Source organism: Croceitalea sp. MTPC6 (assembly GCF_036985525.1).
Lineage (GTDB): Bacteria > Bacteroidota > Bacteroidia > Flavobacteriales > Flavobacteriaceae > Croceitalea.
The window spans coordinates 57,672-112,759 of sequence record NZ_BTGR01000009.1 but is presented as its reverse complement, the minus strand read 5'-3'; the positions used below and the strand labels follow the sequence as shown (position 1 = coordinate 112,759).

The window sequence follows — 55,088 nt, the reverse complement described above, 5'->3', positions numbered from 1 at the left end:
AGAATACTGACAGTAAAATTGTGGGTTGGAGTGTACGTTCCTATTTTGAATCATTTTTAAAGTCGGGCATTAAGATCTATCTCTTTCCAGATGGTTTTTTACACAGCAAGATTATTGTAAGTGATGATGCCATTGCAACTATAGGTACAGCCAATTTGGATGACAGGAGTTTTGAACAGAACTACGAAGTTAATGCCATTGTCTATGACGAATCTTTTGCCAATCTACTAAAAGAAGATTTTTTAAAAGACGTAAACGTAAGTACTATGCTTTCCTATCAAGAATATCTAGATAGGTCTTGGAGTGAAAAGTTGAAAGAGGGCTTCGGTAGAGTTTTTAGTCCCTTGTTATGAGTGCGCTTTTTCAAGGACTAATTCGTTTTTACAAGTTTTTCCTGCCGCCCAACTATCGATATTCACAAATGTAATTTTAGCAATACGCTCTAAAGCCTCTTTGGTCATAAAGGCTTGATGCGGTGTAAGCAACACATTTGAAAAGGATAATAGTTTTTTCAATTGTTCATCCTTAATTCCTTCTTTGGAATTGTCCTTAAAGAAAATACCTTTTTCCCGTTCGTACACATCGGTACAATAGCCCCCGATTTGTCCGTTTTCCAATACCGTTATTAAGGATTTGGTTTCTACAATGGACCCTCTCGCCGTATTGATCAGTACAACACCTTGTTTCATTAATGAAAACTTTTCTTTATTAATTAAATGGTAGTTGTCATGGGTCAAGGGAATATGAAGACTTATAATGTCAGCCTTTTTACAAACCTCTTCCAAAGAAGTGTAGTTGACACCATACCGCTCATTCAACCCATAGTTGGGATTCAAATCATTTGCAAAGATTTTGCAGCCAAAACCATGCATGATCTTGACCATAACGCTTCCAATTCTTCCCGTACCGATAATGCCAATGGTCTTGTTATACAAATTGAACCCCATTAAGTCACCCTGTAGAAAGTTAAGGTTGTTCACCTGTTTATTGGCCAAAATAAGTTTTCGATTTAATCCCAATAGTAGTGCTACAGCATGTTCTGCAATAGCATGAGGGGAATAATCCGGAGCGTTTGCAACTTTAAAACCAAGCATTTTTGCGATTTTAAGGTTGATATTGTTATGACCGGATGAACGTAAGGTAATAAAGCGCACGCCCAATTCCCATAATATTTCGAGGACTATAGACGAGGCATCATCTCCTGAAAATATGCTTATCGCTTTGTATCCCGCTGCATGAATGGCAGTATTACTATCCAGGGCTTCCTTAAGATAAGTGACTTTATGGCCATTCTGGTTCGCCTGTTTTAAAAAAGGTATTTCAAAATCTTTTGCACTATAAACCAGTAATTTCATCATCTGATTCTTTTCTAAAAATTAAATCCTGTTCTTCCATTGCGATTACCACAAGTTTTATATAATCCTTTACTGATTTATCTATATCCTTTGGATCTGTAATGTCGATACTGCCACGCCAAATCATGGCTCTTTCCTTCCCTTCACATATACAATACAGTGTAGTTTGCGCATGGTATACTTTGAACGTATCGTAGTAGTCCTCATCATAATAAATATCTTGATATTCCATATAGTCGTCATTGAAACGCCTTTGATGATTATCCCACTGTGAGATTGTTTTTACAAAACTTTGCCTGTCTTCGGAACCTACGATTTTGGTAAAGAGAATAGCATCGAAACCTTTATCCAGAAGACTTTGTTCGACATCGTCCAGTTCTTCTTCCGTTCTTTTGGAATCTGTGAATTCCACATCAAATACATCTAGACTACGCATAGCATCAACTCCCCTTTTATCAAATTCCTTTTGCAAATTCCTTTCAAAATTGGCACGTGCTTCTTCATTCTGTGTCATCCCCACTATCAATACTTGATTTGCATCAAAAAGTACGATATCTGGGTTCTTCCAATTTTCTACCAAGCTTACCGAAGAGCAGCCCGTTAAGGTTATAAGCAATAACAACAATAATTTTTTCATCGTAGTGGATTTTAGTTGAGTAATCTTTTTTGCTTTTCTTTTTTGATAATGTTGGAAATTATTTTAAAAAGCTTTTCTTTAAGACTTCTATACTTGCCACTGTAATCATCCATAGCCGTCAGAAGTTCTCTATGTGTTTCGATATAAGCTTTTTCCATTTCTAATTGGTCTGTATCATCTATCATAACCTCCAATTGATTTTGGTGCAATTGGATTTTTGCTATTAGGGGTTTTATCTTTTTTTCTGCTGTAAGAATATCGTCTATTACTTCCTTATTTGTTTGGTAAACGTTTGAATCTACCAACTGTGAAGTATAGGATTTTACAAGATTGTTTAGAAAAAGCTGTTCATCAATAATAAATTTTAGCTCTGAAACCAACTCTTTGGAATTTTCGTGCATTTCCGTAGCACTCAACCATTCAGCATAGCGATATTTTTTCGATTTGATTTTCATGGGTACTGCTTGTTTTATACATCAGAATCATACCGAAATTACTTGAAGTACTAAGAATTAGAAATGACAATTGTCAGTTATGTAAAATAACAGTAGTTACTTTTTGCTAGGGTTTTCTTTTTTTAAGAACTCCCCCCGCATAATTGAAAATCTCAGCTTTTAATTGTTGAAAATCTTTGTGGCATTGGTCCACTTCTTTTTGCAATTCATCATGTTTTTGATAATACCCAAAATCACATGATACATTCGTACACTCCAACATGCCCGCTAGATTATTCTCATGCCTTGATATGTGATTTTGCACTTCTTTTTTGATTTCATCCCGCTTCTTAAGTTGTTCTTTAAAGCCCTGAATCCGTTCAAAGAGATTTGGTGTATTAGGTTCAAAAACATAGGAGTCCAAGAGTTTATGAATGAAGATGAGCTCATCGGCAATAAACTTAAAATTGGACTTCCATTGCTGGATTTCCCAATGTAGTGCCTCTACTTTCTTTTCCTGTTTTTTATTGATTTTAGCTTCTTCCATTTTACAATTCTTATGGGTTAAAACTAGAATCAATAAAAAAAGTATCCTATGATTTCCGTCATATCTACAGGATAAATTCTTGAATATCATTCAATTTTGGGATATGTACATACCATCCATATACATCCTGTATTTTTAGCCTGAATACCTCTAAACTTGTATGTTCTCCATGAATTAGAAATACTCTTTCTGGAATGTTTTTAATAGTGTTCATCCAATCCAGAAGTTCTTTTTGGTCGGCATGTGCAGATAGACTCTCCAAATGCCTTACAGTTGCCTTAATGGGATAGTACTTCCCAAAAAGCTTGAGCTCATCGGCACCTTCTAAAAGTAGTCTCCCACGTGTACCTTCCGCTTGGTAACCAACCAACAAAATGGAAGTTGATGGTAAATCTATCAACTGTTTTAAATAGGTTAAGACCCTGCCACCAGTTACCATCCCACTACCAGCAATCACTATTTTAGGTCTGGGATCATCAATGGTTTTCCAAGTATCCCTGTAGGAACTTATAATTTCAAAATGGTTGCACATCGCCTGATATTCCCGCATAGATAGTTTATGCCATTGAGGGAATTGCTCGAAAACGGACAGTACATTATTGCCCATGGGACTATCAATGAAAATGGGAATGTTCGGAATTTTGTTTTTCCGGTACAATTTCCAAAGTGTAAACATTAAAGACTGTAGACGTTCTACTGCAAATGAGGGAATAATAAGATTGCCCCGCTCATTTATGGTTTTATGTGCGAGTTCAACCAAAATCCCCTCTATATCTTCTTTCGGATGCAATTTGTTACCATAAGTACTTTCTACAAAGAGGTAGTCCGCCCATTTAGGTTGTGTTGGTGGTTCTAGTAGGGTATCTTCTACTCTACCTACATCTCCGGAGAAGACAAAGACTTTTCCAAAGATTTCCAATTCAATAAAAGTAGCCCCGATGATATGTCCGTTGTACTTGAATTTAAAACGGATATGTTCAGTAAGTTGAATCCATTCGGCTTTATTTCCGGGTTTAAAAAAATCAATGGCCTTCTTAGCTTCTTCTACGGTATAAAAAGGCAAGGCAGGTTGATGCTTGCTATAGCCTTCCAAATTTGCGTGTGCTGCTTCCTCTTCGTGTATTTTAGCACTATCCATAAGAATAATCCGGGTAATTGCCAGGGTAGGGGGAGTTCCTATAATATCCCCTTTAAATCCTTCTTTTACCAATCTGGGAAGGTAGCCGGTATGATCTAAATGCCCATGGGTCAACAACACCACATCAATCTTTGATGCATCAATGGGCAATGGTTCCCAGTTCTTTTCGCGTAATTCTTTAAGTCCCTGGAACATCCCACAATCTACCATAATATTTAGCTCGGGGGTCTCAAGATAAAATTTTGAGCCTGTAACTGTCCCTGAGGCGCCAAGAAAATGGATTTTAGCAGTATTCATAATTTATTGACGACAAAGTCCTTCAATTTCATTCACGATTTTTTCTTTACGGGCATGGGAGATTCCTAAATGGTCCAAGAAAAACTTATCTTTCAAGAGTTGACGGCAAAGCACTACATCCCTGCTCAACAAAAACTGTTTTTCCCTATTGCTCAAAATCGTTGAAACCGTAATTGGGTAAAGTCCCAATCTGTCTATTCTATCTTTAAGGCCGTCTTCAAATGGATAGTCCCAACTCAAAAGATACAGTCCTGCGCATTTGCCATATTGAATGGCATCATGGGTAAAACGGGTATTTGTAACCACCCAACCCAAATCCAAGGTTTTGGTTTCCTTTTTCTTAAGTGCCCAATATGTTTTTACATCATTATAGCGTGAATGGATATATAAAGGAATCTTTACATTACAGTTTCGGCCTTCTTCGCCGTGAAATTTACATTCAATGACAGTGACACTTCCATTCTTTTCAGCCATCACATCAATTTCATGACTCACACAATGGCCATGCATTATCGAATTTGTACGAACAAGGTATCCAGAATATTGGAGAAGGGCGGAAATAAATTTCTCAAATGGAAATCCTGTTGGCCCAAGCTCGTAAATAGCTTTTTTTAACTTATATTTTGAGGCAAAGACCGACTTTTTCTTTTTTAACAGTGCAAAGGCCCTGTTATAAATTTCATTGGTGGAGATGCCATCATAAAGCTCATACCATACTTTCTTAACTATCCGCTCTACCAAGTCAGGATCCGCCCCACTATGTTTAAGGGAATTACGGAGCTTTTCCAATGAAAATTTTGCTTTCTCACCAGAGGACTTTATAATTTCAATATCATGGTCTTCTATCATACTATTTTTGTAGTTGTACCTGAACTTCTGGTATTTTTAATAATTGCAGTGTTTGGGAAGCCAATGTTACCTTTCCATTAGTCCGTAAGATCACTTGTTGTATTTCTTCGAACAATCGGTGCTTTGTACCACGCCTTAACTTATAATCAGTTATATAACGAAGATTTATGGCTATCCAATTATCGGTTAAGCTAATCGCAAGTGTTGGTTCTAATTTGGCATTTTCCACATAATAGCGTTCTACCATTTCTTTCCACTTTGTCAATGAGTTTTTAGTGTACTGCGATAATTGCTCCGTTGCAGTCTCTAAAACTAATTGCTTGGCAAGCTCCACATCCGAACCATAAGTGACTAGAATATTCAGTTCATCCCACACAAAAGGAAAATCCATGGAATAATTTTTAATGGGGCCCTTAAATACAAAAGCATTACTAATCTTAACAATTCGGCCAGAATAATTGTCACTTTCAACCCATTCGCCCATTTCCATGATTGTAGTATAAATGCTATCAATATCGATAACATCTCCTTTTATACCATTAATTTCTATACGGTCTCCAGGCTTATAGACCCTAACAAAGAAGATATAAAAAGATCCTGCAATGCTTAAAATTAATTCCTGTAACGTAAATGTAATTCCTGCAGTAAACAGCCCTATGATAATGGTATAATCCTTAATACTATCTACCGTAAAAGCCATTAATACTAAAAGTGCGATAAGTATATAACCAATAATCTCTACCCCTTTCTGTGCTTTATACCTAATTGTTGCGTCGTCAATTCTTTTTTTAAGGACTTTACGAACAAAAGCGATGGAAAATATAACTATGGACAACCATAAAGCAAGTTTTACAAGCTTTATAACCAAGGGGTTTTCAATAAAGTCAGAAAATGCGTCCATTAAGGTGTATTGCTATCAGAAAATAAATTTTATTTGATGGAGACGCTCGCCTTATCTTATGGGCTCGCTAATTCTTTGCGCTATAATAATTCCGGACCAAAGCCTTGATCTGGTTTTCCGTCATGCTATCGGCTTTAACAACGGTTTTTAACTTTTTTGCCAAGTCCTTATGGTTTTGAACTAGTTCTTTTCTAAACTTTTCATTAGTATTCGCGGGTCCAAAAAGTGCTATCGCATCGGCATCACTTATAGCATCGGTCAGCTTATTGAAATATATCTTTAATTGATGTTTTTCCCTTTCAAGATACTTACTGTCCTGAACTACATCTTGAGGGCCCCATTTTGCCGTTCGGGTTCGTGAACCACCGCTTGGATTAAAAAATTCCAACTCCGAAAAAATAGTTTTCATTTTCTCTCCTTCTTCAGTTAGTTGAACAATATGGGCTTTCTCTTTGTCCATCCAAATCCCTATTTTTTTCATATCGATAAATTTTTAGTGTAGTGCCAAAATTGGTATCGTTGCATCGTAGCCAATTTCCTTGACCAAAGGTTTAGAGAATACACTCCCAAAAAAGAAATGTTTTCTATTGATAAATGCAATCATATCGCTACCCCTGCTTTCAACAAAAGAGGTAATTCCTTCAGCCACATCATTGTCTTTAAGCGTATGGAAGCTATGGTCCATATTCCCTAAAATTGCATCTAAAAGTTGCTTGTTATCCTGTTGTGCCGACTTGAGTTCTTTATTTTTTGAAACATGCAGCACACGAACGGATGCTCCGTGCATTTTTGCAATTTCAATTAAGTACTTTAGCTCTTTTCGTTTAAAATTGTCTTTAAAATCAGTCGGGAAAACTAGCTCTTGGAGCGGGGAAAACCTAAAACCTTCAGGCACGGCCAGTATAGGACATTCACGTATCCTTTCCATGGCAAGTACCGTATTGCTACCAAAAATGACACCTTTAGCACCTGTTGCCCCTTGGGTACCCATCACTACCATGTCTATATCTTTTTTAGCAATTATTTTTTTAATGGCCTCAGATAGGAAATCGAATTCTGAAATGGTATGATAACTATGTCTACTATTATCGTGGTGCAATTTTAAAATCTCCAACAATCTTTCCAACCCTTTTTCAGATTCCGCTTTCGTTGCTTCATATTCGCTACTTCCTGGTTCTGGTATGAACAAATTTCTTGTCGTGTAGCTCTCTGGATTGAATACATTCAAAAAATAAAACTCGCAGTTTTGTTTTTCATAAAGATCGACTGCATAACGTATGGCATTTAAAGCATTTTTTGAGAAATCGGTAGGTATCAATATTCTTTTGTCCATGACATTCTTTTCTGGTTACTATGTTAAATTTAAAGGGCATTTTTAAGATGGGATATGACAATTATCAGTCGTTGTCGGGCAAAATTAAAAACGGTGTGTCCACACGCATATTTAACTCTTTAATAACTGGTTGTCTAGCCAAACGTCCTAAAAAACTTCGCCTATGGTGGACCATGGCAAACATATCAATGTCCAAATTTTGTAAAAAAGTGTCTATAACCTGTGCTTTATAGGGAAAGTCCGTGGTCCAATGATAACTGTGATCTATATTTTTTAAACACAATTCCAAAAGCTTTTTATGGGACCGTTGTTCTGCGCTCAGCGATTTTTCTTCAACGATGTGCATTATGCGCACAGCTGCTCCTGAAAGTGAGGCCACAAATAATAAAGGGGCTATAATTTCTTTAGTACACCCTTTTTTAAAGTCAGTTACAAACGCTATTTCTTTTATAGCTTTATAATCCGCCTGCTTCGGTACTGCCAAGATGGGACATTTGTTTATGGCTTTCGCCACATTGATCGTATTACTTCCAAGAAAAATTTCTTTGGCACCGGTTTCCCCTTTACTCCCCATGACCAGAAGATCTATTTTGTGTTCAGCTATGACTTCCTTTATTACTTCTACCAATTCGCCTTCTTTCGATAAAATTTGAAAATGGTGTGCTGGCTTATCAAGATCCAAAACAATTTTATGTAATGTACTTGCAAGTTTTTCTTTTGACTCGGTCGCAATCCCCTCTAATCCTTTTTTTCCTAAAAGCGCTTTTGATATTTTACCTTTAAGTGGGGTATGTTCATCAAAAACATTTAGGATATAAATAGTGCAGGTTTGTTCAGATAATAATTTTGTAACATAGAACAGTGCGGCATAAGCATCGTTTGAAAAATCTGTGGCAACTACTATATTTTTCATTTTTTTATATTATAAGTGGGGAATGACCATAAAAGGCAAGGTGATATGAAACCCAATTTTTTTAATTACGGGCTCTATAAAAAGACGCTCAAAAAACGTGTGCTTGTTCTGTACCATTACCAATAGGTTTATATTTTCTTGTGTGTGAAAAGTATTAATGGCATGTATAACATCATCACTTGGTAAATCATGAAAAAGTGCAGTACTCCCCAATAATTTTTTCAGAGATTGCTGATGCTCCTTTTGATTTTTGGTTAGCTCGTACCCCGTAGAAACGTGCATCACATTTATTCGTGACCTGTGCTGCTCAGCAATTTCCAATAAGGGCTCAAACTTTCCTTTTGGATATTCAATTTCATAATCCGTAGGAAACAGGATTTCCTTTGGTGCCTCGTATTCATAATTAGGTGGTACTGCAATAACAGGTCGCATCACCCTTTTGATGACATGTACCGTGTTGGTTCCCAATAGAATCTCTCTAGCCCCTGTGGCACCTTTAGTACCCATGACCACATAATCAATACTTTCATTTTCTACCGTATCCAGTACTTCATTCAAAAAAGAATTAAAAGCAGTGTGAATCAAAAACTTATGTTTTGGATTTTTAAACTGTTCTTCCAATGATCTTTGGAGTTCAATTAATTTGGTTTGTGAATTTTCCAGATATTCATCACCGAGACCAAAATCGGATGGATGCAGCAATAAATATTCTACCTCGTACACTGGTGGATTGTAGGTATGAAAAAGGTAAAAGGTACATTCCATATTCTCAAAAACCCTTAAAGCATATGTTATAGCCTTAAAAGCGTTATCAGAAAAATCCGTAGGAAGCAAAATACGTTTCATTATAATTCCTTTAAAATTTATTGCGTAAAGCTAAAGGAGGCTATCTTTAGAAACCATGATTTTGGTCAGTTGCTAAAAAGAAGGATTTTAGTAATTTTTCACAACACAAATCGATAAACAATGAAAGATAGCTTTACTAACATAATTGGTTCCAAAACGCCAGTTTTAGTAGACTTTTACGCTGATTGGTGCGGTCCTTGCAAAATGTTGGGACCAATTTTGAAACAAGTAAAGGATGAGATGGGCGATGCCATAAAAATTGTAAAAATCAATGTGGACAAAAACCAACCGCTCGCCAATAAATATCAAGTACGTGGCGTACCTACCATGCTACTTTTTAAAAAAGGGAAACAACTATGGAGGCAATCTGGGGTATTGCAAAAGAACGATATCGTCCAAATAATAAAATCTCATTCCTAATCCCTAATGGACTATTTTTCTTTTGACACTTTACTTATAAGTTTATAGGCCCAATCATAGTGACTTGAAGTTGCCGAAATAAGGTATGCGCCTAATGAGGTAGAACCTGTCCATTTGTATTTCTTTTTTTCAAACAGTTCTTGGTCCGAATGTTTTTTAATTAGCTTTTGAATGGAATGATACGAAGCGTCCAACATTTTTCTTACTTCAGAATAATGGGCGTCCTTATACTTTTTTTGAATAGAAATATTTAGTTCGGGTACGGTTTTCCAAGTATAACCTTTGGCAGGCATATCTGGTCTTATCCCCTTCATTCCTAAGGTGTACCAGTCCAATACCATCAGGTGCCAATGGTGCAGATGGGCAAGAACATCGGTACTATTTCGGTTTAGATAGCCTTCAGGGAATTCTTTTTTAAGTTTTGTTGTTGCAAAAGATTCAACAAGCCCCGTGAGCTTCGCATAGTTAGCTTGGTTTAAAGCTAAGAGTTCATTTTTAGTCTTGGGTCTTGGCATGCTAAAGAAAATATATATTTATGTCAAGAATTTACTCGTGCAGTACCAAAAAAGGGATTTTAATGTGGTAGCTAATTTTCTCCACTCTTGGCTTGAAGAGAATGCGTTGTAAAAAATTCAGGTTTTTAGCAACCATAACTATGATGTCTATATCCCTACTCTCCGTAAAACATTGCACGGCTGTCTCCAATCGCTTCCCAGTAACTATATGAAAGCTGTGCTCTATTCCACGAAAATATTCCCCTAAAAATTCCTGGTTCTTTCTTTGTTCGTTTGTAAGTTCCTCTCCTACCTTGGAAAGGTATAAAAACCGAATTGTTGACTTGTTCATCAATACAAAGCCTTTGATACCTTCCAACACTCTGGCATCATAATTTAAATTGTAATCTGTGGGGAAAGCTATCTCTTTTGGCCTCCTATATTCAGCATTTTCAGGAACTGCCAATACGGGACATTTTACTTTTGTCATAACACTACCGGTAGTACTACCTATAGATACAGATTTTAAACCGCTTGCGCCTTTTGTTCCCATGATAATTAAATCGATGTTTTTTTTACTTACCTCGCTTTTTATCCTGTCCGTAACAAAGTCATAATTTGCCTGTGTATGAAAAGTATGCTTTATATTAAGTGGTAGCCTTTCTATTTTTTTTCGCAGTCTTTTAAAATTTTCTTCGCTTCCTTTTAAAAATATCTTCTCTAATTCTTCTGAAGACATATGCATTTCTACATCACCATCGGAGTATTTAGTAATCGGATGGACATGAAGTATGTAGAATATGCACTTATCCTTTTTTAGCACTTGAGTGGCATACTCTATCGCATTCCATGCGTTGTCCGAAAAATCTGTGGGAATCAAAATATTTTCCATCACGGCTAATAGTATTTACGATATCTTAAAAGTAACTCGCCTACTATTAGTTACCAATGACAAATGTCATTTTACTGGCCAATTCAAGATTCCTATTTCGGAAAAGTCCAAAGAAATATGCAAACAATAGAAAAATACGAAACCACAAATGAATGGATTTAAGATCTTGAATTCTACGTGGACGATTTATTTTCATAAAAAGGTAGTTTCAAAATACAAAAATGGAAGCCGATACCATTGCAGATGATACTCTGGAGATTGGGAAAGAAGAAAAAATCAAGGAAGAACGATATTGTTTGATATCGTACTTATATCTGCATCCATGCCAATGCAGCTGGTCCAAGAACAGCGTCTTCACTAGTGGTTTCAGAAAGCAGAACCTTAGTTTTACCTTTATATGTGGTAAAAAGAGAATTTTGCAAACTGGTTTTTATTGGATTAAGAAGAATATCTCCAGCTTTACTTAATCCGCCAGATAAGATAAAAGCCTCCGGGTCAATGTGAGCTACGGTATCAGCCATTTTCTTTCCTAATATCTCTCCAGTTTTCTCAAATGCCTTCAAAGCAATTATGTCACCCTTTAGTGCAGCTTTGGAAATATGCTCCCCCGTTAGCCCCTCAAAACTATAGGCACGCATTATCGAATCTTCACTTCTATCTGCCAATAATTCAAAAACTGTTCTTCTTATTCCAGTCACTGAGGCATAGGTTTCCAGGCAACCTTGTAATCCACAATTGCACATACGACCATTTGGATCAACACTGACATGACCAATTTCTCCAGCAGCACCATGTTCGCCGATTAACAGTTTTCCTTGAATGATTATTCCACTTCCCAATCCTGTTCCCAAAGTAAGGACTACAAAATTTTTCATCCCCTTTGCACGCCCAAACATCATTTCGCCCAAAGCTGCGGCATTGGCGTCATTGGCAATAGTAACCTCTAGGTTAAAACAATCTTTTAAAGTTTTAGCTAAAGGAGTGGTTTTTTTCCATTTTAAGTTAGGTGGGTTTTCAATATTACCTGTAATGGGGTTGGCATTGGGGGCTCCCACACCTATTCGCATAATTTTGATTTTGGAATCCAAATTGGCCATTAAACCATTTACCTCTTTTTTCAAAAGTTCCATGAAAGATGAGAAAGGTAAATGGGCTTGGGTTGGAAAAACTTTTTTGCCAAAAATTTCACCTTCTCTCGAGACCAATCCTATTTTAGTAAGACTACCACCAATATCTATTCCCAATACGAGCTCTATTGCCATATTTTCCCATATTTAACAACTGTACAAAACAATACAACATTCTTCTCATTTTTACTGACGAAAATCATTTTGAGGTTAAGGCGATTAATATAGTTTTGGGAAAACCCAAAAACATGAGAACACTTGCTACCCTTAAAAACGTGGATTCTGAAGATTGTAAAAAAATAATATTACGCAACTTGAGTCGTGTACTGGAAATCCGAATTATTGATATTGATACTGACAATGGGATTCTTCATTTTCTTTGCAATGGGCAAAAAGCTTTTGAAGAAGTAAAAAAAGAATTGATCAGGATTGGTTATCCCATTCAAAAATATACCAACAAATTTCCAATCAATACAGATTTCAACACTACACGGAAAACACTAGCTACTATTATTCAATAGCTTCTAGTGCAGATCCGCTATGAATCAATGAGAGGTAAAATCAAAAAAGGAACCTCGGTATAAAATACTACACGCTTAATTACGTTCTCCTTGGTCAATTTCTCAAAAAAGCTGTGCCAATAATTGATCATGACGATCATTCCGATTTCCTTATTACTTTCTGTGTAGGACATAATTGCCTCTGAAATTTTGGAATGTCCATCCACTTCAATAAAACTTTGTGATAGTTTATGTAGTCTTTTTGCCAATAGGCTTTTGGCCGCCTTTTGGTTATCGTTAAGTTCTTCTCCTTTTTCTACATGAACAATGTCAATTTTGGAGTTCCATAGTTTTGCGAGTTCAATGAGAGGAACAAGTTCCGCCTTGGAATACACATGCTCAAAATTAGTGGCAAAGACTATTTTATCGGGCAAATCATAACTGTAATCTGATGGTACAGCAACAATTGGGCAGTAATCAATATGTTTCAGAATCTGGATGGTACTACTACCCATAAATACCTCTTTAACAGCGGACGACCCTTTGGTGCCCATAAAGACGAATTCTATGTTATTATTCTTAATTGTCCATGCAACTGCATTTACCAAAGAATCAGCAATACTATGGCCTTCAAAAGTATGTAGTGAATTCTTATTTTTCGTTTCCAATTCATTTACTAGCCTCTTTATATTTCTTTCAGCTTCTTCTTTAATGGCCCTAAACAAACGGGTGCCCCTTGCCCTACTCCTCGTGTTTTCGAGACCCGAAGCGCTGACCTGATAAGAATTTAAGATATGGAACTTGCATTCTACGTTCTCAAAAAGATAGATAGCATAGTCTATGGCCTTGCGGGCATTAGGTGAAAAATCTGTTGGTAATAGAATTTGTTTTGTTTTCATTCTTTAAATGCTTTTTATCAATGTTCTGGGAGCATTAATAGGGGTACATGGGAATGGAAGGCAATCTTTTTCACTACAGGTTCACCAATAATTTTTTCCCAAAACGTGTGATGATATCTAATCATTGCTATTAATTCAATTTCTGTTTCCTGGACATACTTCTCAATACTACCAGATACGTTGGCATGGAACTCCGCATCCTCATAAGTATAACTAATCATATTAAGACGCTCCTCTAAAATTTTCATATTGGCTTGTTGAATATCCTTTAGACCAGGCTCATCAGCTACACGTACTATTCTTACTTTGGCCTTCCAAAGTTTGGCCAATTCAATCAATGGCAAGAGTTCGAACTTTTCAAAAGTTCTCGTAAAGTCAGTTGGAAAAGCCAAGGTTTTTAAACGTTGGAAATTATATCCTGCAGGTACCACCAAAATGGGACAATCTTTAATTTTCTTCAATATTTTTACGGTATTGCTGCCCATAAAAACCTCTTTTAAACCACTTGCACCTTGTGTTCCCATAACAATAAGGTCAATATCCTTAGTTGTTGCCATGTGCTGTAAAGTCTCCTCTAAAGTCCCTGATTTTGAAAGTGTCTTAAAACTGTGGTTAGGGTTTCCGTGGTTTTTGCTTAGGTACTCCAAAATCCTATCCAGTTCCCCAGTAGAATATTTTGATAGTGAGTCGTAAATAAGTCCCAATCGCTGTTGACCCTTTCGAGCTAGCATGTTAGGCATATGAGGCTCATAGCTATGCAAGACGTAAAATTCACATTCGGTATCTGCATATAGTTTTAGTCCTGTAAAAATAGCATTCCAAGCATTTTCCGAAAAATCAGTAGGTAAAACGATTTTTTTCATGCCTTACTTTCCTTAGTTGCTTGTTCAGAAATATGGGGTATCACTAAAAAAGGAATGGTGGTATGGTAGCCAATAGCATCTACATTTTGTTTCACAAGCAACCGTTCCAAGAAAGAATGCTTACGGTTCATCATCGCCAGTAGTCCTATATTATGATGGGCTATGTATTCATGGACCGCATCTGGCATCAATTTATCTTTGATCTGTTCAAAACTACAATCCAAGGATTTTAAGTGTTCCGTGAGCAGTTTTTTATTCGTTTTTTGATCCTCTGTAAAGTCCTCTTTATCGTTTACATTCAAGATTTTCACCTTGGCATTGTGGAGTTGAACCACTTCAATTAGAAATTGTAATTCTTTTTTGTTTAAAGATGTTTTATAATCTGAAGGGAATAAAACATCTTTAATTGTTTTAAAAACATATCCGCTGGGTACTACCAATACGGGTATTTTAGATTTTCTAATGGCATGTACCGTATGGGTGCCAAGAAAAATCTCTTTAGCTCCAGTAGCACCTTGAGTGCCCATAACAACCAAATCTATATTTTCCCGATTGGTCACATCCCTTATTTCATCCGTTAAGGTATTAAATGCCGACAGGGTCTTAAATTGATGGTTTGGGTTCTTAAACTTTTGTTCAATATTAATACTTGTATTTTCCAAACCTGCCTGCGCACGTTCTACTCCCGCATCGGGTATAGCACTAAAAGCTGGACCTCCCATGGCATAATCCGCTCTATAAAATGCAGGTGTATAGGTATGCAAAATATAGAACAAGCAAGTCTCATCCTTAAAAAATTCCAAAGCATATGTAATTGCATTCCATGCATTTCCGGAGAAATCGGTAGGTAATAAAATTTTTTTCATTGTTTCTAACTTTCGCTTTTACCTAGGTAAATTTTGCATTACTAAAAATGGCGTTTTTGGGTGTAGCCCTATCTCGTCCACAGTAGATCTATAGAGCATATCTTCCATAAATGAATGTCGTGAATTGACCATCACCAAAAGATTGATCTCTTTTTCAGAAATATTCTCCAATATGGCTTCTGCCTTATTCTTTATTGGGGTACGATCAAAAAATAAATAGGCGCCGTATAGTGTTTCTTTTATAAAAAGCTGATTGTCCAATTGACGATGGCTTAAATTTTCAAAGTCCGAAATGTATAGGCAATGTACCTCTGACTTGAATTCCCTTGCAATATCATTTAAGAGTTTCAATTCCCTTCGTTTATAAGGTATCATATAGTCCGTTGGGAACAGTATTTTTTTTGGTTGCTGATATTCATAGTTCTCAGGTATGGCCAAAACTGGACAATGCACATATTTGAATATCTGTACCGTATGGCTACCAAAAGTGATTTTTTTGTCCGCTGTTTGGCCTTGGGTACCCATAATGACCAAATCCACATTGATTTGATTTACAAAATCATTTACGGCGTCCACCAAAGATTCAAAAGCTGAAACCGATTCATAAGAATGCTTCGGATTACTGGTCTCCACTTTAAGCTTGTCAACCAGTTTCTTAAGCCTTTCATCAGTATTCTTTTTAGCAATCCTTTTTTGTTTCTCAATAGAATCATTGGTCTTATTTTTAAAGAGTCCATATACCTCATCAGCATAAGCATGCAAAAAATAGAAATTGGTTCGTTCGCATTTGTAGAGATTCAATGCATATTGGATAGCGTGCATTGCATTATCCGAAAAATCTGTGGGAATCAATACGATTTTCATTTTTTTTGTTTTGATGTATCCAAAAATATTCTCCCAAGAACTTAGAAACTATGATATATGTCAGTGCCAAATGGAGACTTAGACTTATGGTGACCATTAGCCTTGAAGGGATAAGAGCGGTATCTTTGTATCAAAACTTACTTCTTCCACCGTAGTATCCAAAAACTGTTTCTGTAGAAAATTATAATCCTTGGAAACCATTATAATAAGATCGGCATTAATGCTTTGGGCAAAAAGTCTTATGGCGTCTTCTACTTTTTTATAATTTACCTTATGAAAAGTGATGGGATTTTCTAAAACTGTTGAAAAACGTTTCATTATCGCCTCCTTTACATCATGTTTTTGCTTGGAAAGTGTTTTCACGGGACGGTTTACATAAAGCAAATGAAAATTGGTTTTTGATGACCCCATGATTTCTGTAATACTTCTAAAAACGACATCAGAATATTCAAAATCCAAATCTGTGGAAAAAACTATCTCGCCCAAGCCTTTAAAACTTGTTTTACTTGGCACTACCAATACATTACATTCCACTTTAGTAATAACGTCACCGGCATGGGTGCCCGTAAAGAATTCCTTTACCTCAGTAGCACCCTTTGTGCCCATTACAATGAGCTCTATCCTGTTTTGTGCAACTTGGTCCTTAATCGACTTTAAAAAATGTCCTTTTGCATGCACGAGGGTGAAATGATGATTTTCCTTTTCCTTGGAAACCAGTTTTAGCTCATTTTCTAAATCTGTTAACTTTTCATCAATAGTTTTTGATTCTTTTTCAACCAAAATACCTGTCCCTAATTGATAGGATGGCTTTTCCAAGTAATCCTTACCTTCTACGTTCGCAAATAGTATAAAAAAATTGCAGGCAGTGTTCTGAAAAAAGGCCATAGCATACTGTATGGCATTCTTTGAGTTTTTAGAAAAATCTGTAGGTATGAGTATATTCTTCATCTCCCATTCATTTTTTGATTTTTAAAAATAAAGGAGTTGTAAAGGAAGAACTATGATAATTATCAGCAGGCTAATATCACAAAAGGGATATACTACTCATGTAACACCAAAAGTGGCACTGTAGTATGGAAGCTTAGTTTCTCTATAGTTGTATCAAATAGCAGCTGTTGCAAAAAGTTAAGGTTCTTAGCCACCATAATAATCATGTCCACATTGTTATGAGCTAGAGAATTCTGAATTGCCATACTTACGCTACTAGTATTGGATAGCGTATGGAAAGTAACCTTATTGGGAAAGGTTTCACTTAGGTAATCAAAAAGAAATTTTTTGTTTTCTTCCTGCAGTGTGCTAAGATGGGTATTTGGCCTTGAAACATTCAATACGTTAAGATGACTTTGGGTTATATTTAGAATCTCGGCTAGACTTTCCAATATGGTGTTGTTGTAAAAGATATTATAATCAGTTGAGAACGTAATTTCCTTGATAGAAAAAGTAGTGGTGTTTTCAGGAACCACCAGGACATCACATTGTATTTTTGTAATTACATCACCCGTATTGCTGCCCACAATAGCTTCCTTTATGCCTGAAGCACCTTTGGTTCCCATGACTATTAGGTCTATCTTCTTTTTGTCCACCACCTTTCTTATGGTATTCACAAGGTTACCATATTCTTGCAAAGCAATAAAGTTGTGATGGGTATAGTGCGGTAGCCCTTTTATTTTGTCAAATAGACCATCTAGCTTTTCTTTTATGGGTAAATCCAGTTCACCAGTAGGAAAAGTAAATGAGTTGCCTTTTATCGAAGATTGTCTAATATGCCCTACATGGAGTATATAAAAATTGCATGAAACATCTTTAAAAAATCGAATAGCGTATTGAAGCGCGCTCCAAGAATTTTCAGAAAAATCTGTTGGTATTAGTATGGTCTTCATTAAATGTATGCGTACTAGTAGCAAAAGTACTGTTACATATAACAGCAAAATATGACATTCATCATACTGTGATAGTCAAAGATTTTTAAGGAACCCCTAGTTTATATATTGTAGGGCCTTTAATTCCTTGATTCTTATATTTCGCCCTTCGATGGCAATAAGTCCCTCTTTTTTAAACCCGGATAAGGTACGGATAAGGCTTTCTGTAGCAATACCAGCTACACTTGCCAAATCATTTCTAGAGATTTTTATGGAATCATTTGCTTTGTAGTTCATGATTTCGGCAAATTGCAATAGCGTTTGTGCTGTTTTTTTACGAACAGAACTATAGGCCATTTGTAATAGCTGCGCTTTAACTTCTGAGATATTTTCGGTCAGGAGTTCCATAAGCTCCATGGAAACGTTTTTATTACTTTCTAAAACAAGTTTCAATTTTGACTTTGAGATACCCACAAGTTCTGTATTCTCCATCGCAGTAGCAGATTCTTTATGGGTAACATTATTTAGAAAGGAGGTAAAACCCAAGAAATCATCTGGTCGATATAAAGAGGTAATCAATTCTTTTCCGTTTTCATCTAGCCTATGGCACTTTACCACCCCTTTTGTAATAAGATATATTTTATGGGAGTGCGTACCTTCCCTAAAAACGGACTCTCCTTCGCTATAATTTTCTATTTCCCCATTATCATCAAAAAAATTCTTTAGCTGGTTTAGGGTTCGCATTTCATCCTCAGAAACCTCTTTTTTTGAATTGGTGTCATCAAACATTTGAGCCAATAGTTCCGCTTTTGCCAAACGACTTTCTATGGCACTTAACAAGTCCTCTTCTTCAAATGGTTTGGTCAAATAATCGTCTGCCCCAAGATCCATACCTTTTCTTATTTCTTTATGCTCAGTCTTTGCAGAAAGGAAAATAAAAGGAATGTGCTTTGTATTCTCATTGGAAGAAAGTTGTTCTAAAACTCCATAACCATCCAATTCTGGCATCATAATATCACAAACCACAATATCGGGTAGCAATTCCTTAGCAATGGTAACACCATGTTTTCCATTTGGTGCGGTGGCAACCGAGTAGCCAGAAAGCCCCAATAACTCTTCTGTATTTTCACGTAGCGCTCTGTCGTCTTCGATCAATAAGATTTTTTTCATTTTCTATTGGTTTACGTGTTCTTGTGGTATACAAACCTTAAATATTGAACCTTTGTTCTGTTTACTTGAAAACTCTAAAGTGGCTCCAAGATTTTCCAAATGTTGTTTGGCAATGTTCAACCCTATACCAGTTCCTTGGGTCAACAAGGCATTCTCTGCCCTAAAATAGCGGTCAAAAATATGTTTTTGGTCTTCAGGAGGTATGCCCATTCCCTCATCCTTAACTTCTATTTGCAATCCTCTTTTATTGTCTTTTACAACTACTTCTATTTTGCTATCCTCAGGAGAATACTTTATTGCGTTATGGATTAGATTGGAGAGTACCAGTTCTAAAGTCTTTTCATCAAATTTAATAATCAAATCATCTATATTTTCAGGATATAGAATTTGCTGTCCGGATTTGAGCAACATATTGGCATCATAGACTACTTCATTCACCACTTTGCTTAAGGGGAATGGTTCTACCTTGTAATTTACTTTCCCCAATTCTAAACGTTCCACAGAAAGAAAATCGTTGAGTATCGTATCCAAATACTTCACCTTGTTTCTTATGGTAGCCACGTGTTTATCACGCTTTTCCTGCTGTTCGGTCTGGGTATATTTGCCCAATAGCGTAATGGAAGTCAATATACTACTCAAAGGAGTCTTAAATTCATGTGAGACTAAAGACAGAAAACGTGTTTTTAACTCGTTCAAATCTTTCTCCTTAGCCAGAGCTTCAGTAAGTTGTTTGGTACGTTCTTGTACCATTTTTTCAAGCTTTTCAGTGTAGTTTTTCCGCTCGGTGATATCAAGTATAATAGCTACAAAAACTTGGTTGTCGCCCATACTCGATAGCTGCATATGCACTTCTATAGGGTACAATGAGCCATCCTTCCTTTTATGGGTTGTCTCGAAATCTATTTTTTCTTGTTTTCCAGTTAGCAGCGGTTCGATTAATTTTTTGAATTTTTGGACGTCAAATTCAGGTTTGACTTCCAAGGGTGTCATTGTTTTGAGTTCAGATAATGAATACCCCAAATTGCGTTGAGCTGCATCGTTCACATTTAAAAACATAAAGGAACTGGAATCAAAAATATAGATTTCATTAAGCGATTCGTTAAATATCCTGGCCCAATGCCCTAGCTCTTGCTCCTTCCTTTTACGGTCTGTAATATCGATAATCAATGCCATCACATAGGTAGCACCGTAAAGTTCAAAAGGGTTTAGCCCTACTTCCACGGGAAACTCTTCCCCATCTCCTCGGATACCATATAATTCACTTCCGTGACCCATTTGGCGCTTCTCACTCTTAGTAATAAAATCACTAACATGCTTATGGTGATTTTTGTGATAACGTCTTGGTATTAGGGTGTCCAAGCATTTACCAATCAGTTCATCCTTTTTATGTCCAAACATTTCCTCTGCTGAGGAATTTGTTGCAACAATAACCTGTTTGGTATTAACAACCAATATCCCTTCGGAAACACCTTCGGAAAGTAAGTTGAAAATATTACTGTTTTTTTGGAAAACACGCATAATCTAAAGGTAAAGTTTTTAAACTGATTTTTGTCATAGAAAAAAAAAGCCCTTAACCCTAATTTCATTGCAAGAAACATTAAAATGAAAAAAATGTTAAACTCACAAAAAGTTGGTATCGAGCTGTACGAAAATCTAGGAAAAATGTTCTATGCGGTAGCTATGACGGATGGAAGTGTCCATATTAAGGAATTGGATAAATTAAAGGAAATCGTTAGGGAAAGTTGGCTTAAGGTTGACGATATTGAAGACCGTTATCATGTTGATGCAGCATACCAAATAGAGACCGTGTTTGATTGGCTTTTGGAATACGACAAGGAAAGCGAAGAATGTTTCGATGATTTTGTAGAATTCTACGCAGACCATAAACAACTATTCCCTGAGCATATTAAGAATCTGATCAAGGAAACTGCCGGTGCCATTGCCAATTCATATTCAGGCAAAAACAAATCTGAGTTGATTATCATTGCAAAAATAGAGCTTCTCTTTAAAGATTAGTCAACCGATTTTAAATGTCAACACAGGTAAATTAGCGTGATTGGCTATATTTTCTGCAGTACTACCCTTAAAAAAATGGGCAAGCCCTTTGGTGCCATGGGTGCCTATAGCAATTATATCTGCATTTATCTTTTTTCTGTAGTTCATGATACCTTCTTCTAAACTACTAGCATAATAAATTTTTACATCAAATAGTGTGTTGGCATTATTCATAAAAAGGGCAACTTGATTCTCAATTTCTTTTTCGGTCTTTAAGTCAAAGCCTGATAGATTAATATAGGCAGGGAGAAACTTGGCCGAAAATTGCGTAGCAAATTCAATTGCTTTTTTGAACACAGGTATGGATTCAAGTTCAAAGTCAGAAACAAAAGCCATGGTATCAATTGAAAAATTTGAATCTTGTTCTTTGACCACTAAGACCGGTACTTCTGATGTTCTGACTACTTTTTCAGTATTAGAGCCTACAAAAAATTCATGCAAACCACTCGTACCATGAGAACCCATTACAATCAAATCTATTTGCTGTTCTTTTGCTACTGCATTTATTTCGTAAAAATCCTTTTGGTTCTGAATAATAGTCTGCACTTTTAGCTCTTTAAGGTATGGCCAGTTTAAAAAAGAGTCAAATCGTTCTTTTGCAAGTCTTATATAATATTGAGCTTCCTGTTCTTCTTGAGATTCATCTTTGGTTAGCACTGCATCTGAAACACCCATCATGTGAAGAACAATCAGTTTGGCATTAAATCTTTTTGCTATTTGTGCAGCTATCTCTAGAGCGTAAGCTGAAGTTTCGGAAAAGTCTACGGGTACCAATATATTCTTCATGTTAAATAGCCTTTCTACGTTTATCAAATTTTCCTTTACGTTTCCTCAACTGTATTTCTAAGTCGCTTATGGTTTCTGCTGCTGCTTTTTCAAAATCATCAGAATTCGACCTCGCGAATATTCTAGGACCAGGTGCACTTAGTTCCATATCGCAAACCTTTCCATTTCCCGTAGGGTCATTTTCCATTTTAAAGGTAATATCTGCCCTAATCAAAAATTGGTATTTGTGTTCCAGCTTTTTGAGCTTGTTGGCAACAATCTTGCTTAGTGTTTCGCTTGTGGGCATTTGTTGGTATTGGATGTTAATTGTCATCTTATTATACATTTTAAATTCTAGATTAAAACTAACGCCATCTTTTTGTAGTTAAAATGACATAAGTCATTTCGTGTGGAAATATCATTGTTCAACTTTAAGTCCAAAATTTTAAAAAGCTAAAGTTTATGGCACTCAATTTTAATCAATACGCAACTGAGGGGTATACTTTCCTAAAGGATTATACAAAAGAGATGAACCTTGGCACAAACACGGATAAAGCCGGTAGAATATTTACCGTAATAATGCATGCCTTACGCGATATTATTCCACCTGAAGAATCCTTGCAATTTATTGCACAACTACCTATGTTTCTTAAGGGGGTTTATGTAAATGGATGGAGCATAAAAAGGAAAAAGCCCAAAGTAAAGAACATGGCAGAATTCTTGGATTTGGTACGGCATCATGATTGGCCTGCTGCAGTGAATGATTTTGAGTACAGTGATGAGGTAGCCGAACGCTATGTGAACACTACCTTTATCTACCTTAGAAAGTATGTATCCCTTGGCGAGATGGAAGACATTCGCGACGGACTTCCCAAAGATTTGAAAAGTATGATTTATTCGAATTTGATGTTCTAAAGGACAAAATGCTATTCTTCATTCCCATGTTTTAGTGTTTATTTGCTAGAATTATTCATGGTGTTAATATCCAACAATGTTACACTAACTTAAACTGCAAAATATGTTTTAATTTTACATAGGTTTTTAAGTTAACCATGGAGCGTTTCAATCACGCTCTTGAGTTTATCCCGAACTGTTTCGGCAACTACTATCAATTGGTCATTTTTTACAGCTTGCATAGATACTGCTGGGTCAACCGCTGCTATTTCTATGGTTCCAGGTTCTTTTTTCTGAACTATGACATTACAGGGAAGCATAGTCCCAATCTTATCTTCAGCTTGAAGTGCCTTATATGCCAAAGGTGGGCTACAAGCACCCAATATTTTATAGTCATGAAAATCTACATCTAATTTTTTCTTCATAGTAGCTTTCATATCAATTTCCGTTAGCACCCCAAAACCTTCTTTTTTTAACGCTTCAATAGTTTTAATCACCGCTTCCCCAAAAGTCTCACCTTTTATAGTGGTAGAAAAATAATAGTCCATTCGCATTGTATTGTTTGTTACTATTCTGAAACAAATTACAAAGGACAGTTGAGCAATGAACTGATATTCGTCATCAACTAAGAAGAATTACCAATAATTTTTTTGGGTTTGATTAAGGGTAGCTATGAGGGATTATTGATGCCATATTTCCCCTTTGAATCTTTATTGATTTTAGTCACACGTAGTGTTCCCATACCTACTATCCATCTATTCGCATTCTATCTAGGGATGTTGAATTTGTCACAATCCAATTATATAACTCATCAACATCCTCCTTTCTACAAAGTTGGGTACCTTCCGTCATAGTTGCTGCTGTGCCACATGCAACTCCATACTTGGCCATTTCAGAGTCTGATCTGCCTTGTGCAAGCGCAAATGCCATTCCCGCAACCATACTATCCCCAGCACCAATGGCACTTCTTTTATATACTACAGGTGCTGCTATATATTCTAAAGTATCTTTAGTAACCAATATGGCACCTTGGGCACCAATTGACACGACCATAATCTCACAGGGATTGTTCTCTAAAAAATTCTTGGATATTGACTCTAGCTCAGAGAAGGAAATTGTTTTTAAATTACATAGTGAGGCAAGTTCTCCCAAGTTGGGTTTTAAAAGGTAAGCGCCTGCCTGTGCTCCATGGAGAAGTGCCTCGCCTGAAGTATCAAGAATCAACTTGACATTTTTTTTCATGGTAATTGCGGAAACCCGTGCATAAAAATCTATGGGCATACCTGGACAAAGACTGCCACTTGCCACCAGTAAATCACCATCGGATAAAATTGTATCTAACCTATCCAGTACATTTTTCCATTCGTCCTCACTTATAGATGGACCGGGCATCCCAAATCGATATTGCTGATTATTGGTAGTGTCTGTAACCGCAAGATTCTCTCGCACCCAACCTGCAACGGGAATAATTTGCTGTAAGATGCCTAAATCGACAAGTATATCCTTAAGATGCCTTCCTGTAGGGCCTCCTGCCAAATATATACAAAGGGATTTCCCTCCCAGTTCGCCAAGGACCTTGGACACATTTATACCTCCCCCACCAGCTTCAAAAATGGGAGTACTACAACGTAGCTTACTATCTGGTTTTATACCAGCTACGCTTGCGCTTTTATCTACGGCAGGGTTAACCGTCAATGTTATTATATTCTTCATGGGCATACAGTGTTAAATCCAAAATTAATCGGAAGTGCTTCCCCTACATATGACAAATATCATTGTCAAAAAAAACATCAGAAAATACCTTAGTCCAAAATTGGACTTAATGAAAGGTGTTTTAAAACTAGGTAGTGTTTCAGGGATTAAAATCGAAGTGCATTGGACATTTACCTTACTTCTAATCTGGGTAGTTATTTCTGAAATTCTACGGGGCGGGACCTTATTATCAACCCTGTTCAGTATCGGTCTAATCCTGATTCTTTTTGTATGCGTTGTACTACACGAATTAGGGCATGCATTAACGGCGAAAAAATTTCATATAAAAACTCAAAATATTACCCTTTTGCCCATTGGTGGAATGGCCACTATGGAAAAGATACCCGAAAAACCTTGGCAAGAATTAGCTGTAGCTTTGGCAGGACCAGCTGTTAACGTTGTTATTGCACTACTTTTATACCTATTTATTCCCGTTAAAGATTACCTTGGTATGGAGCCAGGACAAATATTGGAATCTCTTAATACCTTAAATTCACAAACTTTTTTTTTCTATCTATTTGCTGCAAATGTTATGTTGGTCGTTTTCAACATGATTCCAGCATTTCCAATGGATGGTGGACGGGTATTTAGAGCATTATTATCTTTTGCAATGGACCGTGTCAAAGCAACATCCATTGCTTCGGGATTAGGACAGCTAATGGCTGTTCTATTTTTCTTTCTAGGTGTATTTTCCAACCCTTTTTTGATATTGATTGCGATATTCATTTTTATTAGTGCCTATGGGGAAAACCAAATGGTACAGCAACATTCTTTGTTAAAAGGCCACACTGCAAAGGAAGCTACACTAAAATATATAACTCGGCTCCATCCTGAAGATACTGCACAAAAAGCAATTGATACTTTATTGGCAGGTTCGGAAAAGGATTTTGTTGTAACAGATGACAATCGTATTGTTGGGGTACTTTACCAGAAGGATATCATAAAAAATACTACTACACCATCTGTATTGATTGGGGATATTATGCAGACCACCTTTAAAACAGTAGATATGTCTACAGAGATGGTAAAAGTTCTCGAGCTAATAAAAAAGGATGAACAGAATTTTTTTCCTGTTACTAAAGACCAACAATTGGTTGGGGCCATAGACAGCAGTAATATTAGTGAATTTATTTTGTTGAAAAATGAAATTGCGAACAAACCCTACTAAATGAATATTCATTCTTTTGACAAAGAAAACTCATCACATGATGAAGCACTTATACATTCAGAAAACAAAGGACTTTTCAGGAAATTTGAAAAATACCTTGGCGAATTTGTATACGGTGGTATTGATGGATGCGTTACCACTTTTGCGGTAGTTTCTGGCTCGGTGGGCGCTGGGCTTGACAGCTCTGTGATTATTATACTAGGATTCGCAAACCTTCTAGCCGATGGTTTTGCCATGTCAGTCGGCGCTTATCTTTCCACAAAATCTGAAAAGGACAATTATCAGAAACACAGAAACATCGAATATTGGGAAATTGAAAATATGCCTGAAATAGAGGTTCAAGAAATTCGGAATATTTACGAAGAAAAAGGCTTTGAAGGTGATTTGTTGGAAAATGTAGTTGATGTAATCACATCAGACAAAAAGCGGTGGGTCAATGTAATGATGAAAGAGGAGCTAGGCATGTCCGAAATCACTAAGTCTCCATTTATAATAGGTGGTGTAACTTACGTTTCCTTTTTAGCAATTGGTCTAATACCACTGATAGTTTACGTTATAGACTATATTGACCCATTGGGTGTCAACCTATTTTTAATGGCATCCATACTTACAGCCACAGGATTTATTCTAGTTGGTTGGATGAAAACTTATGTCAATCAAACCAATCCGTTCAAGGGTATTTTTGAAACTCTACTATTGGGCTGTATTGCAGCAGTAGTATCATACTTTGTTGGTGACTTACTGGAGAAGATTGTTTTATCCTAAATCTTAATGTCTTTTAAAAAGAAATTATCCCCTGACTGATCTAAATCATTTTGTTGGGCTTCCGTAGGCAGTATTTTCGAAGTATTACAATGTTTAACCTTTAAAAAATAAAGCACTATGTCACTCGTAAAATTTAGAAGAAGACCCTTTGGAAATTTAATCACCCAAGATTTTTTTGATATGGACGATTTTTTTGACAATCGTGCATGGAGCAGGGATTTACTGCCCGATCGCTTCTGGAACGGCAAAAGAGCTGAGCCCGCATTAAATATCAAAGAAACCGAGGATGATTTTGAAATTGAGCTTGCCGCTCCTGGTTTTGCCAAGAAAGATTTTGAAGTTACCATAGATGATGGTTGCCTAAATATTTCTGCCGAAAAAGAACATTCTGAAGAAGAAAAAGAAGATAACTATACCCGTAGGGAGTTTAGTTACAACTCTTTTGAACGTTCGTTACAATTACCAGAAAGCATAAAACAAGAAGAAATCAGGGCCAAGTATAAGGATGGGATTCTTAGTTTTAAACTAGCTAAGAAAGAGGAGGCCAAAAAACTACCCCCTAAAAAGATAGCAATTTCGTAATACACTCAATTTCAGTTAGTTTTCCAAAATGCCTTCTTATCAAGCCTAATTGCGCATAAGTAAAACAGGTTGTTTCGAAGGCATTTCTTATTATAAGGAATTTTGGTGATAGCTTAAGTGGACATTTTTAAACATAATGGAAGATGTATTATTTTAATATATGCGAAATATTGATAGGGAGTTTTATTGTGATGACTACATTGGGCCACAGCTTAGAAACTTTATCCACACCCATATGCAGTTCATAACATTCTCGGTTCAGCGTATTGATAGCTTCCTCCCCTTTCCAATTCGCTAGGTTTATTGCTGTCTTCAAAAAAAGAGTATCTCCCTTTTGGGAATAGGTATAATCCACTTCCCTTGAGATGGTATTTAATTCAATATTCATCACTCCTTTTCCATTTTTGGCATCTAAAATTTCTCCTCTAATAATATCCGATTTAAACACCTCAAAAAAGTAAGTCTTAAGCTTGGCATCTCGGATTTCAGCTCCTGAATTCACAGACATTGTGTGGATTGTAATCTTATCCTTAACCAGTAAATCCTCAATAGTCTTCTTGTTTTTTTGAAAATCCACTGAAAAATCATTAAAAGTTCCATGCACGGCCATCTTATCGGTAAACTTATAGGCTGTCCATTGCAAAGAGATACCTGTGGTGTCTATAGCATAAAACCTTTCTTGCAAAGCTAATTGAGCAGCCATAGTTTTTTCTTCTTTTTTTCGGGTATTACAAGAACATATTAGGAGAATCGAAACGATTAAGGAACTATGCATTAGAAGTTTTTTCATGATTACTAGTTTGTTTATTCCTTCTCTACCCCTAAAGTTTTAAGCCAAATCCGTTATTGATTTTTAAGAACAGATTCCATCACTTTTTCCTTTTTCAGTTTCTTTGTGCAGAAAAACCAGTCACTGCATTCCATTTCCCCATTCTTGGTCTCTACGCGTTCCTTTGCCGTACCACATGAACCAGCTGGTGGTACAATCACGTCCTCACCAGGTTGCCAATCGGCTGGTGTTGCCACCGAAAATTTATCGGCAGTTTGCATGGCAATAAGAGCTCTGTAGATTTCATCAAAATTTCTACCTAAACTCAACGGATAATAAATTATGGCTCTTATGAAACTATCTGGGTCAATGAAGAATACCGCTCTAACAGCTTGGGTTTTGCTCTCACCGGGTTGTATCATTCCATATTTTTTAGCTACTTCCATAGTGATATCTTCAATAAGCGGAAACTTGATTTCCATGTTTTTCATATCTCTAAACCTAATCTTATCCTTTATGGTGCGTAACCAAGCAATATGACTATACAACCCATCTATTGATAGACCTACCAACTTACAATTGGCTCTTGCGAAAGTATCTTCTAGCTTAGCAAACGTCATAAATTCTGACGTACACACAGGCGTAAAATCCGCTGGGTGACTAAATAGAATAACCCATTCTCCTTTATAGTCTTTTGGAAAGTTGATATCCCCTTGGGTGGTTACCGCTTTAAACGCAGGAGCCTTATCCCCTATTCTAGGCATGGGGGTGATTTGTTCTTTTGTTTCTAATAGTGTTTCCATTTCTACCATGTTTAAGATTTGCCAATGTGCTTTATCACGGTAAAATTAGAAGTGAAGTTTCATTTATGAAATGATTTATGTCAGTGCTAAAGTAGTAAAGTACTACTGTTTATTAAGTTCAAACTCCAGCTTTGATACATTGAACTTTTTATCTCCTTCTCGGGATTGTAAAACTTTTTTCGCAGCAGCATACCCTAATTCAAATAGGATATCTACTTTCTTTAAAGAGAACATGCCAAAATCTCCCATCCTTTCTGGACGGATTAGTACATCACAGTCTTTAAACTTGTTAAAAGTATCTTTTGCAACCATAATGTGATAGGCTCTCTCCATTACGTTGTATGAATGCTTTAAGTCCTCAATTTTTACCTTTTCAAAAGGGTTCACATAGATTCCTATAATCTTATCGCAATACATTTTTATGAGGTCTACAGGGAAATTATTTAATGTACCTCCATCAATAAAATACCCAGATTCAATCTGTATAGGAGCAAAAATTCCTGGAACTGATGCTGATGCCAATAACGGCTTTATTAATTCTCCTCTGTAGAATACCTTTAGTGAACCATCCAATAAATTTGTTGCAGTGACATATAAGGGTTTTTCAAGGTCTTCAAAACTATCAGAAGGCAAGTACTTTACTAGAAGATCATAAAATTTGGCAGTATCTACAAACCCCGGTTTTTTTCTAGCGTATTTATTAATGGAGAATATTTCCACAGTCTTGAAAAAGTCCAATATTTCTTGCCAAGGACATCCTCCTGCATATAAAGCTCCAACAATCGCACCTGCGCTTGTGCCTGCAATATGGGATGGGCATATTCCATACTCTTCCAAAGCTTTAATGGCACCTATATGGGCTATACCCCTTGCTCCACCTCCAGAAAGTACTAGACCTGTATCCATATATCCTATTTTGTTCAAATATCGTTGGCAGTATCAAAAAACAAAATGATTTACATCATTACATTAAAAGTTTAGATATGACCAATATCATTTTTATCAAAGATTAACTAGGATATATTTATGAATCACCTTTTTGATAGTTGTGAACTTACAACACCAATATGGTGTCCCCAGCTCAAAACCTGAAGTGAATAAATTTTAATGTTCCCCTCAACCTGCTAAAAATGAAAAAAATATTAGTTATAGAAGATGATGGTGATGTGCGAGAAAATACCGCAGAAATCTTAAGATTATCAAATTACAAGGTTGAAACCGCACAGGATGGGAACAAGGGTATTGAAAAAACAGCCCAATTTCATCCAGATTTAATTATATGTGACATAATGATGCCAGGATTAAATGGCTATTCTGTACTACAGCGTTTAAACGAAGACTCGGCCACAGCGAGCATTCCGTTTATTTTTTTAACCGCCAAAACTTCAAGATCGGACATGCGCATAGGAATGAATCTTGGGGCAGATGATTATTTAACCAAACCTTTTGAGGAAGAAGAATTAATGGCTGCCGTTTCGTGCCGTCTTAGGAAAAATGATTTCCTGAAAAAAGAGATTGCAAAGAATTTAGAGGAGCTCAACACGTTTATTGAAGATGCATCTGATTACATGGATTTGGGTAGTTTTTCCAAAGGGTATGATGTAAAAAAATATGAAAAGAAAGATGTTGTTTTTTGGGAGGGTGATCCTGCCCATTCCCTATTTTTTATTGAAAGCGGTAGCGTAAAAACATACAAAAGCACGGAGATAGGTAAAGAATTTGTTACCGGAATATGCGGCGTAGGCAATTTTATTGGGCAACTTTCCTTATTGAACAGTACGGGGACTTATATTGAAAATGCCATTGTTCTTGAAGATTCAGAACTATGTGCGATACCCAAAGATGATTTTACCAAATTGCTCTATGGGAGCCCGCTTGTATCACAGAAATTTATTTCTATGATATCCAACAACCTAAAACATGTACAGGAACAATTGGTAGATATGGCCTATGCATCCGTTCGGAAAAGAGCAGCTAAAGCACTTTTGGAACTTTATGAAAAAGGGCTTGTTCAAGAAAAACCGGATGGCGGAATTGGTATTCCAAGAGAAGATTTTGCAGGGATTATTGGCACTGCAACAGAAACTGTTATACGTACCCTTTCCGATTTTAAGGATGAAGGTCTAGTATCTACTGGTCATGGAAGGAGAATCATAATTTTAAACAAAGAGAAACTTAAGAGCCTTGCAGATTTTGGGTAGGCTTTAATTGCTTTCTGCAATTTACATATATCACAAACGGTCAATTATTTGAATAGTATTAAAAATTGGATAGTCTTCAAAAAATTTCGTGATTGGCAAAAGACGTAAATAAAAACAGGAAGCCGAAGCTTCCTGTTTCCTGTGAAGAGTTAAAATTTGTTCCTACTTCAAATCCATCCTTTATGCCATTTCATTGCTAAAATAATATAGAGGCCGATTTTTGGCATCGACTACATCGCTCCCTTCACTATGACTCATGCACCTTGCAGTAACATAAATCAATACCCATATATTTTAAAAGAAACCGGAATATCGAAATATCCCGGTCTCAAAGAAGGTATTGCATTTGTTCACACACTTATGTAAGTTCACTCAAAATACCTATTGCTAAATAAACTGGTCAACTACAAGATATAAACAGTTGTGATACCTTCCATGGGATTGTTGCATTGCTGCATCAAAGTACCCCTATCATTATATGTCTAAAGAACATTATTACTATTAATTATGATGCTAAAATACATCGTCTTTTTCCATAAGAAAATGACCTAGGTCAGTTTCCTTGATTTTTTTCACTTCAATAAAACAAATATTCGACCTACCATTGTTTTATGCTCTAAATGACATTTGTCATAGTATGCAGACAATGCCTTTGATATTTTTGGAAATAGTCGAACTAAATTTTTTAAAAATGAAAAGAAATATGGGAAATGCTGACCGAACGATACGTTTTTTGGTCGCAATACTATTTGGAGTTCTTTATTACAATGGCACTATCTCTGGAACATGGGGTATTGTTCTTGTAGTAGTAGCAGTTGTCTTTGCCCTCACCAGTTTTGCAGGCTTTTGTCCACTCTATGCGCCATTTGGAATAAAAACCTGCAGCACAAAAAGAAAGTAAAAGAATTACATATTTAAACAAACTTCTCTTTTGTAAGCGTAAAAGACTGCCTAGCAATTTCCAGTTCTTCATTGGTTGGAATGACCAAAACCTTAACTTTTGAAGTTTTAGAATTAATTTCCTGGATAGAAGTTGATTTTACCATATTTCTATGGTCATCCAAAGTGATTCCCAAGTAATCCATATTGGTACAAACCATTTTACGTAACAATACAGAATTCTCGCCAATACCAGCAGTGAATACTATAGCATCCAATCCATTTAGAGCGGCAGTATATGCTCCAATGTATTTTTTTATGCGGTAGGCATTCATTTCCAAGGCTAAAATACAATCAGGATTTCCTTTCTCTGCCTCTGCTTGAATGTCCCTTAAATCACTAAAACCGGTTAAGCCCAACATGCCACTTTTTTTTAATAACAAAGTATTCACCTCTTCTAATTTATAACCTAGTGTATTTACCAAATGAAAGACAAGTGAATGGTCAATATCTCCACTGCGTGAACCCATAATGAGACCATTGGAAGGGGTGAAACCTAAACTATGGTCTATACTTTTCCCATTTTTCACTGCAGTCATACTACAACCATTTCCCAAGTGGATACTGATTATTTTTGAGCCTTTATCTTTTAAATAACCAATTGCCTTTTCTGAAACATATTTATGGCTTGTACCATGAAATCCATATACCTGTATGTTATGCTTGTTGTAAAAATTACTGGGGATAGCATATTTTTTAGCTATTACCGGAATGGTTTGATGAAAAGCGGTATCAAAAGTCGCAACTTGTTTGGCATTTGGGAATACTTGTTCTGCTAAAACAATACCTGCCAAGTTATGTGGATTGTGCAAAGGAGCCAAAATAGAAAGTTCCTTTATTTTATCTTTCACTTCTTGGGTAACAAGCATTGTATCGGAGAAACTATTGCCCCCATGAACAACGCGATGCCCAATAATTTCTATTTCATCAACATTATTTACAACACCGATTTTTCCATCCAATAAGTATGCCGCTATTTTTTGAAATCCAGTTTTATGGTCATAAATTTCTAATGTTTCATCACTATCTGTGGTGGCTGTTTTATACTTTAATTTAGCCTCTTTTGAACCAATACGTTCAACAATACCAGTACAAACAACCTGTTCCAAAGGCATTTTTATGAGTTGGTATTTTATAGAGGAACTGCCTGCGTTTATAATCAGTACATTCATAAGCCTTGTGCTTGTATGGCCGTAATCACCACCGTATTAAAAATATCATCGACGGTACAACCACGGCTCAAATCATTTACGGGTTTGTTAAGTCCCTGTAACATGGGGCCAATAGCCAGAGCTCCTGTTTCCCGTTGCACCGCTTTATAGGTATTGTTGCCCGTGTTTAAATCAGGAAAAATAAAAACCGTTGCCTGTCCTGCTACTTGTGAGTTGGGTAGCTTGCTTTTGCCAACATTCATATCCACTGCGGCATCGTACTGTATAGGCCCTTCTACTTTAAGATCAGGGCGTTTTTGTTTAACCAGTTCTGTTGCTTTTCGAACCCTGTCCACATCTTCCCCTTGGCCTGATGTCCCTGAAGAATATGAAAGCATGGCTATTTTGGGTTCAATACCAAAAGCAGTACTAGTGTCTGCGGAAGAGATGGCAATTTCGGCAAGCTGTTCCGCGCTAGGGTTTGGATTGATGGCACAATCCCCAAAAATAACCACTCTATCTGGGAGGCACATAAAGAATACAGAAGATACCAAGGCAACATCTGGTCTTGTCTTCACAAACTGAAGTGCCGGCAGAATAGTATGTTGTGTGGTATGAACTGCACCGGACACCATTCCATCAGCATGACCTTTATACACCATCATGGTACCGAAATAAGAAACATCTTCCATGAGGTCACGAGCCATAGTCAAATCCACGTTCTTATGCTTTCGCAGTTCATGTAAGGTGGTTGCATATTCCTCAAAATAATCAGACTTGGCTGGGTCTATTATCGTAAATTTATCAGTATCTAACTCCAGGCCCAGCTGAACAATTTTATCTTTTATTTTTTCATGGTCACCTAACAAGGTAACTTCGGCTGCATCTGCATCAATTAAATCTTTGGCAGCTTTTAAGATTCGATGATCCCACCCTTCGGGCAATACAATATGCCTTTTGTTGGACCTGGCCCTTTTGAGCAGGTTATATTGAAACATTCTTGGGGTGATTCCATTGGCCTTAAAAGTGACTAAGCGTTCGGCCAATGCATCCTCAGGAACAAATTTTGAAAAATCCTGTATGGAAGCAGTAATTTTTCTACTATTTTCTGCATAGATGCGAGGTCTAATTGAACCTATTCTATTAGTGATCTCAAAAGTTCCTCCATCCACAGAAACTATTGGCACTACCTCTGTGAGGCCTTCAATCAACTTGATTATGGAATCTTCCGGTACTAGACCTCCCGTGAGTATAATTCCAGAAACAGTTGGGTAATTTGACGATAAATTGGCCTGTAATGCCCCTAGTATAATATCTGCACGATCACCAGGGGTTATCACAAGCCCATCTTCTTTTAAATGCGTTAAATAATTACGCAATTGCATGGCACCAACACCAAAATGACCAGCTTGATTATTTAAAAAAGGTTTTCCAAAGAGAACCTTTCCATTGAGTTCTTCTGCAATTTCTTTTATTGTAGGATTACCTAAAATAGGATTCAAAGGGATAGCACCAATCAGTACTTCTTTCGGTAAATATTTTCGTAATCCATCAGTAACTAGCGTTACGTTTTCTGGTTGAATCTTATTGGCGACAACCATCAAAACCTCTACCCCTTTGTCTTTAAAAGAGTCATAGGCCAAATACATATTGCTCACAAATTCTTCCAAGGTCTTACCAACTCCACTAGCCAAAATAATAGTAGGGATTCCCAAATTTTTTGCCATATGTACGTTAATATCCCACTCAATGATAGCACCATCACCAGAAAAATCTGTACCCTCTACTAAAATAAAATCAAAACTATCTTCAATAGCCTTATATTTTTCTATAATCCTGTCCAGTACATCATCTTCTTTATTCTCATTGTTTTTTTGAATAACCTGGCTCCTGGTAAAGGCAAAAGCCTCTTCATACTTAAGTTCTAAATTGAAATGGCTTATAATGGTATCTATGTGATTATCTCTTTTCCCTTCTGGGTAGTCATCAATAATCGGACGGAAATAACCCACTTTTGCGGCTTTTCCCAACAATAATTGCATAAGACCTAGTGAAATAATAGATTTTCCGCTATTTGGTTCGGTAGTTGCAATGTAAATGGCTTTGCTCATAGCATAACGTGGTTATAGTATGTAAAGTTATAGGATTCTTGTTCCCTTTACGAATATCAATTTGGGAAAAATAAAGACTAAATCCCTATAGGACTATTAATCTCTTTGCTTCCCTTTTATCATTGAAATATTGATACGGTATACTATGGGTATCTTATCTGTATCTACTTTACTTGAAAAATCAACTATAAAATGAGGAGTGGCATTATCTTTTTTTAGTACTGCCTCTTTTACGCCTTCATAAAATTTATGAAGTAAATGCTTTGCATCTATACCACCCATTTCTTCATATTCACCATATAAGAGTACTGATTTCCATTTATCAAGTGCAGTAATTTCATCAACTTGAAAGGAAACTGATCCATTCTTTCGCATAGCTTCTATTTTTCCACCTTCACCAGAATAAGTAATAATGCTATGCGTATCTGCATCATAGTAATAGGTAATGGGAAGAATATCTGGGCTGCCCATTGAAATAAAGGCTAAACGCCCAATATAATTATTGGTAAGTAATACTATACATTCATCTTTGGTCAAATCTTTCATGCTTTATCTTTAGTGATTATGTAGAGGTTACTCCATTCTTCAGAAGAATCTGAAATCATATCTAATCAAAATTATCCCCTTTCCATAACTCAAAGTATGACATTGCTCATATTATTTGGGAGAGGTATTGACTTATTTTGACAGCAAAGCAAATCTTTACGATGAAGTTTCTTTCCTTATTTTTTGGTCTTGTCCTAATTCTTTCTTGTAAAGATCCTCAAGAAAAGATACTCCCATCAAAAACTAAACTGACGGAATCGGTCTACTCTTCGGTCACAGTGCAACCAGATAGCCTATATCAAGTATATGCAGCAGTAGCAGGAATTCTGGACAACAACCTAGTGGAAGAAGGTGATACAGTACAAAAGGGAACCCCCTTACTACAGATTATTAATACCGCACCAAAATTAAATACCGACAATGCTCGTTTGGCACTGCAACTAGCACAAGAAAACTACAATGGGAGTTCTACAATGTTGAGTTCTTTGGAAGATGAAATACGGGCAGCAACGCTATCGTTTAAAAACGATTCTATCAATTTTTCTCGTCAAAAGCGGTTATGGGACCAACGAATTGGCTCCAAAGTGGAGTTTGATAACCGTAAACTGGCCTATGAACTTTCACAAAACAATTTACGACTACTCAATAACAAATACGAACGCACAAAAAATGAACTTTCGACCCAGGTACAACAAGCTAGTAATAATTATAAGGCAGCCCTAGTTTCAACAAAAGATTTTACTGTTACTAGTAAAGTTAATGGAAAAGTCTATGCCCTACTAAAAGAACCGGGGGAAATTGTGACCACTATGGAACCTTTGGCATCTGTTGGGAGTGCTACCAATTTTGTCATTGAAATGTTGGTGGATGAAGTTGATATCGTAAAACTACAAGAAGGCCAGAAAACCTTGATTACCCTTGATGCATATGGTCAGGAAGTTTTTGAAGCTAAAATCAGAAAAATTTATCCCCTAAAGGATGAACGCTCGCAAACATTTACTGTAGAGGCTGTTTTTAAAAATGCACCGAAAGTATTGTATCCAGGATTAGCAGGGGAAGGCAATATCATTATAGCGGAAAAAGGCGGGGTCATCACCATTCCCAAGGCCTACCTCATCGACAACCATAAAGTGCTTACGGAAGGTGGAGAAAAAGAAGTGAAAACTGGACTTCAAAATCTGGACCAAGTAGAAATCCTTGAAGGAATTGATGCAAACACTTACATTCTAAAACCCAAGGGATGATTAACTGGAAAGTGATTCTGAATATCGCCAAGACACATCTGTTGACCAAGATGAAAAGCACAGTTACCGCTGCGCTGGGGGTTACTTTTGGCATTGGGGCCTACATTACTTTGGTCAGTTTTATGACAGGGTTGAATCAGATGTTGGATGATTTAGTGCTAAATCAAACCCCGCATATTCACATCTACAATGAAATAGAGCCTTCAAAAAACCAACCCATAAGTCTCTATACCGGTTTTGAGGATGCGTTAAATGTTGTTCACTCTGTAAAACCTAAGCAGAGCCAAAAGAAAATACATAATGCCTTACCCATTATCTCTTATTTAAGAAAAGACCTAAACGTAAAAGGAGCTACCCCAGAAACCAATGCTCAGATATTTTACCTATCTGGCTCCATAGAACTTGGCGGTAACCTTTCAGGGGTAGATATTATGGAAACAGTACGCCTTTCCAACATTCAAGATAATATTGTAGAGGGGACCCCAGAAGCACTAAAAAACAATGATAATGGTATTTTACTAGGTGCTGGTCTTGCAGAAAAAATGTCGTTATCGGTTGGAGAACGTGTACAGGTCAGCACGATTACGGGTAGTGTATTTCCGCTGAAAATAGTAGGTATTTATCAAAGCGGTATTGCTGAAATAGACAATATTCAGAGTTATACGAACTTAAGTACCGTACAGCGAATTTTGGGTGAAGCGGAAAACTATGTAACCGACATTAATGTAAAGCTCTTTGATATTACCAAGGCCGAATCCATGGCAAATAGACTAGAACAGCAATTTGATATTAAAGCAACCGATATTAATGAGGCCAATGCTCAATTTGAAACGGGTTCCAATATCAGGAATCTAATTACCTATGCAGTTTCAATCACTTTATTGGTCGTTGCAGGATTTGGCATTTACAACATTCTAAATATGCTCATTTATGAAAAAATGAAAGACATTGCCATATTAAAGGCAACCGGATTTTCAGGACGCGATGTGCGGCTTATTTTTATGAGCCAGGCAATGATAATCGGTGCGGTTGGGGGCATTTTAGGATTGTTCATTGGTTTTATACTTTCAAAACTCATTGATCAAGCACCTTTTGATACGGAAGCCTTACCCACCATAACCACCTATCCAGTTAATTTTAATGTGTGGTATTATATTATTGGGATTGTGTTTGCTCTAATCTCAACCTTTATTGCAGGTTATTTGCCATCGAACAAAGCAAAAAGAATAGATCCGGTACGGATTATTAGAGGGACCTAAAAATAGGGTATGGAACTTGTTTTAGAAACTAAAAACATAAACAAACACTTTTTAAAGCCCAAGGATTTTCATGTACTAAAGGATATTTCCTTTGGAATAAAAGAAGGGGAGTTTGCCTCTATTATGGGTAAATCGGGTTGCGGAAAATCTACCTTGCTCTACATACTTTCCACTATGGATACCAATTATACCGGTGAACTTTACCTAAATAATGAATTAGTAACTGGGAAACCTCACCAAGAACTATCACATATACGTAACAAACATATTGGTTTTGTGTTCCAGTTCCATTATTTATTATCGGAATTCAGTGTGCTGGAAAATGTGATGTTGCCCGCCAAAAAGCTGGCCGAAAAATCACATAAAGAAATTGAGCATGATGGCATGGAAAAATTAAAAATGTTACATATTGACCATTTGGCCAAACAACGGGCCTCAAGAATATCAGGAGGTGAAAAACAACGCGTGGCAATAGCTCGAGCACTAATTAATAATCCAACTATTCTTATGGGTGATGAACCAACGGGAAACCTAGATAGTCATAACTCCGAAAACGTGTTCAGTATTTTTAAACGCCTGAAAGAGGAAGAAGGATTGTCCTTGCTGGTAGTCACCCATGACGAAGATTTTGCCAAACGTACAGATAGGATTATCCAAATGGAGGATGGGCGGGTCTTGGGATAAAACCGGCTTCTTAAAAAGTTCTCCAGACTTTTACGCACCTATAAACTACTCAATAATAGGGATAATAGTTCGTTGTAGGAGTTTCTACTTGATATTCAGATTGAAGAAAAGTGACTAAATCTACAAGTTCTTGTACGGTCATGATGTAATTGTAATTATCCATCTTTGAAAAATCCCCTTGGGTAGTAAATTTTTGGTCATAGCCTGGGGCAATTTTGTGGGAAGGATTTATAACCGAAGTGACCAGTTCGCCATAGGATTTCTTGGAAGGTACCTGCCCACCCAACTGTATTTTGAGACTATCGCTTCCTCCTTTCCATGCAATACCTGAAATATTATGACATGAGGCACAGTCCAATCTTTTGTAGGCAGCTTTTCCTTTTTCGATGTCACCAGTGGGCAAGGCAAATCCGCGTGCTTGCTCATTGCAACTACACACCAGTAAGGTTACACCTATTAAGATGGGTACTATTAAACCATTCCACAGGCCGAACAAAGTATTATTTTTATTAGACATAAGTTGTTGTTTTATATTAAGGATTTGACCAACTATCATAGCTAATTGAATAAACAAACGTAGTAACTTAAAAAAACAAAGAAAATGACTTACATCATGCCCATAGGATGATCTACATGAAGAATGGGCAAATTTTTAGAAGTTATCCATGCTTCATGATTCTATTGATTTTCTTCCTTATAGCAAAGCAAGGGAACATTTATCTCCTTTACCATTTTTTGAACTAAATCCTGCTGAAGATATCTTTCAAGAATATTGTCTTTACTTCTCTCCAGCATTACCAAAACATCAACATTGGTTTCTTGCAAATACCATTGTAATTCTTTTAAAATAGTGTCAGAGAAAATTATATCGTAATCAATTTTTTCATAAACCACCTTTTGCTGAAGCATCTCTTTAAACCATTCCATTTGTTGATCTCCAGCATATTCTTTTTTTGTGGTAATATGTAAGATTCTAATCTTTGCATCAAACACCTGGGCAATCTTCACCAATTTCCTGATTGCGAAAATATCAGCCTGTTCAAAGTCAGTGGCATAGGTAAAGGTTTTTAATTTACCGACTCTGTAAACTTCTGGTACTGCTATAATGGGACAGCTTACCGTTTTAATCAAAGATTTTGTAGTGCTTCCCAACAAAAACTCTTTTACCGGGCTTTGCCCTTTTGTTCCTACTACAATTAGGTCCACGCTAAATCTAATGGCATTTTCAAGAATACCATCCACTACAGAACCGTCTTCATCAACAACAAAACTTATATTGGTTCCTTGCAACGACGATTCCCCTAAATGTTCTGCACAGAATGCTTTTAATTTAGCCCTATGTTCTACAAACAATCTTTTTTCCTTCTTCATATAGCTGACCGATACCGGACTTGCCAGTGATATGGGCACATCAAAAACATGCATGACCACCAATGTCGAATCAAATTTTTCAGAAAGAAAGTTTGCAAACTTTAAAGCTGCGACTGAATTTTTGGAACAGTCCGTCGCATAAAGAATAGTTTTCATGGTATAGCTCTTAAAATCTCAGAATGAAGCTACATAGATGTTGAGAAGTTTAAAATGATAAATGTCATCCACATATACGTATACATGATTTTAATCATTTTTAATGGCTTTTGACTCTTTTACATTTATGGTCAGCAACTTAAAACCTTTCGTTATGCGTGACCAAACATATAGTCAGGAAATTGATTTTTTAAAAGATGGCCCATGGGACGAACTCTATGTACTTACCCAACATTGGAAATCCGATCTTGAATTCTATAGAGATGACCTCCGTTTTCTACATTATTTGATTGATAAATATTTCTTGTGGATTACTAAACCTAAAAACATCGATTTAGTTAAAGAATTAAACTTTGGCCTATTAAAACTAGGCTCTCAAGTAAAGGATTTGATTGAAAAAATTGGAAAACACATCATTCAACTGGGCTATCTGGTGGAAGATTCCAATAAAGCAGATGCTGGGATCATAAAAACTGAACATGAACACCTTGAAGAGGAAATGGCACAGTTTGTAAAAGCCTTTCGGAAAAACCGAAAAGAAGTATTCGTTATTACCGAGTACATTATTGATAGTGAACAATTGGCCAATATCTTCGACTCGTAAAATCATTTCCATGAACGATGCAAAGGATACCCTGTCGCAAATCATAAAACTAACTAGCATAATGGAAAGCGACTATCCTGAATTATATCGATTTTTAGATAAAAATCCGATTACTGTTCCCACTATGGCTCACCCAAATCTAGATGAAAAAATACTTCAGGAATATTTGAATGGGTTAAAAGAGTTATTAAAACATCATTCAGCAAAGCATAAAAAATAGGATTATGAAAGCGCTTAAGAAAATACTTCTGATTATCCTTGGACTGATTGTTGTCCTTTTACTTTTTGCCGTTTGGTACAACATAAAATACGCTATGGATGTTGTCGAGCCTTATGAGGTTAATTCTGCCAACCTTGAAAAAAGCCTATTGATTGCTACGCAAGGAAGTGTTTTTAAGGACAGGGTTACGGATGCTGTAATTAATCATTACAAATCAGACGCTGTATTTATAAAGGTTATTGATATAGGAAATCTTGATCAAATAAATCCTGATGATTTTAAAGCTCTTTTGTTAATCCATACATGGGAAAACTGGAAGCCTCCTATGGAAGTAAAATCATTTATTGAACGAACAAAAAGTAGTGCGTATAAAATAGTGGTACTTACCACTTCAGGACAGGGCAATTATAAGATGGAGGAAGTGGACGCGATTACGGGAGAATCCATAATTGAAGATATACCGCTTTTCACTGAACAAATTTTTGAGCGTTTAAATCTGCTATTGCGGATCACCGAACATAAAAACTAAATTGTAAAAATGAAAAAAAACAGAGACTCAAAATTTCAAGTTAAAATGGAAAGATGGCTCTTGGGAATCATTATCATTGCAATTACGATCGCTTTATTGATAGGTATATTGACACTTTTCGATACCACGAACTAGAATAATAAACAAGTACATTAAACCGAAAAAAAGTTGAAGAGTTCCTAGTCTTTTTCTTTTCCCTCTTTCTTTTTTTGCTTTTCTTGTTTCCTAAAATAGCCCCTCGTTAAAAAGTTATGTTTTAAGGCCTCCATATTTTCATTAAAACGCTCCATGCCCTGGTCTATATTTTTCATTGTGTTTTCTAATTGATTGACTAGAATGGTATCTGTTGCCAAATAGTTGACAGCACCTTTTCCATCCCTAATTTCCCCTGTTACAGCAGTTAAATCTTTGGTCATCTTATCCAGTTCACTGCTCGAATTTTCAAGATGTAGGATAATACTTCGCATTTTTTCAGCAGAAAAGGAGTCAGATAATAATACCCCGGCAACACTTTGGTCAAAATCAATATCCTTGATTTTCTTATCAAGCTCAGAAATAATTGAATTTGCATTAGTACTTGCATATTTTAGATTGGTGATTGTCTGCTGCAAATCGTTGGCCATAATAGTATCATTAAGTAATCTACCAAAAGTGCCCTTACCATTGATTAAGGATTGCGTAACTGCCAAAAGGTCTGCCGTTAACAATGCTGCATTTTCATTGGTCACGTTCAGCGTGCTAAGCATATCTTGGGTTGCTATCTTGCTGTACGAATTTAATTCATCACCTTCTTCAACAAAGGGTACATTGCCCTCTCCCGGAACAATATTGATAAGCATGCTCCCTACCAAACCATCGGAACCTATCATGGCTACGGCATCCTTTTTAATATGATTTCGCATATTATCCTCAATAACCATGAAAACATAAATAGTAGTATCATTGATCATCTTTATTCTATTTACCGTTCCAACATTTATACCGGAAAAACGTACGTTATTACCATTTTGGAGTCCGTTGGCATTCTTAAAAACCGCTGTTACCGTAAAGTTTTTGGTGAACATGTTCTGGCGATTACCTATGAGATAAGCGGCTATAAGCAATAGTAGCGTTCCTAAGAGCACAAAAACGCCTAATTTCAAATTTTCCATTGTTGTTTTTGCCATGATTCTATTTTTTAAAAAACGCTTCTACTTTTGGATTGTTAGATGCTGAAAGTTCTGCAAAAGTTCCTTCTGCATAATTGATACCGTCTACCAATAGAATCATCCGCTCAGAAATTACACGTGCACAGTCCACATCATGTGTAATGATAAGTGAAGAAGTACCGTATTTCTTTTGGATGGAACGCATTAGTTCAATTATTTCTTTTGAAGTGATAGGGTCCAAACCACTCGTTGGCTCATCATAAAATATCACTTTTGGTTTTAAAATGATGGTACGAGCTAGAGCAACCCGTCTTTTCATGCCCCCCGAAAGTTCGGCGGGCATTAAATCCATGGTATGTGACAAACCTACGTTCTCCAAAGCTTCAAACACCAAGGGTGTAGTGTCTTTAATCACACCCAATTTCTCTTTATGCCGTCGCATGGGGAATTCTAGATTCTCGCGTACTGTCATGGAATCATAAAGTGCACTTCCTTGAAACAGAAAACCAATATCTGACCGTAATTCATCCAAAGATTTTTGATCAAGCTTGCTTATTTCATGACCTAAAACCTCAACATAACCGCTATCTGGGGCCATCAAGCCAACTAAACATTTAATCATCACAGATTTTCCTGAACCAGATTTACCCATAACCACTAGGTTCTCGCCTTTATGAAGCGTCATGTTAAAACCATTGAGCACATGATTTTCACCAAAACTTTTAAATAAGTCCTGTATTTTAATGACTACATCTTTTTCAGTAGCTCCAGCAATCGCTATGTTTTCTTCAAGCGCTTTCATAATTCATAAAAAATATCTGAGACAAAAACCGCTATAAAATCGACAATGAACAACAACAGAGATGCCATTACAACTGCAGTATTTGCTGCAAGGCCAACACCAGCGGTTCCCTTTTTACTGAAATAGCCCTTATAACATCCTACAAGCCCGATAACAAAGCCAAAAAAGAACGATTTTATGGTGGCTGGAATTAAATCCCCAAAGGACAGTGCATCAAAAACAGTATTAAAATAAAGTTGAAAAGAGACATTCCCCTTTAGGTTTTCCACTAAAGCAGATCCGTATAATGCAATTAAATCTCCAAAAATCACCAGTAATGGCAACATCAAGGTAGTAGCTAAAATTCTTGTTACCACTAAATATTTAAAGGGATTGGTACCTGAGACTTCCATGGCATCTATTTGTTCGGTAACCCGCATAGATCCCAGTTCCGCTCCTATTCCGGAAGCAATACGCCCTGCGCAAATAAGCGCAGTGATTACAGGACCTATTTCGCGTACAATGGATATTCCTACCATATTGGGCATCCAAGAAACCGCTCCAAATTCGATAAGTGTTGGTCTCGATTGTAGCGTCAAAACCAAACCGATTATAAAGCCTGTTAACCCCACTAAAAACAAGGAGCGTACACCCATTTGATAACACTGGCGCATCAATTCTTTTAATTCAAAAGGAGGTTTTAAAACTTCTCTAAAGAAACGTCCTGCAAAATAAGAAAGGTCCCCAATTTGGATGAAAAAAAACTTGGTCTTGTTGACCATTTCTGTAGCTATTGTCATAGTCTTACTAGAATTTCCAGAGAATGAATCAAATATAAAGGAGACCGCAATGGTTAAAAATGACCATGGTCATACTCCATAAAATGGGAATTCACTAGAAAAACTGAAACCAATATGATTAAGATCATATTCTTTACTGCACGAAGCAATTACTTTTAAGACAAAACCGTGATGGTGCAAAAAACAGTGGAAATACAAAATTTGAAGTGTGGCGGTTGTGAAGCTATTATCATAAAAAAGCTTAATGCTGAAAAAGGTGTTCAAGGTATTATAGTAGATGTAGAAAACAGTACGGTCTCGCTCAATTACGATACGCCAGCCACATTAAAAAAAGCTAAAAATATACTAACCAAATTGGGCTATCCAATAGTGGGTAAACAAAACAATCTTGGTAGAAAAGCCAAGTCTTATGTGAGTTGTGCAAAGGGTAGAATTGTAAAGTAGATTATTAAAATTAAATTCCTTCGTACCTTTTTAATCTTTGTTTGAGCAAGAATAATTCTTCGCGCATTAATTCGGTCCGTTCCAATAAATGGTAAATGGCCTCAATACCTTCCCTATTAATATTTAGTTCTTGGTACAAGCGCACCATTCTTTCAACTTTAGGAAGTTCTTCTATAGCTAGAAAATAATCGTTCTTAATAGTTTTGAGTTCAATTAATTCATATTCCTGCAACCCCATAATAAAGGACACCTCAATTTCGTATCCCTGACAGAAATCGCTAATAGGTATTAAATGTTCTTCCATGATCTACAATTGTGTTGCTGTCAATTCTTTAAAAAGCTCTTTTTGTTTTGTCGTAAGCTTAGTAGGTATTTTAATTTGATAAGTAACAAAGAGATCACCAAATTGCCCCTCTTTTTTATACTTGGGCAATCCTTTTCCTCTAAGTTTAACCTTAGATCCATTTTGTGTTCCCGGTTTCACTTTTAATTTTACTTTTCCATTTAAGGTATCAGTCGTTATTTCCCCACCTAGAATGGCAGTGGTCAATGGAATTTCCAAAGTCTTATAAAGGTTAGCATTCTCACATGTAAAACTTGTATTGTTCAGAATTTTAAAAGTTAAATATAGGTCACCCATGGGTCCGTTATTTACACCCGGACCACCATGCCCGGTTATTCTAATGGTCTGCCCGTCTTGTATTCCTGCAGGAACAGTTATGCGAATATTTTTGTTATCAATAGTTAGCGTCTGTTTATGTGTATTGAGGGTATCAGTCAAAGTTAATTGTAGCTCCGCATTATAATCCTGTCCACGAAATTTTAAATTACGTTGTGATGAACCAAACCCTGCTCCACCGAACATACTTTCAAAAAAATCGGAAAAATCTCTAGCCGATTGCCCCTCAGAATAAGTATATCGGCCAAAGCCTGAATTACGCTGGCGTTGGGCTCTTTTTTGTTTTTCAAATTCCTCAGCATGTTGCCAGTCTTTACCATATTCATCATATTTTTTTCGTTTCTCTGGGTCACTCAACACCTCATTGGCCTCATTGATCTGCTTAAACTTTTTTTCTGCCTTGGCATCATTTGGATTAAGGTCGGGATGGTGTTTTCTAGCCAGTTTACGGTATGCTTTTTTGATATCTGCATCACTAGCTTTTTTAGAAATTCCTAGTATTTTATAATAATCGATGAATTCCATGAGAATGTTATATACAATAATAGAATACCAAGATTTCAGGTATGTTAATTTTTTCTCTCTATGATTAAAGATAAGTTTGTGGAAATTGCAAAAAGATGATAAATATCAGAGAAAATGTAATCAATTGGAAAAATAGGTAAGTAAAACCTATATTTACAATATCAATTCTATTTAATCAAAAACGCAAGTAAATAAGTTCATTTGATATAAGATTTTGAATAAGTGAGCAATTCGGTGTACATATTCAAAATAATAATTTTAACTTTTTGAAAATCAAATTATTGGGTCTTATTTTCAAGCCCCAGTCAGGTCACCACCTTTAAAACCCGAAACGATATGTTTCGGGTTTTTATTTCCCCACAAAATATTATTCAGCTTTATAAAAACTCTCGGTAAACCGGGTGTGTTCCCTTATTGAAATATCTTATTTTTAGCTCTTTGAAAGTAGCTCATATTTATGGACCGTACAGTAACGACTTCGTCATTTCTTATCACTTTTTTGATAATGTTCGTGTCCCTATTTAGTGTAAGTTCCCAAGAAAATATTCGATTCCACGCCTACGGTAAAACCCCAAAGAGTGTTAATGATTCATTATATAAAGCTTTATTCAATTCCACAAACACTAACCAAAAGTTAGATTTACTTTACAGAATTGGAGAGGAACACCTTAAAGCTGGAGATGTAGATTCTGTTATTAAGTATGGGAACCAAATCAAAGAATTATACTTAAAGCCAAAGCTTGGCACAAAAGAGGCTCAGCTATATAAAGTAAAGGCATATTTTCTTTTAGGGAAAGGTAAATTTTTGAACGGTTTATTTGATGAATCCTTAAAGACTTACTTAGAGGCACTTGAACTCACAAAAGAATTGAAAATCACAGATGAAACGGACATTATAAAATTGGGCCTAGGAGAAGTCTATCTACAAAAAGGGGATTTAACCAATGCCAGTTCTATATTCACTAAGCTTTTAGCTAATACAATTGATAATGGGATATATGTAAAGGCTAACTTCTACCTAGGGGTAATTGCTTTTGATAAAGATGATTTACCCCTTGCCAAAGAACATTATAACGAGGCGCAATCAAAGTTGGAAGAAGAGTCATCTAAAATAAATCAATGGATTCAACTTTATCTAGGAAGATTAGCGGCAAAAGAAGATAAAAATAATATAGCATTTGGTATTTATGAGTCCATAATGGGCATTGCATTAGAAAACAGCTACTTTGATGTTTACACAGAAGCTGTATTGGAATATGGAAAGATTTGTGCCAAACTTGAGCAATATCAAATAGCAGAGATGGTCCTCGCCACAGCTTATACCAATGCCATACAGTGGAACAGGTTGGAACTTCAAAAGAAAATAATCAATAGTTTACGGTTAACCTATCAGGCAAAAGGTGATTTCGAAAACGCCTATAATTTAATGACCCAATATAATTCTGTCTCAAACCAAATTATAAGGCAACAGAATAGTAAAGTGATAAAAGAGATAGAAATCAAGTATCAAACTTTAGAAAAAGAAAACCAGATATATGAGTTAAAGGAAGAACAGCTATCCAAGCAAAATGAAATTGAGCGGCAAAAAACGATAAAAAAAGCCTTCTTATATGGGTTTTTGGCCCTGTTGATACCTATTGTAGCACTTTTGTTTGTCTATTATCAAAAACTACAAACCCAAAGTATGCTAAACAATCAACAAGAAGAACTTAACTCACAGAAAATAGCAGCTTTACTAAATGCACAAGAACTAGAATTAATTCGTACTTCACTAGATGCCCAACAAGAAGAACGGCATAGGATAGCAAAGCAATTACACGATAGCATAGGTGGAAATCTAGCTGGTATAAAATTACAACTGGCCAATTTAAAAGGTAGTAAAAAGTTTCAGAAAGAGGTTATCAACCAAGTTAATGAGACTTATGAGATGGTCAGGGAAATCTCTCATGATTTAGTTCCCAAAAAATTTAATCAAGAGGCGTTCGTCCACATTATTGAAAACTATATTTTTCAACTTCAGAAAAACACTGAAATTGAAATCACTTTTTCTGCACACCCTAAAGAGCAAATAAATGATTTGTCTGAAAAACTAAGAGTTGAAATTTATCAGATACTACAAGAGCTTTTTACCAATACCATAAAACATGCAAATGCGACCACCATTGAGGTACACCTAAATATTCATGATACAGTTTTACAGTTAATTTTTGAAGACAACGGAAAGGGATTTGAAGTAAAAAATTTAAGAAAAGGAATAGGTTTACAGAATATAGAGAATAGGTTAAATACTCTAAACGGAAAACTTTTGCTCGATAGTGCCCTTAAAAGAGGGACAGTAATTAACATAAATATTCCCTTAAAAAATTAAATAGTGGAAAAGTACAGATTGATAATAGCCGATGACCATAAGATGTTTTTAGATGGGCTTTTGAGCATACTTGCGCAAAAAAGTGAATATGATATTGTGCTTACCGCCAATACTGGTAAAAATGTGGCCAAATACTTGGATATAAATAACAACAAAGAACCTATTGATTTGGTTATTACTGATGTAAATATGCCAGATTTGAATGGAATTGAACTTAACAAGCACATTAAAAAACTACATCCTAAAACAAAGACTCTTGTTGTTAGTATGCTGCATGATTCTATGACCGTACAAACACTTACAAAGGATAATGTTGATGGATATGTACCAAAAAATGCTGAAAAAGAAGAGCTCCTAGAAGCTATAAAAACCATATTAAAGGGTAATAAATATTTCTCTCAAAGCATAAAGGATGTATATTTAAAAGGCATGTTCTCAAATGAACAATCCTTAATAGATTTGCTCTCCAAAAGAGAAAAAGAAGTATTAAAATTAATAGCCCAAGAGCATACCACGCAAGAAATTGCCGATACACTTTTCTTAAGCAAGCATACAATAGAAAGCTACCGAAAGAATCTAATTTCTAAACTTGAGGTTAGGAATTTAGCAGGTCTCACAAAATATGCCATCAAATTGGGGTTAGTTGAAGAATAGTACTATTCACATTTTTTTAAATAAATCAGTATGGTTAAATCCCTGTTTTCAGGGATATCATTTCTACCATAAATAGGGCTGTTTCTAAGCTCAAATCTGTCCAAATTTGTTCCATAAATAATTAAAAACTCTTATTATGATTTACGGAATTACTTTGGTATTGTTAAGCATCATTGCAGTACCATCTTTGGTATTATCAAAAAAACCCAATGCAAAAGAATTATTAGAAAAAATAGAACCTTACCAAGGCTGGATAGGTCTAGTTTTTTGTTTTTGGGGCGTTTGGGGAATTGTTACCAGTATCTTAAATATTGGTTGGTTAACCACTGCACCCATTTGGTGGATCACTTTATTAGCGGGAAGCGTAGTTGAAGCAACATTAGGGTTTATGCTAGGCTTTGGATTAATGAACAAGCTCTTTCTAGGAAAAAACGAAAAAGCAAAAGAAAAAGCCGCCGAACTAAGAAGCAAGATTGCACCCAAACAAGGTAAACTTGGTATCCTGGGTATTGTTGTGGGCATTTGGATGATTGCTGCTTCTTTCCTATTTACAATCGCATAATTTTTAAAACATCAAAGTCATGAAAAAAATATATCTAATACTATTATTGTTAAGCTCATTTTGGGTTCAAGCACAAAATAAAGAAGTTCAAAGCAATACGGTTTCTGTATCTGGAAAATCCCTAGTGGAGAGAAAAACCACACTCTACAAGGCTAAAATATCACTTAATATGGAACAACTGTATTATTCTGACCCAACTTGTAAAAGCCTAGAAGACTTAAAAGATAAATACTTTAAAGAACTAGAGACATATGGTGTGGACCCCAATGAATTAGTTGAGAAAAAAATGGAGTTTATTGCCTATGGTTACCAAAGAGAAGGTACTGTTTTTGAACTCGAAACCACATCGGAAGAGAAGATAAAAAAGCTTGCCCAAATAAAGATGACAGGCGTGACAGTACAATATCAATTTAAGTCAGTAATTGATGCTGAACAGCGAGAAAAGCTGTTAAAAGAAGCTTTGGTAAATTCTAAAGAGAATGCGCTTCGAATTTGTAAGGCAATAAATAAAAAATTAGGTGATATTATTTCTGTTACCGATACTTCGACACAAAATGCAATCTGGAACAGTTATCATAATGGTTACGAAGAATATGCTACTATCTATGTTACATATGCCATGAAATAATAAAATTTGGTTAGTTGGTTGGGTAACCGGTCTATTAGTCGTTATGGCTTTAGACCGGTTTTTTATATTGTTCTACAAGCTTTGACCTTTCACACTTGAACCATATTTACATACTATTGCAAAAAAATTACTGTTGCTGCTAAAGGTATTTTGTTATTTTTGCTCCCTCCTAATGACAAACCCACGTGGTGGAATTGGTAGACACGCTACCTTGAGGGGGTAGTGTTCGCAAGAACGTGCTGGTTCGACTCCAGTCGTGGGTACTTAACCCCTGTTTTTAACAGGGGTTTTAATTTTACTTAGAAATTAGTTCTTTAGAACCATGCATTTTCTCAATATCCACGCGCTTTCGTAAATTTTAACGACAGTTTTTGAACTTCGCATTATATTAATCGTAAATTTGTTTAACGATTATTCAAAATTAATGAACAACGTAAAGAAGCATTTTAGCATTCGGGATTTGGAAAATCTATCCGGAATTAAGGCACATACCATTCGTATTTGGGAAAAACGATACAATTTGTTAAACCCAGAAAGAACAACCACAAACATCAGAACATATAGTTTAAAGAGCCTACAAAAACTCTTAAACATTACCTTATTATACAATAATGGCTATAAAATTTCCAAGATTGCACGCATCCAAGAAAACGAGATACCAGTAATTGTTAGAGAGATTGTTGCTAAAAACAGTGAAAAAAGCCACGCCATCAATGCTTTTAAACTGGCCATGATAAATTTTGATCAAAGTCTGTTCTTTAGTACATATAACAGCCTCTTGAATGAAAGGTCTTTTAGGGAAATATTTAATGAGGTTTTTATTCCCTTGCTCAATGAGTTGGGACTTCTATGGCAAACTGATACAATCAGCCCTTCTCACGAGCATTTTATAACCCATTTAATCAAGCAAAAGATATTTATTCATACGGAGAAGCTTCAAATTATAGAACCTACCAATAAAGACAAAGTATTTGCTTTGTTTTTACCAGAAAACGAAATTCATGAGCTAGGCTTACTTTACTTGAATTATGAAATCGTTTTAAGAGGGTACAAATCTATATATCTTGGGCAAAGTATGCCTGTTGATAGCCTAGTTGACTTATTAAAATATTATGAAAACCTATACTTTATTTCTTATTTTACAGTTTCGCCAACCAAGGATAATATCCAAAAATATATTTCTGAGTTTGCCGATAATTTAAGAGATACCAGTAATTCCAAATTATGGATTCTTGGGCATCAAATACAACATATAAGCCAATCTGGTTTGCCTGATTACATCAAAACATTTAGCTCTATTGAACGATTGACAAGCTCAATCTAAGTCTAGTTACCCCAAATCATGGAGAATATCTCAATAATAGGTTCTGGTTTTTCATCCTTATCTGCTGCATGTCACCTTGCCAAAAATGGCTACAAGGTTTCAATTTTCGAAAAGGGTTCTACTGTTGGTGGACGGGCCAGGCAGCTTGTTAAAAATGGCTATACTTTTGATATGGGACCAAGTTGGTATTGGATGCCAGATATTTTTGAGAAATTCTTTAATGAATTTGAAAAAAAGCCATCTGACTACTATGAACTGGAAAAACTAAATCCGGCATATAAAATCTTTTTTGCTGACGATACCATCACCATTGGGGATTGTATGGACAAAATTTGTGAAGAGTTTGAACGCATAGAAACAGGTAGTGCAGTTCATTTAAAAAGTTTTATTTCCAAAGCCCAGACCAACTACGATATTGCTATCAATAAGATAGTTTTAAAACCTGGTCTTTCCCCTTTAGAATTAGTAACTAAAGATACGGTATTAAGAGTAGACCAATTTTTTAAAACTATTAGTCAGGAAGTTAGAAAACGTTTTAAAAATCCAAAACTTATTTCAACCTTAGAATTTCCAGTTTTGTTTTTAGGCGCTAAACCAAGTAATACACCCTCTTTTTATAGCTTTATGAACTTTGCAGACTTTGGTTTAGGCACATGGCATCCTAAAGGAGGAATGTATGAGGTCATTAAAGCTATGCAAAGTCTTGCTAAAGAGTTGGGGGTCATAATTCATACGAACAGTCCTGTAGAAAAAATACTCGTTGCGGATGGAAATGCAACTGGAGTAATTGTTAATGGCAAAGCCTTCCATTCTGATAAAGTAATTAGTGGAGCGGATTATCATCATTCAGAAACGCTTTTAGACAAAGAATATAGACAGTATTCAGAAAAATACTGGGATAAAAAGACCTATGCGCCCTCCTCTCTCTTATTTTATGTTGGTTTTAATAAAAAATTGGACAATGTAAACCATCACAATCTCTTTTTTGATACAGATTTTGAAAAACATGCCGAGGAAATATATGATAATCCTAAATGGCCTAGCAAACCTTTATTCTATGCAAACTTTCCATCTGTTTCCGATAAGAGTATGGCTCCAACTGACTGTGAAACAGGATTTTTCCTTATTCCGATTGCGACAAACCTAGAAGACACCCCAGTTTTAAGAAACCAATATTTTGATATAATTATTGATAGATTTGAAAAACTCACTAGACAAGACGTAAAAAATAGCATTATATTTAAGGAAAGCTTTTGTGTAAAAGACTTTATCAAAGAGTACAACTCTTACAAAGGTAATGCTTACGGTATGGCAAATACATTGAGTCAAACCGCTTTTTTAAGACCTAATTTGAAAAGTAAAAAAGTAAAGAATTTGTTTTTTACCGGTCAACTTACCGTCCCAGGACCAGGTGTACCACCTGCCCTAATTTCTGGTAAGTTAGTTGCCGATTTAATTATCAACAAACACTAGAAAAATGAAAGCCATTTTTGATAATGTATCCTACAGCTGTAGTAAGTTAGTGACCGAATCTTACAGCACATCATTTACATTGGCAACCAAAATGCTTGCTACAAGAATTAGAGGTGACATATACAACATATATGGTTTTGTTCGTTTTGCCGATGAAATCGTAGATACCTTTCATGATTATGACAAAGAAGTTCTTTTTAATGATTTTGAAACAGAACTCGAGAAAGCACTCAAAGAAAAAATAAGCTTAAACCCCATTTTAAACTCTTTTCAGCATACCTATCATAAATATGGGATTCCCCATCATTTGATTGCCTCTTTCATGAAAAGCATGCGAATGGACTTAAGGAAAAAAGAATATAAAACTACAGCGGAATATAAAGAATACATCTATGGTTCTGCAGATGTTGTAGGTCTAATGTGCCTTTGTGTTTTTGTAAATGGAGATGAAGCAAAGTATGAAAATCTTAAAGACTCTGCGATGGCACTTGGCTCTGCTTTTCAAAAAGTAAATTTTTTACGTGATTTAAAAGCCGACTATGAGCTTTTGGAGCGTTCATATTTTCCGAACACAAATTTATTGGAGCTGGATGAAGCCTCAAAAAAACGTATAGTAGACGAAATCAAAGCAGATTTTCAGCTAGGGTATTCTGGAATTGTAAAGCTACCCTCCGAAGCCAAATTTGGCGTATACACTGCTTACAAATATTATATTAAGCTCTTACAGAAACTACAGAATACACCGCCCCTAGAAATCAAAAATACAAGAATAAGAGTCCCCAATTATCAAAAGTTTGGTCTCTTGGCAAAATCATACGTTAACTACAAATTACAATTGGTCTAAAATGAAAATCTTTCTTGGAATCATTATTTTCTTGGGTACTTTTTCTATTATGGAATTTATGGCATGGTTTACCCACAAGTATGTTATGCATGGGTTTTTATGGAGTCTTCATAAAGATCACCACAAAAAAGACCACGACTCTTGGTTTGAAAGAAACGATGCGTTCTTTATTTTCTATGCTGTGGTAAGTATGGTCTGCTTCTATTTAGGTGCAGAGACAAGTTTTTGGTATGGATGGCCTTTGGGCTTTGGCATTCTAGCATATGGTATAGCATATTTTATGGTTCATGATATCTTTATACACCAACGCTTTAAAATGTTTAGAAATGCCAATAATTGGTATGCAAAAGGTGTAAGAAGAGCCCATAAGATACATCACAAACATTTGGGCAAAAAAGACGGAGAATGTTTTGGGATGCTCGTTGTCCCCTTTAAATATTTTAAAAAATAATCTAGGGTGTAGTAATTAATGAATCTAATAGAGACCTTACTTTAACTGAATTCCAATCCGCCGCTCCAACTTACTTTAATACAATATTTTCTTTCTTGTCAATAATATAAGTAGTTGGCAGACTCGAAGTGGTTATCGCATCGGGAGACTGGCCAATCTCAAAAAATACAGGAATTTCATATTCCCTTTTTGCTAAATATTTATTTACCTCGTCTTTTTCATCCCTTGCTAAAAAAATAAATTTTACACGGTTTCCATAATCACTATGAAGACTGACCAGACTAGGCATTTCGGCAATACAAGGAGGGCACCAAGTAGCCCAAAAATTTATTACCAAAACATCATCATTTTCCAACGAAATTTCTAATCTTTCTCCATTTAAGTCTACAAGATTCCAATTAAAATGGGTTACTTTTTGGTATTCATCTTGATTTTCAATTTTAGGCGAAAAAGAAAATAAACGGGCAATCTGCACTCTTGCATGAAACCCTATCGGTGTGAACAAAAAAAGTAAGATAGCTACAATCCAAATAATGTCCGAAAGTTGCCCTTTCTTCAGTTTCATGAATTTATTTTGCCAATAAGTCGTCTAAAAGGGCTCGAACCCTACTTGTGTTCCAATCGGCAATACCATC

67 protein-coding genes and 1 tRNA gene (2 of these 68 cut by a window edge) are annotated in these 55,088 nt (G+C 36.0%); 27 read left to right on the top strand and 41 right to left on the bottom strand.

The window, feature by feature from the left end; all coding sequences use genetic code 11:
* Positions 1-353, top strand: partial view of a cardiolipin synthase gene (gene cls, locus AACP56_RS15460; RefSeq protein WP_339337902.1) — the final stretch only. It extends 1,054 nt beyond the left edge of the window; only the last 353 of its 1,407 coding nucleotides appear in the window; the start codon falls outside the window, past its left edge; it ends in the stop codon at positions 351-353.
* Here cls and AACP56_RS15455 read toward each other — a convergent pair.
* The 11 genes from AACP56_RS15455 to AACP56_RS15405 all read right to left on the bottom strand — a co-directional run bounded on the left by AACP56_RS15455 (position 348) and on the right by AACP56_RS15405 (position 9,250).
* Entirely contained in the window at positions 348-1,358 is a 1,011-nt protein-coding gene (locus AACP56_RS15455) for a 2-hydroxyacid dehydrogenase (protein WP_339337900.1), read from the bottom strand. The two genes, cls and AACP56_RS15455, sit on opposite strands and share 6 nt — an antisense overlap.
* Positions 1,336-1,992, bottom strand: a complete 657-nt coding sequence (locus AACP56_RS15450; protein ID WP_339337898.1) for a hypothetical protein — start codon at positions 1,990-1,992, stop codon at positions 1,336-1,338. Before AACP56_RS15450 ends, AACP56_RS15455 begins: the two co-directional genes overlap by 23 nt.
* A gap of 11 nt (positions 1,993-2,003) precedes the next feature.
* Positions 2,004-2,447, bottom strand: a complete 444-nt coding sequence (locus AACP56_RS15445) for a hypothetical protein (protein WP_339337896.1) — start codon at positions 2,445-2,447, stop codon at positions 2,004-2,006.
* 106 nt (positions 2,448-2,553) lie between these two features.
* Positions 2,554-2,973, bottom strand: a complete 420-nt coding sequence (locus AACP56_RS15440; RefSeq protein WP_339337894.1) for a hypothetical protein — start codon at positions 2,971-2,973, stop codon at positions 2,554-2,556.
* A 64-nt stretch (positions 2,974-3,037) separates the two neighbouring features.
* Positions 3,038-4,408 carry an MBL fold metallo-hydrolase gene (locus tag AACP56_RS15435; protein WP_339337892.1) on the bottom strand — a complete coding sequence of 457 codons (1,371 nt, stop codon included), beginning with the start codon at positions 4,406-4,408 and terminating at the stop codon, positions 3,038-3,040.
* A gap of 3 nt (positions 4,409-4,411) precedes the next feature.
* Positions 4,412-5,257, bottom strand: a complete 846-nt coding sequence (locus AACP56_RS15430) for an ATP cone domain-containing protein (protein WP_339337890.1) — start codon at positions 5,255-5,257, stop codon at positions 4,412-4,414.
* A 1-nt stretch (position 5,258) separates the two neighbouring features.
* On the bottom strand, positions 5,259-6,158 hold the full coding sequence (locus AACP56_RS15425; RefSeq protein ID WP_339337888.1) for a mechanosensitive ion channel family protein: 900 nt from the start codon (positions 6,156-6,158) through the stop codon (positions 5,259-5,261).
* Between the two features lie 67 nt (positions 6,159-6,225).
* On the bottom strand, positions 6,226-6,639 hold the full coding sequence (locus AACP56_RS15420; protein ID WP_339337886.1) for a hypothetical protein: 414 nt from the start codon (positions 6,637-6,639) through the stop codon (positions 6,226-6,228).
* 12 nt (positions 6,640-6,651) lie between these two features.
* Entirely contained in the window at positions 6,652-7,491 is an 840-nt protein-coding gene (locus AACP56_RS15415; RefSeq protein ID WP_339337884.1) for a universal stress protein, read from the bottom strand.
* A gap of 64 nt (positions 7,492-7,555) precedes the next feature.
* Positions 7,556-8,404, bottom strand: coding sequence for a universal stress protein (locus tag AACP56_RS15410; RefSeq protein WP_339337882.1), 849 nt, complete (start codon positions 8,402-8,404; stop codon positions 7,556-7,558).
* A 9-nt stretch (positions 8,405-8,413) separates the two neighbouring features.
* The gene (locus AACP56_RS15405; protein ID WP_339337879.1) at positions 8,414-9,250 is read right to left on the bottom strand and encodes a universal stress protein; all 837 of its coding nucleotides are present in this window, start codon (positions 9,248-9,250) and stop codon (positions 8,414-8,416) included.
* A gap of 120 nt (positions 9,251-9,370) precedes the next feature.
* On the opposite strand from AACP56_RS15405, the gene trxA reads away from it, so the two are divergent.
* Positions 9,371-9,670, top strand: coding sequence for a thioredoxin (trxA, locus tag AACP56_RS15400; protein ID WP_339337877.1), 300 nt, complete (start codon positions 9,371-9,373; stop codon positions 9,668-9,670).
* A gap of 11 nt (positions 9,671-9,681) precedes the next feature.
* On the opposite strand, the gene AACP56_RS15395 is transcribed toward trxA, so the two are convergent.
* The 3 genes from AACP56_RS15395 to AACP56_RS15385 all read right to left on the bottom strand — a co-directional run bounded on the left by AACP56_RS15395 (position 9,682) and on the right by AACP56_RS15385 (position 12,318).
* Positions 9,682-10,185: a ClbS/DfsB family four-helix bundle protein gene (locus tag AACP56_RS15395; protein ID WP_339337875.1), complete on the bottom strand. Its 504-nt coding sequence runs from the start codon at positions 10,183-10,185 to the stop codon at positions 9,682-9,684.
* 31 nt (positions 10,186-10,216) lie between these two features.
* Positions 10,217-11,056, bottom strand: coding sequence for a universal stress protein (locus AACP56_RS15390; protein WP_339337873.1), 840 nt, complete (start codon positions 11,054-11,056; stop codon positions 10,217-10,219).
* Between the two features lie 308 nt (positions 11,057-11,364).
* Positions 11,365-12,318: an ROK family protein gene (locus AACP56_RS15385; protein ID WP_339337871.1), complete on the bottom strand. Its 954-nt coding sequence runs from the start codon at positions 12,316-12,318 to the stop codon at positions 11,365-11,367.
* A 113-nt stretch (positions 12,319-12,431) separates the two neighbouring features.
* Here AACP56_RS15385 and AACP56_RS15380 point away from each other — a divergent pair, with 113 nt between their 5' ends.
* Positions 12,432-12,704, top strand: coding sequence for a hypothetical protein (locus AACP56_RS15380; protein WP_339337869.1), 273 nt, complete (start codon positions 12,432-12,434; stop codon positions 12,702-12,704).
* 17 nt (positions 12,705-12,721) lie between these two features.
* Here AACP56_RS15380 and AACP56_RS15375 read toward each other — a convergent pair whose 3' ends face one another.
* The 8 genes from AACP56_RS15375 to AACP56_RS15340 form a co-directional block, all read right to left on the bottom strand.
* Complete coding sequence (locus AACP56_RS15375; RefSeq protein ID WP_339337867.1) at positions 12,722-13,582, bottom strand: universal stress protein; 861 nt, start codon at positions 13,580-13,582, stop codon at positions 12,722-12,724.
* 17 nt (positions 13,583-13,599) lie between these two features.
* Positions 13,600-14,445 carry a universal stress protein gene (locus AACP56_RS15370; RefSeq protein ID WP_339337865.1) on the bottom strand — a complete coding sequence of 282 codons (846 nt, stop codon included), beginning with the start codon at positions 14,443-14,445 and terminating at the stop codon, positions 13,600-13,602.
* Positions 14,442-15,311, bottom strand: a complete 870-nt coding sequence (locus tag AACP56_RS15365) for a universal stress protein (RefSeq protein WP_339337863.1) — start codon at positions 15,309-15,311, stop codon at positions 14,442-14,444. The genes AACP56_RS15370 and AACP56_RS15365 overlap by 4 nt, the downstream gene beginning before the upstream one ends.
* A gap of 18 nt (positions 15,312-15,329) precedes the next feature.
* Complete coding sequence (locus tag AACP56_RS15360) at positions 15,330-16,175, bottom strand: universal stress protein (protein ID WP_339337861.1); 846 nt, start codon at positions 16,173-16,175, stop codon at positions 15,330-15,332.
* 96 nt (positions 16,176-16,271) lie between these two features.
* Complete coding sequence (locus tag AACP56_RS15355; RefSeq protein ID WP_339337859.1) at positions 16,272-17,123, bottom strand: universal stress protein; 852 nt, start codon at positions 17,121-17,123, stop codon at positions 16,272-16,274.
* Positions 17,124-17,215: 92 nt separating this feature from the next.
* Positions 17,216-18,055 carry a universal stress protein gene (locus tag AACP56_RS15350; protein ID WP_339337857.1) on the bottom strand — a complete coding sequence of 280 codons (840 nt, stop codon included), beginning with the start codon at positions 18,053-18,055 and terminating at the stop codon, positions 17,216-17,218.
* A 96-nt stretch (positions 18,056-18,151) separates the two neighbouring features.
* Positions 18,152-19,204: a response regulator gene (locus AACP56_RS15345; RefSeq protein ID WP_339337855.1), complete on the bottom strand. Its 1,053-nt coding sequence runs from the start codon at positions 19,202-19,204 to the stop codon at positions 18,152-18,154.
* Positions 19,205-19,207: 3 nt separating this feature from the next.
* Positions 19,208-20,722, bottom strand: coding sequence for a sensor histidine kinase (locus tag AACP56_RS15340; RefSeq protein WP_339337853.1), 1,515 nt, complete (start codon positions 20,720-20,722; stop codon positions 19,208-19,210).
* A gap of 84 nt (positions 20,723-20,806) precedes the next feature.
* On the opposite strand from AACP56_RS15340, the gene AACP56_RS15335 reads away from it, so the two are divergent.
* Positions 20,807-21,220 carry a hypothetical protein gene (locus AACP56_RS15335; protein WP_339337851.1) on the top strand — a complete coding sequence of 138 codons (414 nt, stop codon included), beginning with the start codon at positions 20,807-20,809 and terminating at the stop codon, positions 21,218-21,220.
* Here AACP56_RS15335 and AACP56_RS15330 read toward each other — a convergent pair whose 3' ends face one another.
* Positions 21,221-22,045, bottom strand: a complete 825-nt coding sequence (locus AACP56_RS15330) for a universal stress protein (RefSeq protein ID WP_339337849.1) — start codon at positions 22,043-22,045, stop codon at positions 21,221-21,223.
* A 1-nt stretch (position 22,046) separates the two neighbouring features.
* Positions 22,047-22,358: a ribosome hibernation-promoting factor, HPF/YfiA family gene (hpf, locus tag AACP56_RS15325; protein WP_339337847.1), complete on the bottom strand. Its 312-nt coding sequence runs from the start codon at positions 22,356-22,358 to the stop codon at positions 22,047-22,049.
* Positions 22,359-22,486: 128 nt separating this feature from the next.
* Here hpf and AACP56_RS15320 point away from each other — a divergent pair, with 128 nt between their 5' ends.
* Positions 22,487-22,939: a DUF2267 domain-containing protein gene (locus AACP56_RS15320; protein ID WP_339337845.1), complete on the top strand. Its 453-nt coding sequence runs from the start codon at positions 22,487-22,489 to the stop codon at positions 22,937-22,939.
* 131 nt (positions 22,940-23,070) lie between these two features.
* Here AACP56_RS15320 and AACP56_RS15315 read toward each other — a convergent pair whose 3' ends face one another.
* Positions 23,071-23,466: a DUF302 domain-containing protein gene (locus tag AACP56_RS15315; RefSeq protein ID WP_339337843.1), complete on the bottom strand. Its 396-nt coding sequence runs from the start codon at positions 23,464-23,466 to the stop codon at positions 23,071-23,073.
* 199 nt (positions 23,467-23,665) lie between these two features.
* Complete coding sequence (locus AACP56_RS15310) at positions 23,666-24,631, bottom strand: 1-phosphofructokinase family hexose kinase (RefSeq protein WP_339337841.1); 966 nt, start codon at positions 24,629-24,631, stop codon at positions 23,666-23,668.
* 109 nt (positions 24,632-24,740) lie between these two features.
* Here AACP56_RS15310 and AACP56_RS15305 point away from each other — a divergent pair, with 109 nt between their 5' ends.
* The 3 genes from AACP56_RS15305 (at position 24,741) to AACP56_RS15295 (ending at position 27,185) form a co-directional block, all read left to right on the top strand.
* On the top strand, positions 24,741-25,838 hold the full coding sequence (locus AACP56_RS15305) for a site-2 protease family protein (protein ID WP_339337840.1): 1,098 nt from the start codon (positions 24,741-24,743) through the stop codon (positions 25,836-25,838).
* Complete coding sequence (locus AACP56_RS15300; protein WP_339337838.1) at positions 25,839-26,603, top strand: VIT1/CCC1 transporter family protein; 765 nt, start codon at positions 25,839-25,841, stop codon at positions 26,601-26,603. It begins immediately after the preceding gene.
* Between the two features lie 117 nt (positions 26,604-26,720).
* Entirely contained in the window at positions 26,721-27,185 is a 465-nt protein-coding gene (locus tag AACP56_RS15295; protein ID WP_339337836.1) for an Hsp20/alpha crystallin family protein, read from the top strand.
* Positions 27,186-27,333: 148 nt separating this feature from the next.
* Here the strand turns inward: AACP56_RS15295 and AACP56_RS15290 are convergent, their stop codons facing one another.
* From AACP56_RS15290 to AACP56_RS15280, 3 genes are all read right to left on the bottom strand, one after another.
* The gene (locus AACP56_RS15290; protein ID WP_339337834.1) at positions 27,334-27,975 is read right to left on the bottom strand and encodes a YceI family protein; all 642 of its coding nucleotides are present in this window, start codon (positions 27,973-27,975) and stop codon (positions 27,334-27,336) included.
* A 53-nt stretch (positions 27,976-28,028) separates the two neighbouring features.
* On the bottom strand, positions 28,029-28,757 hold the full coding sequence (locus AACP56_RS15285) for a peroxiredoxin (protein WP_339337832.1): 729 nt from the start codon (positions 28,755-28,757) through the stop codon (positions 28,029-28,031).
* A gap of 102 nt (positions 28,758-28,859) precedes the next feature.
* Complete coding sequence (locus AACP56_RS15280; protein WP_339337830.1) at positions 28,860-29,663, bottom strand: patatin-like phospholipase family protein; 804 nt, start codon at positions 29,661-29,663, stop codon at positions 28,860-28,862.
* Positions 29,664-29,887: 224 nt separating this feature from the next.
* Between AACP56_RS15280 and AACP56_RS15275 the strand changes: the two genes are divergently transcribed.
* Positions 29,888-30,958: a response regulator gene (locus AACP56_RS15275; RefSeq protein ID WP_339337829.1), complete on the top strand. Its 1,071-nt coding sequence runs from the start codon at positions 29,888-29,890 to the stop codon at positions 30,956-30,958.
* A gap of 691 nt (positions 30,959-31,649) precedes the next feature.
* Positions 31,650-31,859 carry a YgaP family membrane protein gene (locus AACP56_RS15270; RefSeq protein WP_339337828.1) on the top strand — a complete coding sequence of 70 codons (210 nt, stop codon included), beginning with the start codon at positions 31,650-31,652 and terminating at the stop codon, positions 31,857-31,859.
* A 13-nt stretch (positions 31,860-31,872) separates the two neighbouring features.
* Here AACP56_RS15270 and AACP56_RS15265 read toward each other — a convergent pair whose 3' ends face one another.
* The 3 genes from AACP56_RS15265 to AACP56_RS15255 all read right to left on the bottom strand — a co-directional run bounded on the left by AACP56_RS15265 (position 31,873) and on the right by AACP56_RS15255 (position 35,705).
* Positions 31,873-33,069, bottom strand: a complete 1,197-nt coding sequence (locus AACP56_RS15265) for an acetate/propionate family kinase (RefSeq protein ID WP_339337827.1) — start codon at positions 33,067-33,069, stop codon at positions 31,873-31,875.
* Positions 33,066-35,159, bottom strand: coding sequence for a phosphate acetyltransferase (pta, locus tag AACP56_RS15260; RefSeq protein WP_339337826.1), 2,094 nt, complete (start codon positions 35,157-35,159; stop codon positions 33,066-33,068). Before pta ends, AACP56_RS15265 begins: the two co-directional genes overlap by 4 nt.
* Before the next feature lie 96 nt (positions 35,160-35,255).
* Positions 35,256-35,705 carry a pyridoxamine 5'-phosphate oxidase family protein gene (locus tag AACP56_RS15255; protein WP_339337825.1) on the bottom strand — a complete coding sequence of 150 codons (450 nt, stop codon included), beginning with the start codon at positions 35,703-35,705 and terminating at the stop codon, positions 35,256-35,258.
* A gap of 161 nt (positions 35,706-35,866) precedes the next feature.
* Here AACP56_RS15255 and AACP56_RS15250 point away from each other — a divergent pair, with 161 nt between their 5' ends.
* Genes AACP56_RS15250 through AACP56_RS15240 form a run of 3 tightly spaced genes read left to right on the top strand, consistent with a single transcriptional unit; the run spans position 35,867 to position 38,892 of the window.
* Positions 35,867-36,949: an efflux RND transporter periplasmic adaptor subunit gene (locus tag AACP56_RS15250; RefSeq protein ID WP_339337823.1), complete on the top strand. Its 1,083-nt coding sequence runs from the start codon at positions 35,867-35,869 to the stop codon at positions 36,947-36,949.
* A complete protein-coding gene (locus AACP56_RS15245; RefSeq protein WP_339337821.1) occupies positions 36,946-38,208 on the top strand; it encodes an ABC transporter permease in 1,263 nt (420 codons plus the stop codon). The genes AACP56_RS15250 and AACP56_RS15245 overlap by 4 nt, the downstream gene beginning before the upstream one ends.
* Before the next feature lie 9 nt (positions 38,209-38,217).
* Positions 38,218-38,892: an ABC transporter ATP-binding protein gene (locus AACP56_RS15240; RefSeq protein WP_339337819.1), complete on the top strand. Its 675-nt coding sequence runs from the start codon at positions 38,218-38,220 to the stop codon at positions 38,890-38,892.
* 49 nt (positions 38,893-38,941) lie between these two features.
* On the opposite strand, the gene AACP56_RS15235 is transcribed toward AACP56_RS15240, so the two are convergent.
* Entirely contained in the window at positions 38,942-39,409 is a 468-nt protein-coding gene (locus tag AACP56_RS15235; RefSeq protein WP_339337817.1) for a cytochrome c, read from the bottom strand.
* Positions 39,410-39,570: 161 nt separating this feature from the next.
* Positions 39,571-40,419, bottom strand: coding sequence for a universal stress protein (locus tag AACP56_RS15230; RefSeq protein ID WP_339337815.1), 849 nt, complete (start codon positions 40,417-40,419; stop codon positions 39,571-39,573).
* 154 nt (positions 40,420-40,573) lie between these two features.
* On the opposite strand from AACP56_RS15230, the gene AACP56_RS15225 reads away from it, so the two are divergent.
* The 4 genes from AACP56_RS15225 to AACP56_RS15210 are packed head-to-tail and all read left to right on the top strand — an operon-like array spanning position 40,574 to position 41,907.
* Positions 40,574-41,023, top strand: coding sequence for a hypothetical protein (locus AACP56_RS15225; protein ID WP_339337813.1), 450 nt, complete (start codon positions 40,574-40,576; stop codon positions 41,021-41,023).
* 10 nt (positions 41,024-41,033) lie between these two features.
* A complete protein-coding gene (locus AACP56_RS15220) occupies positions 41,034-41,243 on the top strand; it encodes a hypothetical protein (protein WP_339337811.1) in 210 nt (69 codons plus the stop codon).
* Between the two features lie 4 nt (positions 41,244-41,247).
* A complete protein-coding gene (locus AACP56_RS15215; protein ID WP_339337809.1) occupies positions 41,248-41,772 on the top strand; it encodes a hypothetical protein in 525 nt (174 codons plus the stop codon).
* Positions 41,773-41,781: 9 nt separating this feature from the next.
* Positions 41,782-41,907, top strand: a complete 126-nt coding sequence (locus AACP56_RS15210; protein WP_339337807.1) for a hypothetical protein — start codon at positions 41,782-41,784, stop codon at positions 41,905-41,907.
* Positions 41,908-41,951: 44 nt separating this feature from the next.
* On the opposite strand, the gene AACP56_RS15205 is transcribed toward AACP56_RS15210, so the two are convergent.
* From AACP56_RS15205 to AACP56_RS15195, 3 genes are read right to left on the bottom strand one after another with little or no spacing between them, the layout of a single operon-like run.
* Positions 41,952-42,938 (bottom strand): MlaD family protein, encoded by a 987-nt coding sequence (locus tag AACP56_RS15205; protein ID WP_339337805.1) that lies wholly within the window; start codon positions 42,936-42,938, stop codon positions 41,952-41,954.
* A 4-nt stretch (positions 42,939-42,942) separates the two neighbouring features.
* Positions 42,943-43,722, bottom strand: a complete 780-nt coding sequence (locus AACP56_RS15200; RefSeq protein ID WP_339337803.1) for an ABC transporter ATP-binding protein — start codon at positions 43,720-43,722, stop codon at positions 42,943-42,945.
* Positions 43,719-44,501, bottom strand: coding sequence for an MlaE family ABC transporter permease (locus AACP56_RS15195; RefSeq protein ID WP_339337801.1), 783 nt, complete (start codon positions 44,499-44,501; stop codon positions 43,719-43,721). The genes AACP56_RS15200 and AACP56_RS15195 overlap by 4 nt, the downstream gene beginning before the upstream one ends.
* A gap of 174 nt (positions 44,502-44,675) precedes the next feature.
* On the opposite strand from AACP56_RS15195, the gene AACP56_RS15190 reads away from it, so the two are divergent.
* Complete coding sequence (locus tag AACP56_RS15190; RefSeq protein ID WP_339337799.1) at positions 44,676-44,945, top strand: heavy-metal-associated domain-containing protein; 270 nt, start codon at positions 44,676-44,678, stop codon at positions 44,943-44,945.
* Between the two features lie 10 nt (positions 44,946-44,955).
* Here AACP56_RS15190 and AACP56_RS15185 read toward each other — a convergent pair whose 3' ends face one another.
* Positions 44,956-45,249, bottom strand: a complete 294-nt coding sequence (locus AACP56_RS15185) for a chaperone modulator CbpM (RefSeq protein WP_339337797.1) — start codon at positions 45,247-45,249, stop codon at positions 44,956-44,958.
* A 3-nt stretch (positions 45,250-45,252) separates the two neighbouring features.
* Positions 45,253-46,149, bottom strand: a complete 897-nt coding sequence (locus tag AACP56_RS15180) for a J domain-containing protein (protein ID WP_339337795.1) — start codon at positions 46,147-46,149, stop codon at positions 45,253-45,255.
* Between the two features lie 457 nt (positions 46,150-46,606).
* On the opposite strand from AACP56_RS15180, the gene AACP56_RS15175 reads away from it, so the two are divergent.
* The 9 genes from AACP56_RS15175 (at position 46,607) to AACP56_RS15135 (ending at position 54,453) form a co-directional block, all read left to right on the top strand.
* Positions 46,607-48,517, top strand: coding sequence for a tetratricopeptide repeat-containing sensor histidine kinase (locus tag AACP56_RS15175; RefSeq protein ID WP_339337793.1), 1,911 nt, complete (start codon positions 46,607-46,609; stop codon positions 48,515-48,517).
* 3 nt (positions 48,518-48,520) lie between these two features.
* Entirely contained in the window at positions 48,521-49,171 is a 651-nt protein-coding gene (locus AACP56_RS15170; RefSeq protein ID WP_339337791.1) for a response regulator transcription factor, read from the top strand.
* Positions 49,172-49,307: 136 nt separating this feature from the next.
* Entirely contained in the window at positions 49,308-49,733 is a 426-nt protein-coding gene (locus tag AACP56_RS15165) for a hypothetical protein (protein WP_339337789.1), read from the top strand.
* A 19-nt stretch (positions 49,734-49,752) separates the two neighbouring features.
* Positions 49,753-50,361 (top strand): SIMPL domain-containing protein, encoded by a 609-nt coding sequence (locus tag AACP56_RS15160; RefSeq protein WP_339337787.1) that lies wholly within the window; start codon positions 49,753-49,755, stop codon positions 50,359-50,361.
* A 179-nt stretch (positions 50,362-50,540) separates the two neighbouring features.
* A tRNA-Leu gene (locus AACP56_RS15155) sits at positions 50,541-50,624 on the top strand.
* A 161-nt stretch (positions 50,625-50,785) separates the two neighbouring features.
* Positions 50,786-51,685: a MerR family transcriptional regulator gene (locus tag AACP56_RS15150; RefSeq protein WP_339337785.1), complete on the top strand. Its 900-nt coding sequence runs from the start codon at positions 50,786-50,788 to the stop codon at positions 51,683-51,685.
* Positions 51,686-51,703: 18 nt separating this feature from the next.
* A complete protein-coding gene (locus AACP56_RS15145) occupies positions 51,704-53,158 on the top strand; it encodes a phytoene desaturase family protein (protein ID WP_339337783.1) in 1,455 nt (484 codons plus the stop codon).
* A 4-nt stretch (positions 53,159-53,162) separates the two neighbouring features.
* A complete protein-coding gene (locus AACP56_RS15140) occupies positions 53,163-54,002 on the top strand; it encodes a phytoene/squalene synthase family protein (RefSeq protein WP_339337781.1) in 840 nt (279 codons plus the stop codon).
* A gap of 1 nt (position 54,003) precedes the next feature.
* Entirely contained in the window at positions 54,004-54,453 is a 450-nt protein-coding gene (locus AACP56_RS15135) for a beta-carotene hydroxylase (protein ID WP_339337779.1), read from the top strand.
* Between the two features lie 70 nt (positions 54,454-54,523).
* Here AACP56_RS15135 and AACP56_RS15130 read toward each other — a convergent pair whose 3' ends face one another.
* A complete protein-coding gene (locus AACP56_RS15130) occupies positions 54,524-55,018 on the bottom strand; it encodes a TlpA family protein disulfide reductase (RefSeq protein WP_339337777.1) in 495 nt (164 codons plus the stop codon).
* Between the two features lie 4 nt (positions 55,019-55,022).
* Positions 55,023-55,088 carry the 3' end of a TlpA family protein disulfide reductase gene (locus AACP56_RS15125; protein ID WP_339337775.1) on the bottom strand. 498 nt of this gene lie beyond the right edge of the window, so 66 of the gene's 564 nt are visible here — the last part of the coding sequence; its start codon lies beyond the right edge, outside the window; the stop codon is at positions 55,023-55,025.

What these genes read in the sequence shown, in the direction of transcription:
- AACP56_RS15165 (WP_339337789.1), top strand. Translation starts at nt 49,308, where the DNA reads ATGATTTACGGAATTACTTTGGTATTGTTAAGCATCATTGCAGTACCA.
- AACP56_RS15245 (WP_339337821.1), top strand. Translation starts at nt 36,946, where the DNA reads ATGATTAACTGGAAAGTGATTCTGAATATCGCCAAGACACATCTGTTG.
- AACP56_RS15200 (WP_339337803.1), bottom strand. Translation starts at nt 43,722, where the DNA reads ATGAAAGCGCTTGAAGAAAACATAGCGATTGCTGGAGCTACTGAAAAA.
- AACP56_RS15345 (WP_339337855.1), bottom strand. Translation starts at nt 19,204, where the DNA reads ATGAAAAAAATCTTATTGATCGAAGACGACAGAGCGCTACGTGAAAAT.
- AACP56_RS15455 (WP_339337900.1), bottom strand. Translation starts at nt 1,358, where the DNA reads ATGATGAAATTACTGGTTTATAGTGCAAAAGATTTTGAAATACCTTTT.
- AACP56_RS15175 (WP_339337793.1), top strand. Translation starts at nt 46,607, where the DNA reads ATGGACCGTACAGTAACGACTTCGTCATTTCTTATCACTTTTTTGATA.
- AACP56_RS15310 (WP_339337841.1), bottom strand. Translation starts at nt 24,631, where the DNA reads ATGAAGAATATAATAACATTGACGGTTAACCCTGCCGTAGATAAAAGC.
- AACP56_RS15315 (WP_339337843.1), bottom strand. Translation starts at nt 23,466, where the DNA reads ATGGACTATTATTTTTCTACCACTATAAAAGGTGAGACTTTTGGGGAA.
- AACP56_RS15160 (WP_339337787.1), top strand. Translation starts at nt 49,753, where the DNA reads ATGAAAAAAATATATCTAATACTATTATTGTTAAGCTCATTTTGGGTT.
- AACP56_RS15240 (WP_339337819.1), top strand. Translation starts at nt 38,218, where the DNA reads ATGGAACTTGTTTTAGAAACTAAAAACATAAACAAACACTTTTTAAAG.
- AACP56_RS15365 (WP_339337863.1), bottom strand. Translation starts at nt 15,311, where the DNA reads ATGAAAAAAATTTTATTACCTACCGATTTCTCCGGAAATGCATGGAAT.
- AACP56_RS15375 (WP_339337867.1), bottom strand. Translation starts at nt 13,582, where the DNA reads ATGAAAACAAAACAAATTCTATTACCAACAGATTTTTCACCTAATGCC.
- AACP56_RS15215 (WP_339337809.1), top strand. Translation starts at nt 41,248, where the DNA reads ATGAAAGCGCTTAAGAAAATACTTCTGATTATCCTTGGACTGATTGTT.
- AACP56_RS15130 (WP_339337777.1), bottom strand. Translation starts at nt 55,018, where the DNA reads ATGAAACTGAAGAAAGGGCAACTTTCGGACATTATTTGGATTGTAGCT.
- AACP56_RS15270 (WP_339337828.1), top strand. Translation starts at nt 31,650, where the DNA reads ATGAAAAGAAATATGGGAAATGCTGACCGAACGATACGTTTTTTGGTC.
- AACP56_RS15150 (WP_339337785.1), top strand. Translation starts at nt 50,786, where the DNA reads ATGAACAACGTAAAGAAGCATTTTAGCATTCGGGATTTGGAAAATCTA.
- AACP56_RS15220 (WP_339337811.1), top strand. Translation starts at nt 41,034, where the DNA reads ATGAACGATGCAAAGGATACCCTGTCGCAAATCATAAAACTAACTAGC.
- AACP56_RS15340 (WP_339337853.1), bottom strand. Translation starts at nt 20,722, where the DNA reads ATGCGTGTTTTCCAAAAAAACAGTAATATTTTCAACTTACTTTCCGAA.
- AACP56_RS15290 (WP_339337834.1), bottom strand. Translation starts at nt 27,975, where the DNA reads ATGAAAAAACTTCTAATGCATAGTTCCTTAATCGTTTCGATTCTCCTA.
- AACP56_RS15205 (WP_339337805.1), bottom strand. Translation starts at nt 42,938, where the DNA reads ATGGCAAAAACAACAATGGAAAATTTGAAATTAGGCGTTTTTGTGCTC.
- AACP56_RS15330 (WP_339337849.1), bottom strand. Translation starts at nt 22,045, where the DNA reads ATGAAGAATATATTGGTACCCGTAGACTTTTCCGAAACTTCAGCTTAC.
- AACP56_RS15355 (WP_339337859.1), bottom strand. Translation starts at nt 17,123, where the DNA reads ATGAAGAATATACTCATACCTACAGATTTTTCTAAAAACTCAAAGAAT.
- AACP56_RS15210 (WP_339337807.1), top strand. Translation starts at nt 41,782, where the DNA reads ATGAAAAAAAACAGAGACTCAAAATTTCAAGTTAAAATGGAAAGATGG.
- trxA (WP_339337877.1), top strand. Translation starts at nt 9,371, where the DNA reads ATGAAAGATAGCTTTACTAACATAATTGGTTCCAAAACGCCAGTTTTA.
- AACP56_RS15225 (WP_339337813.1), top strand. Translation starts at nt 40,574, where the DNA reads ATGCGTGACCAAACATATAGTCAGGAAATTGATTTTTTAAAAGATGGC.
- AACP56_RS15410 (WP_339337882.1), bottom strand. Translation starts at nt 8,404, where the DNA reads ATGAAAAATATAGTAGTTGCCACAGATTTTTCAAACGATGCTTATGCC.
- AACP56_RS15145 (WP_339337783.1), top strand. Translation starts at nt 51,704, where the DNA reads ATGGAGAATATCTCAATAATAGGTTCTGGTTTTTCATCCTTATCTGCT.
- AACP56_RS15380 (WP_339337869.1), top strand. Translation starts at nt 12,432, where the DNA reads ATGAGAACACTTGCTACCCTTAAAAACGTGGATTCTGAAGATTGTAAA.
- AACP56_RS15440 (WP_339337894.1), bottom strand. Translation starts at nt 2,973, where the DNA reads ATGGAAGAAGCTAAAATCAATAAAAAACAGGAAAAGAAAGTAGAGGCA.
- AACP56_RS15135 (WP_339337779.1), top strand. Translation starts at nt 54,004, where the DNA reads ATGAAAATCTTTCTTGGAATCATTATTTTCTTGGGTACTTTTTCTATT.
- AACP56_RS15425 (WP_339337888.1), bottom strand. Translation starts at nt 6,158, where the DNA reads ATGGACGCATTTTCTGACTTTATTGAAAACCCCTTGGTTATAAAGCTT.
- AACP56_RS15335 (WP_339337851.1), top strand. Translation starts at nt 20,807, where the DNA reads ATGAAAAAAATGTTAAACTCACAAAAAGTTGGTATCGAGCTGTACGAA.
- AACP56_RS15140 (WP_339337781.1), top strand. Translation starts at nt 53,163, where the DNA reads ATGAAAGCCATTTTTGATAATGTATCCTACAGCTGTAGTAAGTTAGTG.
- AACP56_RS15195 (WP_339337801.1), bottom strand. Translation starts at nt 44,501, where the DNA reads ATGACAATAGCTACAGAAATGGTCAACAAGACCAAGTTTTTTTTCATC.
- AACP56_RS15250 (WP_339337823.1), top strand. Translation starts at nt 35,867, where the DNA reads ATGAAGTTTCTTTCCTTATTTTTTGGTCTTGTCCTAATTCTTTCTTGT.
- pta (WP_339337826.1), bottom strand. Translation starts at nt 35,159, where the DNA reads ATGAGCAAAGCCATTTACATTGCAACTACCGAACCAAATAGCGGAAAA.
- AACP56_RS15360 (WP_339337861.1), bottom strand. Translation starts at nt 16,175, where the DNA reads ATGAAAATCGTATTGATTCCCACAGATTTTTCGGATAATGCAATGCAC.
- AACP56_RS15265 (WP_339337827.1), bottom strand. Translation starts at nt 33,069, where the DNA reads ATGAATGTACTGATTATAAACGCAGGCAGTTCCTCTATAAAATACCAA.
- AACP56_RS15185 (WP_339337797.1), bottom strand. Translation starts at nt 45,249, where the DNA reads ATGGAAGAACATTTAATACCTATTAGCGATTTCTGTCAGGGATACGAA.
- AACP56_RS15405 (WP_339337879.1), bottom strand. Translation starts at nt 9,250, where the DNA reads ATGAAACGTATTTTGCTTCCTACGGATTTTTCTGATAACGCTTTTAAG.
- AACP56_RS15305 (WP_339337840.1), top strand. Translation starts at nt 24,741, where the DNA reads ATGAAAGGTGTTTTAAAACTAGGTAGTGTTTCAGGGATTAAAATCGAA.
- AACP56_RS15230 (WP_339337815.1), bottom strand. Translation starts at nt 40,419, where the DNA reads ATGAAAACTATTCTTTATGCGACGGACTGTTCCAAAAATTCAGTCGCA.
- AACP56_RS15350 (WP_339337857.1), bottom strand. Translation starts at nt 18,055, where the DNA reads ATGAAGACCATACTAATACCAACAGATTTTTCTGAAAATTCTTGGAGC.
- AACP56_RS15275 (WP_339337829.1), top strand. Translation starts at nt 29,888, where the DNA reads ATGAAAAAAATATTAGTTATAGAAGATGATGGTGATGTGCGAGAAAAT.
- AACP56_RS15320 (WP_339337845.1), top strand. Translation starts at nt 22,487, where the DNA reads ATGGCACTCAATTTTAATCAATACGCAACTGAGGGGTATACTTTCCTA.
- AACP56_RS15180 (WP_339337795.1), bottom strand. Translation starts at nt 46,149, where the DNA reads ATGGAATTCATCGATTATTATAAAATACTAGGAATTTCTAAAAAAGCT.
- AACP56_RS15420 (WP_339337886.1), bottom strand. Translation starts at nt 6,639, where the DNA reads ATGAAAAAAATAGGGATTTGGATGGACAAAGAGAAAGCCCATATTGTT.
- AACP56_RS15385 (WP_339337871.1), bottom strand. Translation starts at nt 12,318, where the DNA reads ATGGCAATAGAGCTCGTATTGGGAATAGATATTGGTGGTAGTCTTACT.
- AACP56_RS15300 (WP_339337838.1), top strand. Translation starts at nt 25,839, where the DNA reads ATGAATATTCATTCTTTTGACAAAGAAAACTCATCACATGATGAAGCA.
- AACP56_RS15370 (WP_339337865.1), bottom strand. Translation starts at nt 14,445, where the DNA reads ATGAAAAAAATCGTTTTACCTACTGATTTTTCGGAAAATGCTTGGAAT.
- AACP56_RS15280 (WP_339337830.1), bottom strand. Translation starts at nt 29,663, where the DNA reads ATGGATACAGGTCTAGTACTTTCTGGAGGTGGAGCAAGGGGTATAGCC.
- hpf (WP_339337847.1), bottom strand. Translation starts at nt 22,358, where the DNA reads ATGACAATTAACATCCAATACCAACAAATGCCCACAAGCGAAACACTA.
- AACP56_RS15435 (WP_339337892.1), bottom strand. Translation starts at nt 4,408, where the DNA reads ATGAATACTGCTAAAATCCATTTTCTTGGCGCCTCAGGGACAGTTACA.
- AACP56_RS15255 (WP_339337825.1), bottom strand. Translation starts at nt 35,705, where the DNA reads ATGAAAGATTTGACCAAAGATGAATGTATAGTATTACTTACCAATAAT.
- AACP56_RS15235 (WP_339337817.1), bottom strand. Translation starts at nt 39,409, where the DNA reads ATGTCTAATAAAAATAATACTTTGTTCGGCCTGTGGAATGGTTTAATA.
- AACP56_RS15430 (WP_339337890.1), bottom strand. Translation starts at nt 5,257, where the DNA reads ATGATAGAAGACCATGATATTGAAATTATAAAGTCCTCTGGTGAGAAA.
- AACP56_RS15285 (WP_339337832.1), bottom strand. Translation starts at nt 28,757, where the DNA reads ATGGAAACACTATTAGAAACAAAAGAACAAATCACCCCCATGCCTAGA.
- AACP56_RS15390 (WP_339337873.1), bottom strand. Translation starts at nt 11,056, where the DNA reads ATGGAAAATATTTTGATTCCCACAGATTTTTCGGACAACGCATGGAAT.
- AACP56_RS15445 (WP_339337896.1), bottom strand. Translation starts at nt 2,447, where the DNA reads ATGAAAATCAAATCGAAAAAATATCGCTATGCTGAATGGTTGAGTGCT.
- AACP56_RS15450 (WP_339337898.1), bottom strand. Translation starts at nt 1,992, where the DNA reads ATGAAAAAATTATTGTTGTTATTGCTTATAACCTTAACGGGCTGCTCT.
- AACP56_RS15295 (WP_339337836.1), top strand. Translation starts at nt 26,721, where the DNA reads ATGTCACTCGTAAAATTTAGAAGAAGACCCTTTGGAAATTTAATCACC.
- AACP56_RS15415 (WP_339337884.1), bottom strand. Translation starts at nt 7,491, where the DNA reads ATGGACAAAAGAATATTGATACCTACCGATTTCTCAAAAAATGCTTTA.
- AACP56_RS15395 (WP_339337875.1), bottom strand. Translation starts at nt 10,185, where the DNA reads ATGCCAAGACCCAAGACTAAAAATGAACTCTTAGCTTTAAACCAAGCT.